The following is a 57,671-nucleotide window of genomic DNA, read 5'->3' on the forward strand; positions in this document are numbered from 1 at the left end:
ATTTAAATCCGGGCTTTTATTTTCAAGCAAACGTTTGCGCACATTTTTCTAAACAGCGAAAGATTTAAGACCTCATTGCAATTGTTTTTTTAAAATTATTCAAGGTTATTGAAAGTTTATTCTAATATTTGAATATCATGTCTGATAAACCTACCACGATAAAAGAAATAGCCAAAATACTTAAGATTTCGGTTTCCACCGTCTCAAGGGCTTTAAACGACCATTCCAGTATCGGTTTAACAACAAAGATGAGGGTCAAAAAGCTTGCTACCGAGCTAAATTATGAACCAAATCAGAAGGCGATACAGTTTCTTCAGGGCAAGTCCCATATTATAGGTGTCATTTTACCGGAATTATCTGAATCTTTTTTTTCCACTGCGATTAGCGGAATTGAGGATGTTGCGTATAAGCGAAATTACACCGTTTTACTTGCGCAGTCGCACGACGATGCCGAACGTGAAAAATTGCTGGTCGAAAAAATGAAGACGCAGCGTGTAGATGGCTTATTGGTTTCGGTTTCTAAAACCACCAGTACCTACGAACATTTTGAAATGTTCAAAAAGCTGAACATTCCTGTGGTATTTTTTGACAGGATCCCTCCTATCAAGGACATTCACTATGTGGCTTCCAACCTGGAAAACGGAACCTATGAAGCAGTTAATTTCTTATTGAAAAAAGGGCACCGGACTATCGGAATGATCAATGGACCTACCACCCTGGTGGCCAGCCATGAACGGAAAGAAGGCTATATAAAGGCTATGATTTCCAACCGATTAAAATTCGACCCCTCTCTGATCGTTAGCTGCGACCTGTCTGAAAGTGGCACCATCGACGTGATGAATACCATGTTAAACCACAGGCGTAAACCCACTGCAATAGTTACCTTTAATGACTACGTGGCTTTATTCGCCATGAGGTATACCCGTTCGCTGGAACTGGAAGGGATAGATTTTGTAAGTTATGCCAACCTCCCGATTATTAACTACATGGATTATACGCCAATAGCCTCTGTAGAGCAGTTCCCATATAAACAAGGTAAGAAAGCAGCAGACATTTTAATAGACCTGATCAACCGCCCAAAAAACGAAACAGGAACGGAACAGGCTTATTTTAACGTAGTTGTAGAATCAGAATTGATAGTTCCAACGCCTAAGTAATTTTGCGCAAACGTTTGCTCAATGGTTTAATGACTTAAATAATTACGTTTGAATTCTATAACCAATTCTGATAAGACGCATGTTTGAAAATATTTTACCATTGTATGGCCTGAATTCTGATGAGACTACTGTTAACCTATTCGGCGATGGCCTGATTAACCATACATGGAAAGTAACTGCAGGCGGGCAGAGCTACATTCTGCAAAAAGTAAATACCGACGTATTTAAGAACCCTTCAGATATCGATAAGAACCTTTGTTTGTTAAAAGATTTTTTAAGCAAAAAAGACCCTGACTATCTGTTTGTATCTCCTGTAAAAGCATTATCAGGTGAATCCTTGTTGAATACACCTTCCGGTTATTTTCGCTTGTCGCCATTTGTAGAAGGGTCACTTTCTTTAAATGCGCTGACAAAAGAGGACGAGGCCTATGAAGCTGCAAAGCAGTTTGGAAAATTCTCCAGCTTGCTGGCAGATTTTGATGCAGAAACACTCAACATTACCATTCCCGATTTCCATAACCTGAGTTTAAGGTATGAGCAGTTTAAAACTGCCTGTGCAAATGCAAACCCGGAAAGAATGGAGAAAGCAAAGCAATATGTAGATTTCATCAATGCACATCAGGACCTGGTGGCTACTTATCTGAGTATTGTAGACCATAAAGAAGTGCCATTGCGGGTGATCCACCACGATACCAAGATCAATAATGTCTTGTTCGACAAAGACTATAAAGGCATTTGTGTGATTGATCTGGATACAGTGATGCCTGGTTATTTCATTAGTGATGTGGGCGATATGATGCGGACCTATCTATGTGCTGCTACTGAAGAAGAAACCGACCTCAGCAAAATCAGCATCAGGAAGGAATTCTTTAAAGCCGTATATGATGGTTATATGGAAGAAATGCAAGACGTACTAACGGACACCGAGAAACAATACTTTAGCTATGCCGGCAAGTTCATTATCTACATGCAAGCCATTCGTTTCCTGGCAGATTACCTGCAGAATGATATCTATTACGGCGCTAAATACGAAGACCATAATTTTAACAGGGCAATCAATCAAATCACCCTGTTAAAAGAATATATTAAAATTGAGAAGGAGCTTACAGCTCCCCTTTCTTCATCTGCTGAACCGCATAATCAACAGCACGCGCAGTAAGCGCCATATACGTTAATGATGGGTTTTGTGTGGAGGTAGAAGTCATACAAGCCCCATCAGTAACAAATACATTTTTACAGTCGTGCAACTGGTTCCATTTGTTCAATACTGATGTTTTAGGATCATGCCCCATCCTTGCACCGCCCATCTCATGGATGTCCAGACCAGGAGCCTGTCCGCCATCATTTGGCTTGATGTTCTTAAAACCCGCCTCGGTAAACATTTCTGTCATCTGCTCCAGGTAGTCTTTTTTCATCTTTGCATCGTTGTCATCGTAATCTACAGAAATACGCAGCAGCGGAATTCCCCATTGATCCTTTTGATCTTTATCCAGCTTCACGTAATTGCTCTTCTTAGGAATGGTCTCCCCCATCATGTGTGAGCCCACCTGCCAAGGACCCAGGTGCTTATTGAGCAATTGGGATTTTAAATCGGTGCCCATGCCTGAGGTATCCCTTTCTGGTGATCTGTAAGCAGAAAAACCTGCTGCATAACCCCGTTTGAAATCCGTTTCCTGTTTCAACAGGTTCCTGAAGCGTGGGATATAACCACCATCAGAAGGATTTCTGCCGTCGGTTGTAAATTCCTTTAAACCTTCGTATTCCGCACTGATCCTCGCGCTATAGTTATGAAAAGCAACATATTTACCCAATACCCCACTGTCATTTCCCAGGCCATTTGGAAAGCGGGAAGAAGTAGAATTTAAGAGGATCAGATTGGTATTAATAGCAGCTGCATTTACAAAAATAACCTTTGCAAAATATTCAGTCACCTCTTTTGTATTGGTATCCACCACCCTTACACCGGAAGCCTTACCCAGCTTTTCATCATAGATCACAGATTCCACTACGGAGAAAGGTTTTAAGGTCAGGTTTCCCGTTTTTGCGGCCCAGGGTAACGTAGAAGCATTGCTGCTGAAATAGCCACCAAAAGGACAGCCACGCTGACATAAATTCCTGTTCTGGCATTTCCCCCTGCCCTGGTCAAAATGCACCTGCCTGGGCTGCGATAAGTGTGCACAGCGTGAGCTGATTACATGTCGCCCTGTATATTTTTCTTTCAGTGTTTTCTTAAAATAATCTTCTACTGCATTCAATGGGAAAGCAGGTAAAAAATCACCGTCCGGCAATTCTGCCAGGCCGTCTTTATTACCGGAAATTCCGGCAAACTGCTCTACATAACTATACCAGGAATCCAGGTCTTTGTGCCTGATAGGCCAGTCGACCGCGAAATCATCTCTCAAAGGGCCTTCAAAATCAAAGTCGCTCCAGCGTTGTGTCTGCCGGGCCCATAGTAAAGATTTTCCACCCACCTGGTAACCACGGATCCAGTCGAAGGGCTTCTCCTGAACATAAGGATGTTCTTTGTCTTTCACAAAAAAGTGCATGGCATCTTCCCGGAAAGCATAACACTTGCTCACGACAGGATTTTCTTTGCGTATGGCGAGTGTCAACTCCCCACGGTGTTCAAATTCGTATGGATATTTATTTGTTGTCGGATAATCGATCAGGTGTTTTACGTCCCTTCCCCGTTCCAACACCAATGTTTTTAATCCTTTTTCTGTAAATTCTTTGGCGGCCCATCCACCACTAATGCCGGAGCCAATGACGATGGCATCATAAGTATGTTGTTTCTTTGACATGTTCTCTTTTGATTAAGCGGTTTTAACAGGGAAATAACCGTTGTATCTTCCCGGAACCAGTTCCCAGATCACCAGGTTGCTCATTACATATTTGGAATTGAGGTAGCCACCGATGGTACGTGATTTCATAATGGCGTAAAAATCGCCAACTTCTTTCGCCAGACCTGGTTTCCCGGAATTGGCTTCGATGAGTTTCTCCTTTAGCTCCGCTCCTGCTAATCCTTCGAAAGCCTGCAGCCCTTTTAGGAAAGATTCCTGTTCTTTTTTGTCGTAACAGTCATCCAGCATTTTTAATACAAAAAGGTGGAGCTTCAGGTCCTTGGCACCAGGAGTATTTGTTTTAGGAATAATCAGCTCTGCGATCTCTTCCAGTAATTTTTCCTGTGTGGCGGAAATATCCAGGTGCTGCAGTTGAATGGAAACCTTGCCCTCCTCTCTTAGACAGGAAGGTAGCAGGGCCATGGCCCCTGCAAATATCAATACTTGTTTTATCGCTAAACGTCTGTTCATTGGTTAATCGTGTGTCTGCTAATGTAATCCAAAATCCTGAAGTCTCATAGAAAAACCAAGTAAGAAAAACCGGGTCACCCCGTTCGTCCGGCTTTCTGTGACCGCATTGTCGGAAAAAGTCCTGTTCAGGCCATTGCCCTGATTCAGGAGGTCATTTACCGCAAATGTTATCATTCCTGTTCTCTTTTTGAAAATGGTTTTTTCTATTCCTGCATTGATCAGCAATGGATTGTTTGCCGCAATGGAATATCCGCTGTTGATCCTTTTGGAGCTATTGAAATTCAGGGTCCAGGATTTGCTGAGGATGAACCTCGAGTAAATGTTGAACGCCCAGGTTTCTACATTTCTGGTCTGACCGGCGTTGCTTAAAGAATAGGTGTTTGCGTTCAATCCATAGCTCGCCTGTGCAGTCATGCTCAGTTTCTCGGTGTTTGCGGAAAAGCTGAATTGCTGGTTATAATTAAACCTTTTGCTGAAACTCTTCTTGCCATTGGTAAACAACACATCATTGGCACGATCCAGATTTCCATTCAGGGCAAAAGCAAACCTGTTTCTAGAAAAGGGGTAAGACAAGGTATAGGAAGTTCCGATATTGTAATTCCCGTTTGCATTCACATACCTGGTTTCCTGTTTCAGGTTGTTTAAGCTATCACCGACCAGGACCACATTCGCGACCACCTGATTTTGGATCAGACTGGTGTTCAGTCCGATCTGGAAAGAAAGTCCCCCAGCTGGATCAAAAAGGCGGTAATCTACATTTGCATTGTGGTTGAAAGAAGTTTTCAGATTCGGATTTCCGATAATCACATTTTGCAGGTCTCTGGTATCGGCTACAGGTTGTAACTGCTGGAAATCGGGCGCATTACTGGAACCATTATAGTTTCCACTGAGCGCCTGCGAGGGCGAAATCACGAAATTAAGGTTCCCCGAGGGAGAGAAATTCAGGGTGTTCTGCCGGATCCGGTCTGTCCGGCCCTCATAGCTTCCCTTTAAAGAACTGGGCTGCAAAGAAATTCCCGCAGTATAATTCAAACGCTTTGAACCGTATCTATAGCTGACCCGAAAATTATTATTGAGGAAGGTGGAATGGTAAACATTACTCAGTGAATCTACAAAACTAATGACCCCATGGGGATCTCTCACCCGCGTCTGTAAACTGTTATTGGTCGAAGATAAAGAGAAAACGTAGTTAAAGTCGATGTTTTTTGTGCTCACCGTATCATCCGCACGATTGAGCGGTTCACTAAAGCTGACGCTTGCGGTAAGCTGATCATTGGAGCTCTTGTTGTCCACAAGACGGTTCAATAAACTATCCTTTATAAAAGCACCCGTCTTCTGATCATAGTAGCCAATTTTGTTCATCATATCCTGATCGCTTTTTGAACTTCCTAAAACACCTGAGAGGTTCACATACATGGTCCTTCTTTTTTTTGCAAAATTTTTCCCCCAGCCAAAATTACCGTTCAGACTGGGATTGTATTGATTGGAATTGCTGCTGTTGTACAGGTCCTGCCTGATGGCCCCTTTCTGAATATTTTCGGAACTGCTGTTCGTTCGCCCGTTAGAAAAACTTCCGTTTAAAGAGGCGGTCAGGAATTCTTTATCATAATTCCCTTGCAGGTTCAGGTCGAAATTATGTCCGCTTGACTTCGACTCCGAAGCATTGTCGTTCGTCGTATATAAGGTTCCCAATGGATTAACACGTTCTATATAATTGAACTGCTTATTTTCATTGAGGTTATGGTTAAAGGCATAATTGGCTGATCCGACCGTTCTTTTGCTGAGGTGATTCCGGTAGTTTCCGGAAGTATAAAGCCCCCTGGTAGATCCTGCGCTGTTATTGGTGTTGTTCAGGTTGGCATTCAGCCCGATTTGTTTGTCGTCCTTCCATACATTGCCTGAGGTCTGGAAGCCATACCGGTTATTTGTTCCTCCTTCTACGCCGGCATTGCCAAAAGTCCCCCTGTTTCTTCCGGGTTTAGTCACCAGGTTGAGGATTTTCTTTGGTTCTCCCATTTTTATCCCGGTAAGCTTAGCTTCATCCCCATAATCATCAACTACTTGTATATGAGAGAACATTTCTGCGGGCAGTTGTTTAATGAATTCCTTTACATTTCCGGTAAAAAAATCCTTACCATTGACCCTGATTTTAGTCATCTCCTTTCCCATTGAAGTCACCTTTCCCTTCTCGTCCACTTCGACTCCCGGCAACTGTTTCAGCAATTGATCCACATGGTCCCCATCACGAACCTTATAAGCAGCTGTATTGTATTCCAGTGTATCTTTTTTGACCTTCATGGCCACAATCTTTCCTTCAATCACCACCTCTTTCAACATTTGGGTATCCGGTCGCAACAGAATCGGTTTCAACTGAAGCGTGTTTTGTCCTGATTTAAAGGAATGGGTGCTTGAGGCAGGGCGGTAACCTATACTTCTGATGAGCAATGAAAAATCCGGAGATTGAAATTGATCAAAAGAAAACTTCCCATCTTTATCCGTATTGGTACTCAGGGTATCTTTACCGGCAATCATCCGGATATTTGCACCTGGAATGGCTTGCTTAGTACTGTCAGTTACACTACCCTTCACCACCAATTTTAGCTGGGCGCTTAGTTTAAGCCCGGAACATAACAAGATGATAAGAAATAAGAAAATCCTCCCAGCAATACTCAATTTAATTTCAGTTTGTAGCCTTAAAGCGACTAAGATAGAGAAAATCGATGGTTAGTTGACCAGGAAATGAACAATACGGCAAGCATTTCCGATACTTTTTTCATTTTTATGATCACTGATCCGAAGCTTTAAGATGTGGTTCCCTTCTTTCAGGTCAGAACCAAACAGGACATACCAGGGTAAATGTAAGGACTTGCTCCATTGGGTATATAAATCCAAGTCTTTTTCCGGGCCGTTATCTATCGAATAAGTGACTATTCCGGCATCTGCACCGGATATTACCGACATCCCTACCGCATTGCCCTTAAAGTTCAGTGTTAATGTCGCAGCGGGGCTATTGGCGATCAGCATTGGAACATGAACAAAGCCCTTGCGCGTTCCAAGCCCATCTGCAGGAGTCCAGTCGCCCTCCAGTTTCCATCCATCTGAATATTTGGCGGTTGCGATATCCTGATAATGTCCATGCTCAAAATTGCCTTTGATCATTGGCTTTGGCAGAGAAGAAACCTTCGCTTTTTTTCCGGCCATTAACGCCGCATCCTCAAAGTTAAGAGATAACATTGTCCTGATGGTTTTCGCATAAACTCCCTGTCCGAATGGAGAGGGATGCAGGTCTTTAAAATCTTTCTCCCAGCTGAATTCCTTGTTTTCCATCCGGTCCCTGACCTCTTTTGCGAGGTTAATAGATGGCAATCCATAATGGCTGGCTATGCGTTCATGGTTGGCAATTGAAACCGGTGTTTTTCCTTCATTGTAAGCTCTTGTTTTATCCGGATCTGCAAAAGACATCAGCACAATGTCCATATTGGGTTGATGTAACCTTGCATGTCTTACTATCCCTTCCAGCGAGCGCAATTGCGTCAGGCTATCGGTACCATTCACCTCGTCATTTACAGCGGCTTCCAAAAATAATAAATCTACTTTTCCGGAATCCAGGACATCCCTTTGCAGGCGAAAAGCATGCGGTAAGCTCCCCAATGAAGGAATGCCCGCTGCGATAAAATGGAAGGAAGTATTGGGAAAACGTTCCCGTAAGGTATTGCAAACGGAATCCCGCCAGCCCGGAGCATTGGTGATCGATCCACCAAGGAAGGCAACAGTTGCTGATTTCTGATGATTAAAAGCCCGAAAAGCATTCGGTAACCCTTTTCTGGAGGAGATATAATGGCGGTTGTCGAGCGGAGTAACCTGTCCCTCAACATCATTTAAAAAGCACAGTCCTGCCGATAAAAAAAATAATAGTCTCTTGATCATAAAAGTGTATCCCCATTAAGTTAAGGCCTTTTAAATATAGCTATTTTAATGATTCGGGTCGTATTGATATACGATTTGATAAGGTGTGTTTCTCAATTTCGCAGAGATTACACCAATTGGAAGGTCCTCTTTTTGAGGGGTAGGTTCGCAAACGGAATATAATTTCCCTTTGTAAACGATGGCATTGCCGATCGGCTTATCAAACTGAACCGCCATGGTGATGTGTGTAGGATATAACATCGCAATCATGGGCAGGTTATAAATTTCTTTAACCAGGTAAAAGAACAACGCTACCCGATCGTCACAGTCACTATGACTGGCAAATAGGGTCTCTTCGGGGGAAAGCCGTTTCTCTCCCCCATAATTGGCCTGATCATCCTCATATAAAAAGGCATAACGTGTGAAGCGCATTAAATAGTCCACCCCTTTTTTCTGGTTCATTCCTGCTACATTTTTTTTAAGCAGGGGAATCAGCGAGCCATAGGTTTCTTTGCTCAATGGGATGTTAAAATAACTTTCAAAATCTACACCTGGATAATTGGCAAAGATGGCTTCTACATCCCTGCTCAGTTTAATGTTAAAGTGGTAAGCCTTATGCTTATAGACGAATTCCAGTTTCTTTTCAAAGTAATTGTCCGGTTTGAAATCAGGCAGTTTAGTCACCTTATAAGAAAAAGACTTTGTAGCCCCGGCAACTGCAATCGATACCGGAATGGGCGGGTCCTGATTCAGGTCTGCTTTGGGATAGTCATGGTAATTGAGACACATAAATTTCTTCTGATCCACCATAAAGAATGGAATATCTGAAATGTTTTCATCATTAAAAATGTAGAAGATGATTCTGTCTTTACTGATGGCCAGCCTGGCATCATAGCCTGACTTTGCTAAAAAGAACCATTTATATAAGGTATAACGGCTGTAATTATCTCCTTTAGGGCTAATTTGCTGGGCAGTTCTGCGGATCAGCTGATAATACAACCAATCGTTCAGGTCGTACCTTTTCCGGTAAGCCAGCAGAGAATCTATGATCGGTTGGTAATCAGCCGAATTCAGGCGTTCGTAAGCGGATCTGATCGACCGTTCGGAAAGCTCCGGAGCCGGGACCATTACCGAAGTATCAATTTCTGTATTGAACGTTCCCTGATAAAATTCAAAAGCAATCCCCTGCTTACCCTGGCCAAAAGCATTTGTCAAAGTAAGCATCAGAAATAGCGTCCCGAAAATTTTAAGCATACGGTCCATAAGAATTACTTCGCTTAACATTAAATATACATAAAATTCACCTTAAATTAATGTAATATTTATGTCTTTTTAACTGAATAAAGCCAGCAGTTCTTTTTTGGTTAAGGATTTATAAATGGACGCATCAGTTTTGATCAGGTCCCGCACGAGGTCCTTTTTGGAAGCCTGTAGTTTCATGATTTTTTCTTCAATGGTATCCGGGCAAATGAGGCGTACCGCAATTACGTTTTTCTGTTGCCCGATGCGGTAGGTACGGTCAATGGCCTGATTCTCTACCGCAGGATTCCACCAGGGATCAACAAGGTATACGTAATCTGCCTGTGTCAGGTTTAAGCCCACTCCTCCTGCTTTCAAACTGATCAGGAAGACCTTGATGTCCGGATTGTCCTGAAAAGAGGCAACCACCGCTTCCCGGTTTTTTGTTTGCCCGGTCAGGTAAGCAAAGGAAATTCCTTTATGTTGTAATTCCTTTTTTATCAGATCCAGCATGCCAACAAACTGAGAGAAAACAAGAATCTTGTGCTGTTTGGATTTGTTTTCGATCTGCTCCAGCAATACCTCCATCTTCGCGGAAGAGCTGCCATAAAATTCATCTTCGCTCAACAATGCCGGAGAATTGCAGATCTGCCTCAGTTTGGTGATGCCTTTCAAAACATTCATCGTATTGCTGGCTACTTCTGCATCGGTCTGATTGGTCAGGTAATCGCGGATTTCCTTTTCATAACCATCGTAAACTTTACGCTGTTCCGCTTCCATTTCACAATAAATCACCATTTCTGTTTTATCAGGCAATTCTTTGGCCACCTGCTCCTTTGTTCTTCTTAAAAGGAAAGGATTGATCCGGTTTTGCAATTGTGTAGCAGCCCTCCGGTCCTTAAACTGGTCGATTGGCGTAGAATAAATCTCTCTGAAATACTGTTTGCTGCCTAGTAAACCAGGACAGGCAAAAGACAATTGCCCATAAAGATCAAAAGTGTTGTTTTCTATAGGTGTTCCTGTTAACACGACTTTGTTTCTCGATTGGAGCAGGCGAACGGATTTATACCGTTGGGATTCCGGATTCTTAATGGTTTGTGATTCGTCAAGAAAAATATAGTTAAAGCGATATTCCTTCAAAAACCTGACATCGGTAAGTAAGGTGCCATAAGAAGTAATGACCACTTCATACTGATCGAAATCGCGGTGGTTTTTGATCCGGTCTGCGCCATAGATCGTCAGCACTTTTATAGAAGGGGCAAATTTGGCAATCTCCTGTTGCCAGTTAAAAATCAACGATGCCGGGACTACAATCAGATTGGTATTGTGTGCTGCTTTTGTTCTTTGAGAAAGGATAAAAGCGATGATCTGTATCGTCTTCCCTAAACCCATATCATCCGCCAGGCAGGCACCAAAGTTAAAGTCATCCAGGAAGTTCAGCCAGTTTAAACCCTGCTTCTGATACGCTCTTAAGGTGGCATTCAGACCTTCCGGTACGGCAACCTCAGTAATGGTGTCTGAACCTGAAAGCCTGGTTTTATAAATGGCCAGCTGATCTTTCACCGATTCATCCAGGAGCTGGTCTTCGTACATCTCTTCGATGGCCGTAAAACTGATCTTGGGGGTTTGGATGTGCTCTTCTACGACTTCCCCTGCATTGAAATATTTGGTAAACTTCCCGATCCATTCATCCGGAAGGATGCCCAGGGTGCCGTCGTCCAGCTTTACGAACTTGTTTTTATTACGGATAGACTGGTGCAGGTGCCTTAATGAAACGACCTGATTGCCGTATTTAAGCTTTACAGCGGTTTTAAACCAATCGATTCCACTCATCACATTGATGGAAATATTGGCTTTATGCTGGTTTAAGTTGTTATTTTTTAACTGATTGAAACCCAGTATGGTAATGCCTTTATTCCGCCACTCTTCAAAGGCATGGAGAAACCAGTCATTTTCTAAAAGCCGGGTTTTATGGAGGTAAAAGCAATCGTTGCTTTCCAGTTGTTCCTCAAAATAAGGATGTTGTCTGACTACATTGGAGGTAAACTGAAGCTCGGTTGCCGCATCTCTGGATAAGGTAAAAAGATTACCGTTTCTGTCCTTTGACCGGATTTGTTTCCTGGATAAAACCGGAATTTCCAGGTCTCCATACCTCATCACCGGAGTGAGCAATACAAAATCATCAGATTCAGAAAGATAGATGAGTTGTTCATTCTCGAGGTCAAAACCCTTTTCCTCGATCTGTTTTTTCGTCGCTGCTTTCAGGTAGTCATAGGTCACTTTAACCCTGTTTTCCAGCTTGGAGAGAATGTCCTCCTGGAAAGCTTCAAATTTAGAATGGTGAATCAACATCCGGTCATGGTGTTGTTTGAAGAAGTCAATCACCCTTAAAAAATCAGGATTGTCAATCAAATGAAGGTCGCGGTTCATTTGGATAAAATAATGATACTTCAGCTGGATCTGATCCAGCGCATAATCATTCCCATCCAGTGTTAGCTTTCCCGATACTTCATAAAATTCCTGCTTTTGACTCACATGTAGACTCATGTTCGCAGTTCCGCTTTTTAATTTTATGGGTACAATGGAGCTTGCAGTTAGATTGGTTGACACTTTAGCATCATGAAGAAAGACATTCAGCTTTAAAGGGTTCTTTGCCAGTGCTTTTAAAGCGTCCAGATCTGAATCCGTACGTTCTGAATTGTAGTTGTTTTGAAACTTCAGTACCCCACTATAGAATTTCAACTCCTCCCTACTTTCTGTCTTCCAGAGCAAATCTGAGGGATTTATGGTATTTATCGGGTTTTTAAACTTTCCCTCAAGGGTGATTTGTGCCTCAATCAACTCCAGTGTAAGGTGGCTGTAAAAGCGGTGTTGCCCAAAGACCAGTCCCATTTTATGGTTGGCTTTAGCAGCCATTGAAACGGGCAATTGTAAACCTTGTTTTGGCAGCAGGGTATTTCTAAGCTCTTGTTTGATTTGCCCGTTTAATGGAAAAAGCTCCTTTCTGACCGTATTAATCTTTGTACTCCCGTTATCATATTCCAATTCAAAAAAATCAGAAAGGTTTTCTTCCTTTTCCAGGCCATAATCTTTGGCCTGAAGCCTCATCTTTTCCCCGCGTAATTTCGAGTCAAAGAAAAGCCGGATCGCCGGACGTTCCATCATATTGTGCAATACCTGGGTCTGATGTGCACACAATTTATTGCTGATGTCCGCGCAGCCGCAAGTCAGAATGGTTACGTTACCGCTTTGTGTAACGCCAACTCCGGGAAAAGGAATGCTGCTGCCAGGATGACTAAAGAAAACAGCATCAATGCGGATGTCTTCCGGAAGCAGGTCGTAATATCCCCTAACCCCGGTATCCGGTTGCTCATTGACGTGTTTTAATATGAATAAGGTGGTTAATTCTGAAAAATCAAAATCTCTTAAAATGTACTCTTTTTTAACATCCATTTCCTGCGGCAGTTCCAAATGCTAAAGGTAGTGAGAAAAAGAATTTAACCTGACTATCTGTCTTTTTTTGTTGCAATAACCAATCCGGTTGCCCAGCATTGTTTGGTGATCAGCAGGTCTTCTCTTTTTTCCAATACTTCCAGGAGCTTCGTTGCTTTATCTGCATGTCCTTCCGGCCAGTTGTCCTGTGGCAACATATCGTCGATGATGTAAAAGGCACCCGGTTTGAGCATCCCGATCACTTCGTCGAGCATCAGGTATTTCCCATGCCAGGTATCGGCAAAAATATAATCGAATTTTCTGTCGCTGTTTTTTTCCAACCAGTCCCCTCCATCCGTACATTCCAGATTCAGTCGCTGGTCGCTGCCTAAGAAATCTCTGGCAATGGCTAAAAACCGCTCGTCATTGTCTATGGAAATCAGGGATGAGGAGTCGTCCATCCCATCTAGGATCCAGGAAGTCGACAATCCTGTTCCTGTACCCAGTTCCAGAAAATCACCGCCTGGTTTTGAACCCGCCAGTGTTTTGAGCAGGGAACAAGTCAAAACATCAGAGGCCATTGAAAATTCTGAATCTATAGTTGCGTCATTAATGGCAACATAGGCCTTCGGGTAGGCCTGTCTGATTTCTTCTATCATCGCTAAAGGGGATCTGGTTTAATTACTAAATGGTATTTATTATAAAGGCAGAAGATAGTAAAATAGAATAGAAAATGAAGCTTATTTGAACGCTAAGCGTCGATTAAGTTTTCTTTTTCCAACAAAGTCAATACATCTGTCCAGCTTTTCACCCGCACATGGTGATGTTGATTCACATTATGCGAAGCATCAAACATAATTGCTTTCCCTTTACAGAAATCCAGATTTTTACAGTGATCATCAATCAGATAATCGGTAGCAATCAGACTCTTGTCTCCACAGAAAATGATATTCGTCCAGCTGATGAATGGAAAATGTTCTGCCAGCCATTCGTGTTTTTCTTGTAAGCACTGCGGAAATTCCATTGCAGCGGATACAATATATACCTCATATTCTTCCATCAACTTCGTCACTGCCGCCACTGCCCCCTCCATTACAGGAATCGTCCTGAAGAAGCCAGGTGTATATACGTATCTCTTAATCGCGGTTTTATCAGGAAAGCCTTCTGGTTCTAAAACACCAAGTCTTTCTTCCCTTGATACCCTAACGCCAAACTCTTTTTCGTACCAGTCCATGAATTGTTGTTCTATATCTGCAAGAACCCCATCCATGTCAATTCCAATTGTCTTTTTTATCTTCTCCATGTATTTTTCGTAAATTATTGCAACAAATATAGCAATATTTTGCAGTATATTGCAATATGTAAGGTGATTTAAATCCTTATATTTGCAACAATATGATAAAGGAAGAACGATTACAACTGATCATAGAACATATCCGCAAAGAGCGAAAAGTTCTATTGGGTGATTTAAGCACGTTATTAGAGGTTTCTGAAGATACCGTAAGACGTGACATTAAAGAATTATCAGACCAGGGTTTGCTTAAAGCCGTTCGTGGCGGTGCAATTTCCCGCTCTCCTATTCCGCGACATTTTCGTGAACGTGAGCATTATGATGTGAGTCATAAAGGTATTATTGCAGAAAAGGCAGTCAAACTGATCAAAAACGGGCAAGTCGTCCTGTTTGATTCCGGAACTTCAGTGCTTGCAATTGCGACACTTTTACCGCAAGATCTGCAAATTACCGTGATTACCAATAGCTTTCCTGTCGCCTCTGTGCTGGAAGACCATCCCTGCATAGAAGTGATTTTCCTTGGCGGAAGGTTGAACAAATCTTCCTTCTCCACTTCTGGTTTTGAAGTGATCCAGACGATCAGAGGCATCCGTCCGGACATTTGTTTTTTAGGCATTTGTAGTATTGACCTGATCTCCGGCGTTACGGGGATCAATTATGAAGATTGTCAGGTTAAAAAGACAATGGTAGAGACTTCTAAGCAGATTATTGCACTCGCGACAGTAGAAAAGCTGGGGACCACAGAACCTTATTACATCACCAGCATGAGTGATATAGATACGATTGTCACCGATATTGCCCCTGACCATGAAAGCCTTAAAGCTTATAAAGATGCAGGAATCAGACTGGAATAAACCATCTGGTCCCTGCAAATACCTTTTGTATTAAAACAGATACCTGGTACTTAAGAAATTAGAACTGTTACCTTCCACAATTTCGTTGATCAGGTGTTTGTTGTTTTCATTTAATTTCGTCGCCACCAGGGAACGGATGGAGAATGACCGCAAGGCATCAACTACTGATAATGTACCTTCGGCACTGTCTTTTCTTCCCGTGAACGGAAATACATCCGGCCCACGCTGACACTGGCAATTGATATTTACCCGACTCACCTGATTCACCAGTGGATCAATTAATGCCGCAATCTCTTCTTCGTCATTGCTAAAAATGCTGACCTGCTGACCGTGAGTGGATTCAATCAGGTAATCGATTGTTTCTTCCAGATCGTCGAAAGGAACTACCGGAATTACCGGGCCAAACTGCTCCTCAGTATACAGCTTCATTTGTTTGTTTACCGGATAAACAATTGCCGGGTATACAAAAGATTCATTCACTGCTCCCCCATGTTCATTGATCACTGTTGCACCATTTGCAATCGCATCGGCGATACATTCCTGCAGGTAAGCCGGTTTATGTGGCTCTGGCAGAGGTGTTAAAGAAACGCCATTTTCCCAGGGCATTCCAAATTTCAATTGCGCTACTGCTTTGGTTAGCTCCTTTAGAAAGACATCCGCCAGTGTGCGGTGAATAAAAATAATCTTTAAAGCCGTACAACGCTGCCCGTTAAAGGACAAAGCGCCCAGTACGGTTTCCTGCACTGCCAGCTGTACATCTGCTTTGGCCGTGATGATGGCAGCATTCTTGGCATCCAGGCCCAGAATAGCCCTCAAACGGTTTACTTTTGGATGTAATTTCTTTAGCTCATTTGCCACCTTACTGGAACCAATCAAAGTCAGCACATTGATCTGACCAGATTTCATCAGGTCAGGAATGATTTTATTTCCCCGTCCATAGATCGTATTGACCACACCTTTTGGAAAGCAATCCCGAAAGGCTTCCAGTAAAGGATAATGTAATAACGTTCCGTGTTTAGGTGGTTTAAATAACAAGGTATTCCCCATGATCAACGCCGGGATTAACGTGGTAAAGGTCTCATTCAATGGGTAATTGAAAGGCCCCATACACAATACAACGCCCAAAGGAGAGCGTCTGATTTGCGCCACGATTCCCTGCTCAATACTAAATCTGGACGACTGGCGGTCGAGGTCTTTCAGGGCATCTATCGTTGCATGAATGTATTCTACTGTCCGGTCAAACTCCTTGACAGAATCTGCATAAGATTTGCCAATCTCCCACATCAGTAATTTCACGACGATTGCTTTCTTCTCTATGATCCTGCCTGTAAATTTCTCTACACAGCTGATCCTGTCGCCGACACTCATGGTTGGCCATTCGCCTCTTCCATTGTTGTAAGCGGTTACTGCGGCATCTAATGCTTCAGCGGCTTCCTTTTCGCTACATAAAGGATAAGTCCCAATCACTTTGCGCTTCAGGCCCTCCGGGGTCTTCAGACAGATTGGCGACAATACTTCATGCACTTCTCCATCCCATGCACGTAGCTCACCATTACTCAGGTATTCCCGTTGGTGAACCTCCTCTTCTAATTTAAATTCCTCCGGAACCTGATGTGTTTCCACAAAGATGGCCTGGAGCTGTTCATTAAAATTCATAGTCATATGGTCGGTTAGGTTAATCTTACAGATTTATAAATCAGTGATCGGCGCGTATTTTGGAACAAGGAATTTCATTACTACCCAGGCCAGTAAATAAGCCACAGCGCAAATCGTAAACATAATGGTATAGCCGGTTTGTGTATGTCCTAATAGTTTGTAATGATCGAAGAGTGCACCGCCTAATTTCGACATCACCACACCGCCCATGCCACCAGCCATACCGCCAATTCCAATCACTGAGGCGATGCTTTTCTTAGGAAACATATCGGAAACAGTGGTGAAAATATTTGCCGACCATGCCTGATGTGCAGATGCACCAATTCCAATAAGGACTACAGGAATCCAGAAACTGATGTGCCCTAAGGGTTGTGCTGCCAATACCACTAAAGGGAATAAGGCGATGACAAACATGGCACGCATACGGCCATCATAAGGCGAATATCCTTTTTTAATGAAGTACATCGGAAACCATCCTCCGCCAATACTTCCAATCATGGTCATGCTATACAATACGGTTAAAGGCATCATGATGTCTGTTCCCGTCAGGCTGTACTGTACTTTAAGGTAAGAAGGGAGCCAAAAAAGGAAGAACCACCAAACCCCATCGGTCATGAACTTGCCGAAGGCAAATGCCCAGGTTTGTCTGTAACCTAATAATTTAAACCAGGCCACTTTTTCAGTTGCAACGGTTTCTGTTACCGGTGCTTCCTCCTGCTGATCACTATTGATATAAGCCAGTTCAGCTGCGTTCATCCGTTTCTGATTTTCTGGCTTATCATAAAAAACATACCAGAAGCCCAACCAGATAAAACCAACTGCACCTACAATGATAAACGCAGATTCCCATCCCCATACTTTTGCAATCCATGGCACTGTTAGCGGCGCTAAAATGGCCCCAACATTGGCCCCGGAGTTAAAGATTCCGGTAGCGAAAGAACGTTCTTTCTTTGGGAAGTACTCTGCCGTCGCTTTAATCGCAGCCGGAAAATTTGCAGATTCACCAAAAGCCAGGACTGCTCTTGCCAGGATAAAACCGATCACGGAAACCGGTACCATACCCAATCCAACCCAACTGATCAGGGCAGCTGCACTGACACCGATGGGTACCGCAACGGCATGCATGATGGCTCCTATAGACCAGATGATCAGGGCAATGATGTATCCCCATTTCGTGCCTAAACGGTCTACAAACCTTCCTGCGAAGAGCATGGAGATGGCATATACAAATTGAAATGCCGCTGTGATATTGGCATAGTCGCTATTGGTCCAGTTAAATTCTTTCTCCAGCATGGGATGCAGGAGGCTCAACACCTGACGGTCAAGGTAGTTGACTGTGGTTGCAAAAAACAATAATGCACAGATTGTCCATCTGTAATTACCCATTTTAGTCTCTTTCATTATATTTGGCTTTGGTTGGTTAGGTCAATTGGCTGGGCATTATCTGCCCGATTTTACCAGGTCAATTGTCTTTCTGGTTAAGGTATCTAATTCGTTATAATCTTTGTTCTCTAATATTTCTTTGCTGATCAGTTTGCTGCCCATGCCGACTGCACATACGCCTGATTTAAACCAATCGCTGATGTTGCGTTGTTCAATCTCCACACCGCCTGTCGGGATGAACAGCTGGCCTGGGAAAAGATCTTTAATCGCAGACATATAGGACGGGCCGAGAATGTTTGCAGGAAACAACTTGATCAATCCCGCTTTCAGCTGATGAGCAGTATTGATCTCTGTAGGCGTAAAACATCCCGGGATCCAGAGTAACCCTTTGGAATGAACCAATTCGCCTACTTCAGGATTTACAATCGGGCAAACGATAAAATGAGCACCTGCAGCGATAAAATCTTCCGCTTCCTTAACGGTTTTAATCGTTCCTATTCCCAGGTAAAGGTCTTGCATTTCAGTTTTAAGTGTCTCTATCAGCATGCTGAAGTTAGCCAAAGCAGCGGGACCGCGGTTGGTATATTCGAGTACCCTGATTCCCGCTTTATATAATGTTCTGATGATATCCAGACTCACCTGTGCATCTTCAAAATAGAATAATGGCAGGATCCCCTGATCTGTGATGGCTTTTAAAGAACTTTCTTTTGTTTTCATTTCTATATTTTTTACCGTACGTCTTATTTATTTTTCTGTTTAAAAAGTGGTTTCATAAGGTTGAACCACCTGTTGAATGTCTTCGATTTTTGTCGTGTTGAAATCAGTAGTTGTAAAGAGCTTCGCGAAGGCTGCTCTGGTGGCAAACCCAAGTATTTCTGCAGGAGGCAGCTGATGGTAAAAACCATAAATCAAACCTGCCATATAACAATCACCGCTTCCTATTTTTCCGCCGATCTTTTCTGCACGGTACTCTTTGGAAGTGAACAACTCATTATCCGTAAACAAAGTGCTGTAATATTTAACACCGGTTTTGAAATCAAACCTGAAGGTATTGGCTACCGCTGTACACTTAGGAAATACAGCAATAATCGCTTTGGAGGTTATGGTTGCCTGTTCCAGATAATTCTCTTTCAGGTCTGCTTCGACAAGCCCCTCAGGCACCGGAATGCCGAGCATATTTTCAGCCGCCCAGATGTTTCCCATGATAAGGTCGCAATACGGCGCCAGCAACGGCATCACCTCTATCGGATCTTTTCCATATTTCCATAGTTTACTTCTGTAATTCAAATCCAGTGAAATCCGGATATTCCTTTCGGAAGCAGCTTTTAAAGCCTCTTCACATACTGCAGCTACATCCGTGTTTAATGCCGGACAAATTGCGCTGAAATGAAACCAGCTGATCCCTTCAAAAACGGCATCCCAATCGATTACTCCTGTTTTTAAAGTAGAGAAAGAAGAATAGTTACGGTCGTAAATTACACCCGAATTTTTAAGGTCTTTCCCATTAGCGAGATAATATAAACCAATCCGCTCTCCCAGGTATTGCATCGGACTGGTGTCTATATTCAACTGATCCAGATAAGTAACCACCTGTCTGCTCAAAAAATTATCCGGTACCGCAGAGAGGTAAGCCGAAGGAACACCCCAAAGTGCCAAAGCAGCCGCCACATTCGCTTCTGCCCCTCCTACATAAAAAGGAAGGTTATTTTCTTTCAGCCAGGCTCCCTCTACATCCGGGGAAATCCTCAATAACAGTTCACCAAAGTTTAAAACCTTGCCCATATATCATTAAAAATTAAAATATTCTTTTGCATTGTTATAGCAGATGTCCTGAATCACTTTGCCAAGCCATTTCTGATCATCAGGCAATTCTCCATTCTCTACATCATCCCCAAAAAGATTACATAAAATCCTTCTGAAGTACTCATGACGGGGATAAGACAGAAAGCTTCGGCTGTCGGTAAGCATTCCTACAAAACGACTCAGTAAGCCCATATTTGATAAGGTATTGATCTGTTTGATCATCCCTTCTTTCTGATCAAGGAACCACCAGGCAGAACCCCATTGTACTTTTCCTGCAACCGTTCCATCGTTGTAATTGCCAATCATTGTGGCCATCAACTCATTGTCGGCTGGATTTAAATTGTACAAAATGGTCTTTGTCAGGCAATTTTGAGCGTCCAGTTTGTTTAAGAACCTAGACAATGCCTTTCCTTGCGGAAAATCGCCGATAGAATCGAAACCGGTATCCGGACCTAACTGGCTCAATAACCTGTCGTTATTATTTCTCAAGGCCCCCAAATGGTATTGTTGTACCCATCCTTTTTCGTGGTCCCATAAGGCAAACTGAAACAGTAAAGCAGATTTAAACTGACCAGCTTCTTCGATCGTTAAAGGAATCCCATTTCTGATCTTTCCATAAATATCTTTAATCTCATCGTGGGTATAATCATCGGCATAAATCCGCTCCAGGCCATGGTCGGATACGGAACAGCCATTTTCTGCAAAATAATCATGTCTTGATTTAAGCGCAGACAGGTAAGCATCCAGATCGTTTAATTCCTTGCCTGTTAAAGCCGAAAGCTGATCTATATATTTGTTCAGTGCCTGCTGATCATCTGCATTCATCGCTTTATCCGGACGGAATGCGGGCAAAACCTGGATGTCCAGCCCATCATTCTTTATTTTCTGATGGTGTTCCAGGGAATCTAAAGGATCATCGGTGGTACATAAGGTTTTCACCTTCATCTTGCGCAGCAAGTTTTGCACAGAATATTCCGGTGTCTGTAATTTAGCTGTACATTCTTCATAAATCCGCTCTGCATTTGCAGGCGACAACACTTCATGAACATCAAAATAACGTTGTAATTCCAGGTGTGTCCAGTGGTATAAAGGATTTCTCAAAGTATAGGGCACTGTTTCAGCCCACTTTTTAAATTTCTCCAGATCAGTCGCATTACCGGTAATGTAATGTTCGTCAATACCGTTTGCACGCATTGCACGCCATTTATAATGATCGCCATATAGCCAAACCTGAGTAATATTTTCAAACATGAAATCGTTTGCAATTTGATCCGGCATTAAATGATTATGGTAATCAATAACCGGCATCTGTTTTGCAAAATTATGATATAGCGTTTGCGCTGTCTTGGTCTGTAATAAGAAATTGTCGTCTAAAAAGTTCTTCACAATAATATTTTTAAATGTATTAATTTTTATAGATAAAGCGGCAAAATGTTACACCTCAAAAACAATTCTACATAATTATTATAAGGATTAACAGGCTTCAGCCGGAATTATTTGCGCAATCGTTATAGGCAGCTTTTGATCCAGTCGACCAGATCCCGGGCCGCGTTTAAATTGTCAAAAGTAACAGGAAGCTTCTTTCCATCCACATATTCATTGTAAAGCCATGGATCGCCGATGGCGAATACCGCCCCTTTGCCATATTTCGCAATGGCGATGACCTGATCTCCGTCCTTGTCCTTCAGGATGGATTTTGCTGCGCCGCTCAATGTAAGTGTGCTGTATTCTTTGATAAACAATTTCCTGGCCGTTTTAAAAAACGGATTTCCCGGTTCTATATCCATGCTCCCCATTTCAAATTCGTTTTTAACCACCCTCCCCTTGCTGTTCATATTGAACTGTATGCCAAATTGTTTAGCAAGCTGGTTGAGGTGTTCCAGGTCTGCATTTCCGGTATCGTTTGCCATCAGCAGCAATACACCGCCGGATTTGAGCCATGAAGTGATGGTAGAAATGTCATTTTCGTTTACAAAGCTGGGATTTGGATTTTCTTTTTCAATATCCGGATCAACAATGATGTATACAGAGGCTTGTTTTAAATTGTCTTTTGTCGGGGCGGACTTTAGCGTCTCTGTATTAAAGCCTTTATCCTTAAATACTCCTGCAAATAAGGAAAAACCTACACCAGAGTTTTCCTCCCATTTGTAATGCCAGGATTGTGCAATGCCATTTGCATCCTTCTTAATTTCGTTGTTAAAATAGGAGTCTAATAACACCAGCGGTTTCCCGGCCACCTTGGGCGCAGATTGGGCATAACATGCTCCTGTCGTGAGCAATGTAAACAAAACAGGGAAAATGGAACTTTTGCTCATATCCTGGTTAATTCTTTTGAATATTTGGTTAAAGCCATAATGAGGCCTGATACAAGTCTACAAAGATTTGACAGCTAATGAAACAAATGCATAGGAAAAAACTACGCAATCGTTAGCGTAAGTTAAGATGAAAACTCAGGTAAGCAGCTATCAGAAATTAATGGAAATGTTTGGTTTCCAGCTCGCTTAAAACTTCTTTCAGGATTTCCTGATCAAGGTGATCGGTATTTGCAATGTGAATTAACTCATAGATGGCTAAAAATGACTGGGAGAATATAGAAGAAATACCTAAATTATCTAACCTCCTGAAGCGGCTTCAGTAAGCTCAAAAAACCGCAGAAAAAAATCAGTAAAATCATGCTAAATTTCTTGAAATAAATCCGGTATATGATCCTCCTTACTGAGGTCTGGATGTTCTCATACTGAGTCCACAGTGAGTCCACGTTTTTGCAGGAAAAAGGTGGACCGAATATGGAGCTGCCCCGGACTCATTACGATGGCATCCCAGACACAGCGCGAAGCAATCTATGACTGGGTGTAAAATGAATATTTATGGTATAAAAAACAGCTGAAATGCAGTGTTTAGCGGGCGCTCAATTGTATGTTAAAATACTTCCAAAGATAATGATGAAATTCTGATACTTTTTCAAATTCTTTTTCCATCACCTCCTTCCCTTCCCGGATTTTTAACCGGTCTCCGGTAACGGTGATCCTGCCGTTTTCTGTAGCAATGGAGCAGATTTTTTTCTTTGTAAAACTGGAATTTTCACTCTTCTGGTGGTAGATACACATTTCCCTAAAGTCGTCGGGAATTCTGGCTATTTCAGTAAAAATATACTCGGGAATAAGCACATCATTTACCAGCTTTTTAACGATCAGATAGGTGTTGTCGAACATTTCCATTTGAAAATCACCATATCGGTCATGTTGTAAGGTATTCAGCATGATTTTTAAAGGTTCTGCGCTAAAATCTCCAAATCCGACATCTACAAGGTAACAATCGCCATCGATTTCTGCAAGGATTGCCATATGGTCAAACTCTTCCCCAAAACCTTGTTCTTTATTCGCTACCCTCCCCGAAATCAGTCTGACCTGAAAGCCGATATTTGTCAAAAGACCAAAGAATGCACCGTTCAACTCATAGCAAAATCCCCCTCTGCCCCTTTCTACCAGCTTTGAGAACGCATTTTCCATTTTAATTTCTACACCCTGGTGGATGTCCAGATTTTCAAAAGGGACATGGAGCAAATGTAAATATTGCAGCTTTTTCAACAAGTCAAGGGAAACGTTCAGGTCTCCCTCATAGTTTATTCTTTTCAGGTACGCAGAATAGTCCATATAGAAAATGTTATTTGCTAATTTCGGCAATACGGTAAGCGCATCTTCGGTCTCCGCTTACAATATGGTCCAGGCGACTGATTTGAACGTCATCACCCAGCACGTGTTTAAATATATTAAGTTCAGCAGAACAAAACCCCTGACAGCTTTTTGCAGCTGCACATATCGGGCAATGGTTTTCTATGAGCAGGTAACCTTCTTTATCCTTCGTATATTCTGCCATATATCCCTCGCGACTTCTGATTTCCGTTAATTTTGCAATCCGATCTTCCAGGCTAAAAATCGATTCAAGCTCGTTCAGGTAACGTGTTTTTCCTGATTGCTCACTAACGTCAATTACCGTTTGAAGGGCTTCTGCACCTAAGGTATCCCTCATGATCTCAATCAGTTTTACCGTAAGTTCCGCATGGGTATCAGGAAATTTGGCATTCCCAAGGGCGGTTAAGTTAAAAAACTGCTTAGGCCTCCCCACCCCCTGGGATTCATTGTAAGAACTCACCAGACCTTCTTCTGTAAATTTTAACAACTGCAATCTTGCACCCTCATTAGTTATTCCAAGTTCCTGAGCAATTGAAGCGGCCGTTAAAGCACCCCTGGTCTTCAATAACATTAAAAATCTGTTTGTCTTCATAATCTAATAAAACAAGTGTTTAGTTGTTTTATTAACAAAAGTACTAACTTTGCTGAACTTATCAAGGCTGAAACCCGATTTATTAGATTTTTCAGATATAACCTGTGATGAGTATAAAGATCTATTTACGTATTAAACAAAGGATTATGCCAATTAAACTACAAAAAACTATAAACATTTCTCCCTTTGCTTCTACCGGAGCCCCTTTCGTATACGTTGTTCCCTACTGGAACGTACTTTTCAAGTGTTCCCGAAAGCGGAAGCAGGCTGAATAAGCTCCTCACCGAAAATCCATATTTATAACTAAACGCATCGCATGAGCATGCATCATGATTACCCGGTTCCTGTAAAGGAATTCAACCGGGCAGGAATCCCTATGCCTTTAAATTAATCTTGCTAAAATACCGCCGAAGCCACTGTAGAATAAACAAAATCAATCAATCAATGGATACCATCATAAATAAAGTAGAACAATCAGGAATCGTCACACTCGACCTCTTGTCTTATAAACCATCAAAAACCGACTATTTCGTCTTTGATATGGTCCCTTACCTCTTTCATGGCTATCTGCTCCAGGAAAAATTATTCAGGGCAGAAATGGGGCTCATTGACTGGCATCAGTACCGCAATAAGGAAGTTGTGCTTTATTGCTCAAATGATGCCATCGTCCCTTACTGGGCTTATGTATTTATCGCCTCCCTTCTTCAGCCTCATGCTGCCTTTGTCTGTTTTGGAGCCTGGGAAGATCATCAGCAACTCCTATGGATACAGAGAATAAAAGCCCTGGATTATTCGATTTACGAAAACAAGAAAGTGGTGCTAAAAGCCAGTTCTGATGTACCTGAAGCGATCTATGTAGCCGCAACAGCAAAGTTAATGGAACAGGTTCAATCCCTGATGTGGGGTGAAGCCGGTTCCCCTTTAATGATTTATAAAAGAAAAAAAACAATATAAATGAAAACAACAATATTTCTATATCCGCTCTTCCTCACTGCAGTTCTCAGTTCCTGTAAACCTGCCCGGAACCAGGGTGCACAAAATGAGATCCCCCAATTCCCGACCCTTGTACTTGAACCTCAGAAAACGGCCCTTTCAGTAGAATATCCCGCTACCTTACAAGGAGAACAAACAGTAGAAATCAGGTCCAAGGTAGACGGGTATATCGAACAGGTTTATGTCAACGAAGGCAGCAGGGTACGCAGAGGCCAGCCACTCTTTAAGATTGATGCCAATAGCTATCAACAGGAAGTAAACAGCAGCAAGGCCGCTGTATTGGCTGCTGAAGCTAATCTGGAAACCGCTGTCCTCCAAAGCCAGAGAACAAAAGTATTGGTGGAACGAAAGATTGTAAATACTTTCGAGCTTACATCTGCCAGAAACGTAGAGCGGGTAAAAAGAGCGGAATTAAATCAGGCAAACGCAGCGCTATCCTCCGCCAAATCCAAACTCGCCTATACGAACATTGTTAGTCCGATAGATGGTGTACTGGGGAGCCTTCCTTATAAAATCGGCAGCTTGGTAAGCAGTACTTCTGAGGCAGCACTCACCACAGTGGCCAATACCAAAAAGATTTATGCCTACTTCTCCTTGAGCCAACAACAACTGGCTTCCTTTCTGAACAAATACGATGGACAGCAGGTAAATGATAAATTTAGAAACATGCCTGAGGTTTCCTTAACCCTTGCTGATGGAACAGTCTACTCGGACAAAGGAAAAATCGAGACTTTAAGTGGTGTACTCAACGCCAGCACAGGAGCTGCCAATTTTAAAGCAGTATTTCCCAATCCGGAAGCGAAACTCTGGAGCGGCGCGAGTGCCGTATTGAACATTCCTACCGCTGTTAATGAGGCAATCCTGATCCCCAAGAGCGCAACTTTCGAGTTGCAGGGCAAACATTTCGTATTTAAGGTGGATGCCGGAAATACGGTTCACAATACACCGATAGCTGTTATGGATGCCGTGACGGAAAAAGATTATGTAATAACCAGTGGTGTAAAATCCGGCGACAAGATCGTTACCCAGGGACTGGAGAATTTAAAAGACGGAATGAAAATCAAAACGGCTCCATCCTCAGCAAAATAAAAAAGACATGTTAAGAAAATTTATAGAAAACCCGGTATTGTCTACGGTTATATCGGTGATTATCGTCATTCTGGGGCTCCTGGGGCTCTTGTCCCTGCCCATCTCTCAATATCCGGAGATCGCTCCACCCACTGTTGCGGTAACTGCAGCCTACCAGGGAGCAAATGCAGATGTAGTGATGAAAAGTGTCATTGTCCCACTTGAAGAACAAATTAATGGCGTAGAAAACATGACTTATATGACTTCTACTGCCAGCAATAACGGAAGTGCCACGATCACCATTTTCTTTAAGCAGGGCACGGATCCGGATCAGGCGGCAGTAAACGTACAGAACAGGGTCACCAAAGCGACAAGCCTGCTTCCTACAGAAGTGATCAAAGCCGGGATTACCACGAGCAAAAAGCTGAGCAGTACTGCATTTAGCTTTCTCATCTATAGCAAAGACAAAGCCTACGACCAGAAATTCCTGGACAATTACCTGCGCATCAATATCATGCCACAGATGAAACGCGTGGAAGGAGTTGGTGAAGCCATCATTTACGGAAACCAGGAATATTCCATGAGGATCTGGCTGAAGCCCGATGCCATGGCCAGCCATGGAATGGTTCCCGACGATGTGATTGCAGCGTTAAAAGAACAAAATATTGAAGCTGCACCGGGGAAAATAGGTGAAAACAGCAGGCAGTCAGTTCAATATGCCCTCAAATATACTGGTCGACTGGACGAAGAAGCGCAGTTTGAAAATATTGTGCTTCGCAGTGCCCGTCAGGGGGGCTTGATCAGGCTTAAAGATGTCGCAAAAATTGAATTCGGAGCCCTGGATTATACCACCTCACTAAAGACGCAGGGAAAGGTCTCCTCCGGAGGAGCCGTAAGCCAGTCGTCGGGATCAAATGCCAGAGAGCTGATCATTGCCTGTGAAAATATTCTGAAAGAAGCGTCCAAAGATTTTCCTCCCGGAGTGGAATACCATACTTTCCTGAATGCCAATGAATTTCTGGATGCCTCTATAGAAAAAGTAATATACACCATCGTAGAAGCTTTTATCCTTGTTTTTATTGTGGTATTTATCTTTCTTCAGGATTTCCGCTCTACCCTCATTCCTGCAATTGCAGTTCCCGTGGCCATCATCGGTACGTTCTTTTTCCTGAAACTTTTTGGCTTTACCATCAACCTGCTGACCTTGTTTGCACTGGTGCTGGCGATTGGGATTGTCGTAGATGATGCGATTGTGGTGGTCGAAGCCGTTCATGCAAAACTGGATCAGGGCGCCAAATCGGCAAAGAAAGCGACGATTCATGCGATGAGCGAAATCAGTGGGGCTATCGTGTCGATTACCCTGATCATGTCTGCTGTGTTTGTTCCGGTAACTTTCATTACAGGTTCTGCAGGCGTATTTTATAAACAGTTTGGATTAACCCTTGCGGTTGCGATCGTGATTTCTGCCGTGAATGCGCTGACCCTAAGTCCGGCGCTTTGCGCGATCTTTTTAAAGCCCCATAACCCGGATCAGCCACATCAGTCAAAAGGATTTCTGCCTACTTTCTATACAGGATTCAATACGGCATTTGAAGTAGTAACGGGCAAGTATATACGCGCAGTGCGGTTCCTGATTCGCCGAAAATGGATTTCAATTGCGGGTATTCTGATGTTCGGTTTTATTTTCTATACCTTATTGAAAACTACGCCAACCGGTTTTGTGCCGAATGAAGATGGTGGCGCCATTTATGGAGATGTGATCCTTCCCCCTTCAGCAACACTGGAACGCACAGAAGAGATCAGCAATCAGGTGGATAGCATTGCCAGAAGTATTCCGGAGGTTGAACTTTCTTCAAGGTTGGCAGGAATGGACCTGATCAACGGATTCGGTGGCTCATATGGCGCTTTATTTATCCGTTTGAAGCCCTGGAAAGAAAGAAAAGGAAAAGACCAGGATGTCAATGCCATAGTCAATCAACTGTTTGCAAAAACAGCACACATTAAAGGCGCTAAAGTGATTTTCTTTGCTGCTCCAACCTTGCAGGGCTTCGGAAATAACAATGGTTTTGAAGTGCAGCTGCAAGACAGAACCGGAGGTGATTATAAAGAATTCGCTAAGTCTATCGGTAAGTTTATGACGGCCATCAACCAGCGTCCGGAGATCATGTATGCCACAAGTCCTTTTAATATCGGATTTCCCGAACTGGAGGTCAACGTAAACATAGAGAAATGTAAAGATGCGGGTGTAAGTGTCAATACCGTATTGAATACTTTGCAAGGGTATTTTGGAGGAGTTTATGCCTCAGACTTCAATAAATTTGGTAAACAATACCGGGTGATGATGCAGAGTCATCCTGATTTCAGAGCGAAAGAAGCAGACATGAATAAGGTTTATGTCAGGACAGAACAGGGAATGATGGCACCGGTTTCGGAGTTCGTCACCTTAAAGAAAACCTATGGTCCGGAGTTTATTAACCGGTTCAATCTGTTTACTTCAACTACGGTAACTGGCTCGCCAAATAAAGGTTATAGCTCAGGCGATGCGATAAAAGCAATAGAAGAAGTTGCTGCACAGACTTTAAGTCGCGGTTATACTTATGAATTTTCCGGCCTGACAAGGGAAGAGCTTTCCAGCGGTAGTCAGACGATGATGATCTTTGCACTTTGTCTGGTGTTCATTTACTTCTTATTGAGTGCACAGTACAAGAGCTATATCCTCCCCTTTTCTGTACTGCTTTCCCTTCCGATTGGTTTGGCGGGGGCCTTTATATTTGCAAATCTCTTTAACATCGACAACAACATTTTCCTTCAGATCAGTCTGATCATGTTGATTGGCTTACTCGCTAAAAATGCCATTCTGATTGTAGAATTTGCACTGATGCACCGTTTGAGTGGCAGAAGCATTGTGCAGTCCGCAATTTATGGGGCAAAAGCAAGATTAAGACCGATTCTGATGACTTCCTTTGCCTTCATATTCGGGCTGGTTCCCTTAATGCTGGCTACCGGGGCCGGTGCACTCAGCAACCGTTCCATCGGTACAGCCGCTGTTGGTGGAATGCTCATCGGAACACTGTTTGGCATCTTTGTCATCCCTGTTCTCTTCATCATTTTCCAGTCTGCACAGGAGAAAATTTCAGGAATACCAACACCGAATCATCCTCCACGAACTTTAAAAGAAAACATTTAACCTACTGTAATGAATATATATAGAAAATCTTTATTGCTATTGATTTCCATTGGATTATGGACTTCATGTAAAGTGATAAAACCTTATCAGAAACCAGATCTGCCTTCCGCTTCATCTTATGGAAATGGCAGATCTGCAGATACCAGAAACATGGCAAAGATGAAATGGTCGGAGGTATTTACCGATACCATTTTAAACCAGCTGATCCTTCAGGGATTGGCTGCCAATCTGGACCTGAAAATTGCTGTAGCACGCATTAGCGAAGCTCAGGCCGGTCTTCGCCTGAGTAAAGCAGCATTCTTACCGGGGGTAAATGGAAATTTGTCTGTAAAGCAAAGCAGGCTGGCCTTCCCGCAAGGTTTCGGAATGATCAACAATTCTACGCAATATGATCTTGGTATCAGTACCAATTGGGAACTGGACATCTGGGCTAAACTGGGTAGTGCAAAACGCGCTGCGTATGCAGACCTCCTGGCCAGTGATGCCGCAAAGCGAGCAGTCCAAACCCAGCTGATTGCCGACATCGCCAATCATTATTTTGAATTACTTGCGCTGGATCAGCAATTACTGGTGACTCAGAAAACAGCAGAAAACAGAGCTGCAGATGCTGAAGCAATCAAATTGCTTTTTGAAAGCTCGATCTTAAACGGCGTGGCAGTCGTACAAAGTGAAGCCAATTATTATGAGGCAGATCTCGCCATTCCGGATATACAGCAGCGGATTAAAGAAACCGAGCATGCTTTATGTGTGTTGCTGGCCCGCTCTCCTTCTAAAATCAACAGGACTTCTTTGGCTCAACAACGATTGACATACGACTTAAAACCAGGAATTCCGGCGCAATTACTGGCCTACAGACCGGATGTCCAGCAGGCAGAGTATCAATTCCGTGCTGCATTTGAAAACACCAATGTCGCAAGGGCTTCTTTTTATCCTTCGCTAACGATTACCGCTGCGGCTGGTTTTTCAAGTCTTGGGCTTAGTAACTGGTTTAGCAGTGCCGGCTTATTTGGCAATATTGCCGCCGGCCTTACACAGCCGATCTTCAATAAGGGGATCAATAAAGCCAGGCTCAGCACGGCAGAATCGAAACAGCAACAGGCATTGTATGGCTTTGAAAGCTCGCTTCTAAAAGCGGCTCAGGAAGTTTCAGATGCTTTATCATCCTATGAACATGCCGTTCAAAAGGAAGGAAAACGGGCTAAGCAGTTAAAAGCCCTGGCACAGGCGGTAGCTTTCAATAAAGAATTGCTAAACAACAGCAAAAACACCAATTATACAGATGTCCTGGCAGCAGAACAAAATCTGCTGACCGCTGAATTAAAAGGGATCAATGACCAAAGTCAGAAATTACATGCAATCGTCAATTTATACCGTGCATTGGGTGGAGGCTGGAATTGATCCTAAAGAAATGATACTTTTACCTTTATTAATCCGGTTTTTAAGATGAGTATAAGAAGGGCAAAACAAGAAGATACGCAGGCCATAGGGTCTTTATTAGCGCAAATGGAACATCCGACAGCAGAAAGCCTGGTCGCCGAAAAGTTAACGCTACTGATCGGACATCCTGATCATGAGCTGATTGTATACGAACTGGATGGTCAGGTTGTCGCTTTCATGTCTATTCATTTTGTCCCTCAGATCGCTTATGCAGGAGATTTTGCGATGGTAAGTTATTTTGCTGTTGACGATCAGTTAAGGAGCCGTGGCATAGGAAAGGAAATGGAAGAACGTTGTGTTCAGTTGGCGAAAGAAAGGGATTGTAACAGGATAGAGCTGCATTCCAGTATTCGCAGAACAGCTGCACATCGTTTTTATGAGAGACAGGGATATGTTGAGTTTCCTAAGTATTTTAGTAAGAAGCTTTTTTAAAAAAAAGGGAGATGGTTTCAGGCTGAAACCTTTGCCTGAAGGGGCAAATTTTTCTATGCCTTCATCCCATCTCGCCTTTTTTTCTACCGCTTTAACCCGGAGGATTACCTTCAAAGGCCTTTAAGTAAGATTCCTTTCAGTGCGGGCAGTCTCTAAGGAGCGCTTTCTTCTCTGAGGTGATCTTTAGGATTGTTATTGCGATTAGAAACTATACCTTAGTCCCAGCTGGCCTCTCCATCTGGAATCGAAAGGTGCATTGATAAAAGAACCGTTTACCGGGCTATAGCTATAAGTTGGTATTGGATTTCCAGCGCTAAAGGCTAATGGATCAATTCCTTTATAGGTCAGGATAGAGCCGCTTAAGGTGGCTGGAAGTTGCGCGGTAGTGATCGATGGTAATTTCACCAATCCCCAATTTTTGTTTAACAGGTTGCCTACATTGAAGATATCGAAGCTGAGTTGAAGGTTGTGTTTTTTCGCTCCTCCGGTGTTGATCAGGAAGTCCTGTGCAAGGTGCAGGTCGAAAATATGTGACCATGGTGTTCTTGCGCCATTTCTTTCTGCAAATTGCCCGCGGTGTTTGCTCAGGTAAGGATCTTGTTCTATGAAGGCATTTAGCTGATCCCAGATTTCTGCCGGTGTACGTTTATCGGATGCATTATTGGGAACTAAAGTGATGTCTTTTGCTGTTGCAGGGATATACATGGCATCATTCTGCGTTTGTCCGTCGTTGTTGATATCGGAGTTTAGACGATAGGTATAAGGAAGACCAGATTGTCCGTTATAGACCAATCCTATCGTTGTTGCAAAATTCTTCAGGTATTCAAAACGGTAAGACAAGGTTCCGATGATCCGATGGTTCAGGTTCCAGTCGGAGGACGTTAGCATTGGATTGTTTGGGTTATTGGCAATGGTATTGTTTCTGAAATTCGTCGAGGCGATGGTAGAATTCATACTCGAAATGTCTTCCGATTGCGCATAGGTGTATGCGATGCTACCGGATACGCCTTGTGATACATTGCGTTGCAGCTGCGCGGTGATGCTGTACTGATAACCTTTGTTTGTATTCGTTAACAAGAATACATTCGTGTATTCAGGGTATTTAAGTCGGCCGGCGCCAGCAGGATAAACGTTTCTGTCTTCTCTGGCAAGTTTTGCATTTGGTTCCACCAGATTCAGGTCTTTGATATAAGGGGCATTCATTTCTTTGCCATAGATTCCTTCCAGTGTTGCGGTAAAGCCGTAAGGAAGTTTCTGATCTATTGCCAGGTTTGAGCGCCATACCTGAGGCATTTTAAAGTCAGGATCCGTCAGGTCGATCTCTGAAGTGGCTACAGTGGCAGTTCTTGGCTGATTGTTCACATCAGGATTAAATCTGATGGTGGATGCAGCAGCGGCACTGACATTGATCCTGCCCAAATCTACACCCGAATTGTTATATGCATTCCCAAGCCATACATAGGGAAGTCTTCCGGTAAAGATTCCTGTTCCTCCGCGGAGAATGGTGTTGCCATCATTATTAATATCATAGTTAAAGCCGATTCTTGGGGAGAACAGCAATTTGGTTTTTGGCTGTCTGCTGGTGCGGTAACCCTCCTCTTTGAAGGAATTGGCGAACTGTTCATTCTCTAAAGGTTTATCCAGAAATACAGGGATATCAACACGGAGGCCACCTGTTAATTTCAGGCCTTCCATAGCCGTGTATTCATCCTGTGCATAAAATCCGAGCTGCATGGCCCTGAATACGGAAGTAGGTATTTTTACATCCGGGATTTTTGAATAAGTGAGCTGGTAAATAGTGGGTGCCTGTGCTTTCGCAAAAGCATCGAGGCTGGCAAAAGTATAATTTCCCCAGATGTTCTGGATAAAAAGGTTGTCGAATTTAAAGAACTCATTCTGTGTACCAATGGTAAAATGATGGTCATTGTGAATGATATCCAGGTTGTCTGTGAGCTGGAAAAGATGTTGCTTTTGTCGCGCTGAAGGAGAATATCCTTCTGTTCCGGCAACCATTGTTTTGGTCGCATCCAGCTGAATCGTTACCTGCGGAAAGGGGCTTCCCGGAATTTCCCTGTTGTCCCTCACATTGGAATAGCCAACGATCAGGTTGTTTACCACGTTATTTGAGAAATAAGTGTTTAACTCGGCAACGGTAATATTGGTTTTATTCGTCTGAATGTATTTGTTGTTCTCAAAGCGCAGCGAATTGATGCCGTTACTGATGTCATCACGTTTTCCATTCACATAATTGTGGCGGAGGGTCAGTCTGTTTTTGGCATTGATCAGGTAGTCAAAGCGGAGAAAGAACTTTTCGCTATTGGTCTTTTTGCTGATGTCTTCAAACTTACCAGGATCATAATTGTAGGTATTTTTTAAAGTGTTATAAAAGCTTTGTGCCGTTTCAAGGGGGATCTGAGCTTCATTTGAAGCACCTTTGCCCCTGTTGGCCTGGTACAATAAAGGTTCATCCCGGCGACTGATTTCTGCATTTACAAAGAAAAACAGCTTGTCTTTTATCACCGGTCCGCCTAAACGAAAGCCATATTGATAGTCTGTGAAATCGTTAAATTTGGTTCTTTTATCATCCGGACTTTTGCCCACCAGGTTTTGGTTTTTACCATAAGTATAGGCTGATCCGGAGAAAGTGTTGGTTCCACGACGGGTGACCGCGTTAATTCCCGCACCGGTAAAACTACCTTGTTTCACATCAAAAGGTGCCAGTACCACCTGAATTTCGTCAATCGCATCTAAACTGATGGGCTGTGTTCCCGCCTGTCCGCCCGGCGAACCGGTGGTTGTTCCTCCGCCTACGCCATAGCCCATGATGTCGTTGTTCTGAGAACCATCAATCTGAATGTTGTTGTAGCGGTTGTTACGGCCACCAAAAGACAATCCGGACGATTGCGGGGTAAACCTTGTATAATCGGCTAAGGACCTGTTCAATGAGGGATAACGATCGATGTCTGTTCTGCTGATGTTAGTCGAAGCACCGGTTTTTGCCAGGTTTCTCGAAGACCCTGCCCTTTGTGCTTTTACCTCTACTGCCTGAAGCTCCTGATTTTCCGAACTCATATATACTTTGAGCGTGTAGACTTGTCCGAGGGAAAGAAATACGTTGTTCTCCGTATAATTGCGGTTTCCTATATGGCGGACTTCAATTCTGTAAGGCCCGCCCACAGGTAAGTTTTGAAGGTTAAAGGCCCCCTTATCTGAAGTCTTGCTTTCATAACGGGAGTTTGCCGGGAGATAAGTAACGATAATCCCTGCCCCGGAAAGCGGTATGTTGGAATTGTCAAATACGGAACCCTTTATTCCGGAAGAGGTTGCCCCCTGCGCCTGCGCTGAAATCTGACTGAACAATAAAGTGCTGAATACCAGTAATGCCAATGCAAAGGGCAATAAACAATGTCGTAATCCTGATCTGTGTTTCATGTTTGAATAATTTGTCTGTGGTGTTATTTTATAGTTTTATTCTCTTTTAGGTAGATTTCCCGGCCCTTTCGTTCATATTGAACCGGCGCCTGAGCTTTGATTTCTTCGAGGATACTTTCCAGCGATTTCCCTTTGGTACTGAGGGTGATGTGCAGGCCGGACAGGCTTTCGTCTTCTAAGTAGATTTTTAGCTTAAACTGCTCTTCAAGCAAAGTTGCAACCCGACTTAAAGGCGTTTCATTAAAGGCCAGGGCCAGGGTTTCCGATTTTGTTAAATGTTGGTTTCCTTGTTTTTTACTGTTTTTAGCAGTGGTTATTTTGGCCAATGTTCCTTCGCTTTTTATAAAGACAGCCTGTTCATCCGGCAATAGGAATACCGTTGAATTCCGCAGGGTTTTCACACCTACTTTACCCGTTTTTACGGTTACCCTGACCCTGGTAGCTGAGGGATGGGCATCAACCCAGAATGAGGTGCCAAGAACTAGGGTCTGAACTTCCCCGCTATAGACGATAAATGGATGATTGGCATCGTGTTTTACATTAAAAAAGGCTTTTCCACGGAGTTTTAATGTTCTCTTTTGCTGGACGAAATGAGAAGAATATTGTAATGAGGCACCTGGATACAGGGTAACTACGGAGGAATCTGGTAAGGTGATTTCTCTGTTCTGCCTTCCGTAATTGTTCATTTCTATATTTTTAACCGCAGGAACATTTTCAGTTTGTGGCAATGCTTTGTGTTCCGGCTTAGGCTGCAGGAATAAAGCCCATACCATCAGGAAAGGAAAAAATACGGCAGCAATACGGATCGACCAGGTGCTAAAGTTTTTCTTTACCCTTTCTCTTCGCTGTATAGTTGCCCTCAGCTCTTCAAAACCAGACTCATTACTGCTAGTCATTGTGACAGGCTGTTGATCGATGTAATCCAGGTGCGCCTTAAAAAAGCTTTCCTGTTCTTCCTCAGTGCAACTGCTGAGCCAATCTAATATCTGCTGATGCTGTTCTTCATCCAGTGTATGCTGAAAAAAGCGGGTCATCATTTCTTTTGTAAACGGAGTATTCTTCATGTCGATATGAAGCTATACGGATCCGGAGGCAGGCAACCCTACCCTACAGATAAAAAAATTAAAGATGGAGCAGAATGAGGAGCATCAGCAACTGCTCATCTTTGAGAACGCCCCTTAAAAAGCGCAGGGTTTTGGTCAGGTGTTTCTCTACTGCCTTCAGGGAGATGTTCAACTGATCCGCTATTTCCTTGTTGGAGAACTGCTGGCCCCGGCTCAGGTCAAACACTTCCTGATTTCTTTTGGGCAATTTCATTAAAACTGAGGCAATCATCCGCTGGTAATCTGCGTAGATAATCTGGTTATGGGTGCTGTCGTCCTGTTCCGGGATTGCCGGATGGAGGCTCCATACCTTCTCCTGACGTTTTGTTTGACGCAAGGAGTCGATGAGCAGGTTTTTGGCCATGGTATAGATCCAGTTCTTCGCACTTTTGGAAAGGTCAAGATGATTCCTTTTCTCCCAGACTTTGATAAAAGTACACTGGATCATTTCTTCTGCCAGATCCTGATCCCTGCAATACGTATAGAGGAACTGATAGACCTGGCGCTCGTATAAACGATAGAAATACCCCAGAGCTTCGACGTTTCCGTCTTTGAGTTCCTGAGCTGCATGCACATCGTTTGTAAATAATTCCATGGATCCCGCCGTAAATTTTTGTCAAAATTATTCAGATCAGGTCCGCCACAGGTTTAGTCAGCATTATCAAATTATTATATCCTTTCCGGGATTCTATGCAGTTAACGGTGATGCTTAATAAATTGTTAACCTGCAGCTAACCCCGATGGTATTGGAATAATTTTAGTTTTGCAGGATTCGGGGTTTCTTCCGAAAAATCGATTTTTATGGAAAAAAGAAGGTCATTTCTTAAAAGCATTGCCTTATTAGGCACGGCACTCAGCGTTCCAACAGCACTTTTTGCGGAGCGTAAATCTTTTAGTCCTGTTCTTAAAGATGCTATGGTTAGCGGAAAAGTAACGGATCAGGGAAAAGGAATCCCGGGAGTTCCCGTTACGGATGGTTTTACAATCGTGACTACGGATCACCAGGGCTCATTTGAACTGCAAAGAGATCCGCGCAGCGAATTTATTTACCTGACCAAGCCGTCCGGATATGAATTTACCCATCAGTCCGGAATCGCTCAGTTCTACAAGCCCATCGCTGCCGGAGATTATAATTTTAGTCTTAAGAAGCTTGGTAAAGACGATGATGAGCATGTATTTGTGGTGTGGGCAGATCCGCAGATCCAGACAGATGCAGATGCACAAAATATCCTGACTCAGGCAGGCCCGGATCTGGTAAAGCTGAAGGCCAGCTACCCTACAGGAACATTGATCCATGGCATTTGTGCAGGAGATATCGTCTGGGACCAGTTCAGGTTATTTAAAGATTATAAAAACAGCATTAGTCAATCGGACATTCCCTTTTTTCAGGTGATCGGAAATCACGATATGGACCTTGATGTCCGCACCGATGATTTATCTGCCAGGACTTTTAAACAGAATTTTGGTCCTTCTTATTATTCCTACAACCGGGGAAAGATTCATTATATAGCTTTGGATGATGTGTTTTTTCTGGGAACGGGGAGACGTTATATCGGCTACCTGACAGAAAATCAACTCCATTGGCTGGAACAGGATTTATCACATGTGCCGCTGGGAACAACCGTGGTGCTTACGCTTCATATTCCTACCAATACGGGACAGAAAAGGCGGTACGGGCTTAAAGAAGATGACATTGCCAATGTGGTGTCTAACCGGGAACAGTTGTATCAGATATTGAAACCTTATCAGAGCTATATTTTATCGGGCCATACGCATTTTAATGAGCACATTGTGGAAGGAAACAGGCATGAGATCGTGCATGGTGCGATTTGTGGGGCATGGTGGAGCGGACCGGTTTGTTATGACGGTACACCCAAAGGATATGGCGTCTATGAAGTTAAAGGAAATCAGCTGAGCTGGTATTATAAGTCGATTGGTAAGGAAAAGGAACATCAGATCAGGGTTTATGATCGGGGTAATAAGGCAAGACCTGGACAAGTGGTGGCCAATGTGTGGAATTGGGATGCTTCATGGGAGGTTAAATGGAAAGAAGATGGTGTGTTGAAAGGTACTATGACGCAATTTTCAGGGAAAGATCCGATGGCGATTGATTTGTATGAGGGTGCGGTGAAGCCTCAGGAACAGCCCTGGGTAGAGCCGATTCTTACAGATCATTTGTTTTATGCAAATCCTTCTACAGTCGCAAAGAGTGTTGAGGTTATTGCTACAGATAGGTTTGGTCAGGTTTTTACAGCGCGCATTGACTTGTAGGTCATTCCGGAATTTTGCGCTGAAGATTTAAAAAAAGGAAAGCTGTTTTCAGGCTGAAACCTTTGCCTGAAGGGGCAAATTTTTCTATGCCTTCATCCATACTTTCCTTTTTTTATAAGATTACACCGGAAATATACTAGATTCCGGGCGGCATGGAATTGGCCTCTTACTACTTACTATTTACTAAGGAAACTATAATACCGTATTAAAAAAGAAAAACCCGCAAATCATATCTGCGGGTTTTTCTTTATGGTATTGGAATTTTAGAACTTAACGGTATTCAGGTTTTTGTCTACTAAAAGTCCCTCAACAGCTTTAAGGTTGAAGTTTAGTTTACGTTTTGCTTTTAATTTTAATACGAAGAGCTCTGTATTGCCATTTAAAGTTTCTTTGTTGCCTACGTTAACAAAGGTTGGATATAAAACTTTGTCGCCATTGGTGTGCAACCTGTCGTTGGTCAGGTTTTCCATTTGTTTTACTTTAATATTTAGATTTTGCACGCTTATAAATTCGTAATCCGCTGAAAGGTATGGCAACGCGAAGCCTAGTGCATTTACCGATTTCAAGTTTAGCCCCTTTACTTTAATTTCGACGATTTCGTCTTTGTTATAGCTCGGTTTTGCCGCACTGATTTCGATTTTACCAGATACTTTCTCTGTTTTAGGAGCTTCTACTCCGCCACTAAGCTGTGTTGCTACAACCGAGATGTCGTAAGCGTCAATACGGTCATTTTTGTTGATGTCACCATTGCTGATGTATCCTTCAAAGTCCGCATCACCTTTTTTCAGTCCAGTGTAATTGGTGTATGAGGTGAAATCATTCATGTCAATCAGACGATCGTTGTTGATATCGCCGGGAAGGTAACTTTCTGTTCCTGGAACTTTGAATACATACAATTCACGGCCTGAACCGAAACCACCAACGGCATCGGCGACAGCTATTTTAATGAAGCGGGCAGTTGGGTGGTTAGCGAAGTTGAATATTTTTACATCTTCTGCGTTTTTCCATTCAAATGAACCTGCTTCTGTCCAGTTTTCCTTATTGTTGCTATAGAAAACTTTACCTTTTAGCAATATTCCGTTTCCTCTTCCCCTACGTGGCAGATAATGGAATTTGTCCAGCTGGTTAATTGATTTCAGGTCCATGACGATGTCAAAAGGAACAGATTTTACACCCCATTTGGTATGCCACATGTTTCCTTCGTCATAATCGAACAATTTATCTATTTCTGATTCCTCCTGATTTTCCGCAGTTGTTTCCGCAACGATTCCGGAAATGGCAAATTCCAAAGGATTAGATTTTGTAGTTGCCTTTACCTCTGTCCAGTCTGAGAAACCATCCTTATTTACAGCACGTAATTTAAAGGAATAAGGCGTTTCTGCCAGTAATCCATCAAATAACAAGGTGGTGTCCCTGATCGTGGTATAATGCATACCGTTGAAATCTATTTCATAGAAATCGGCATGGTCAACTTTATTCCATGTTGGTTTTAAGGTGTATGCTTCTGTGTTTTTCTCTGTAATACGGGCGTTTGCAGGAACTGATAATGTTCCGGATGAGATGCGTTGCTGATCAACAGGTTCAAATTTAAACCCTTCTACTACCACAGAAACCTCATTTAAGGCAATGTCAGTACTGGCCAGTTTTACAAGTAGCTGCGCGTTTTTGGTGAGGATCACTTTTTCAAACTCAGAACCTTTAGTCGCGTATTTATTGAGGTTCGGCTTAGCCTCATAGAAGTATACATTATCTGCTTTTTGGAATTCCTCGATTGAGTTTACTTCTGTCAATTTGACTTTATTGTTTCCGATTTTTGCAGAGAGTTTCTTTGGTTTTTCTGTAACGTTTATTCTGAACTCCGTCGTTTTTTCTTTTACAAAGCCGTCGAAATCACCTTTAGCCGGGTGAACGGTCACTGTTACTTTATTTTTATCCTGTTCTGACTCGATTAAGCTTGAAGTACCCTTGCCGAGTTTATAGGCTTCGGTAACACCATCATCGTCATACTCCGTAAATGAGGTTTTTCCAGCCGGATAAAACTCATAGATGCGCTTACCTTTATTGATTTCCGCCACGTTATTGTTCGGATTTGACATCGGGATAATTGCCCCGCTTTTAACAAAAAGCGGTAGTTTCCAGAGTGGCGCATCAAAGGTGTTCAGGATGCTGTTTCCTGCGTATTGTTCTCCTGAGAAATAGTCAATCCAGGTTCCTTCAGGCAGATAGATGCCGTTGCGGATGTCGTTCCCTTTGTCGTCGGATTTTGTAGCCTGATAGATCGGTGCTACAAGGAAATAAGGACCGTACAGGAATTGGTACTGAGTAGCTGTTCCCTGGGTATAGGCATTTGGATATTCCAGGAACATGGCTCTGATCATTGGTAAACCGGTAACTGCAGCTCTGGAAATGCTGTAGGCATAAGGCATTAACTCTGATTTGAGTTTCAGATAATTGCGGTTAATCGAAGTAACCGGCTCGGCCAACGCATGCGGATATTTTTCATTCGCTCCCCATCCATCCATGTTCAATTCCATTGGCGTAAAGGTTTTCCATTGGAAATCTCTGGCATTGATCGCAGGATTTTTACCGCCAAAGATACCGTCCATGTCTGAAGTGATGTTCGGTTGTCCGGACAAGCCAGAGCCGATATAAGTAGGGATATGGAAGCGGATGTATTCCCAAACACCTCCGGTCTGATCGCCAGACCATACACCTGCATAACGCTGCGTACCGGCCCATCCATCCAGAGAGATGATGAACGGTCTGCTGCTATTGCCGTAATAAGGGATGATTTGTGCAACATCTGCAACACCGTTAAGTCCGAATGAATATCCGGCACCTACCCAGGCCACATCGGTTTTTAAAACGCGAACACCGGCATCTCTCACTTCTTTGATGATGTCTCTTTGAAGTAAGGCACTGACTTCAGGTTTTGGATGAAGGTCGGATTGTGTCCATAAACCAATTTCTACACCATTCTTACGGGCGTAATCTCCTAAGCTTTTCAGGTTTTGGATATTTCCATCTAAGGTTTCTGTCTGTCCATAACCAGCACCATAACCGTCGTTAGGTAATAGCCAGCCAAAGGGCATGTCGTTCTTTTTATACCTGTCGATCACCGCACGGGCTGAAAACTGGTAATTGTTCTTCTCGCCGTTGAGGGATTCTTTTATTCCTCCATTGTCTTTCTGACCTTCTTTATATCGCTTGCCATCTTCAAATAAAGTTCCTTTTTCGTCTTCTTTCCAGAAATCGCGGTTATAGGCATTCAGGTGTCCCTGATAGAAACCAAATTTCGGCAGCAAAATCGGATTTCCGGTGAGCTGATAAAAATCGTTTAACAATGCCGAGGCTCCGTCACTAACCATAAAAAAAGCATCCAGATAATCAGAATCATGGGATAACTTGACCAGGCCTTTTTCTTTGGCCCCGAAGTCGTACTTTCCTTTTTTGAAGGTATGCCACATCATGCCATAGCCGTTTGAGGACCAATAAAAAGGCGTTGGAGAAGCAACTCCCCCATCCGTCCAGCTGTTCTGGTTCTCTATGGAGATCGCTTTTCCTTTATGTGAGAAACGGCCATTCTGTACCCCTCCACCATAAAAATATTCCTGAGGCTGCTCTTTTAAAGTGAGCGTTACCTTTCCTTTTTCAAAATTAATGGGTGCTGCTTCTTCCAGAACAACTGCTTTGGTGGCCTGATTAATGACCTTTAACAGAGAAGTGTTTTTATCGATGAGTACCGTAATCTTATCTGTAGAAATGGTAATTTGATGATTATCGTCGCTAAGCTCTAGTTTTGAAACCGCTCTTCTTGGGTTATCGACTAATATTTTAGCATCCGGTTTGGCTTCAGGATCGCGGATAAATCCACCTGAATTGTCCTGGAAAAGTCTGAACATGTTTCCTCCGTAGAAATCGAGCGTTAACCGCTGGTTGTCGGAAAACAATAACTCCACGGAAGTGGAATTGATCTTTTTTGCGCTGATCACTTTCTGACCTCGCATCATGGCTTGTTTTACGATGTTCATTTTTGGCATCGCCGATGCTGGTATATAGGAAACCAGTAAGGGGAAAGCAAGCGCAAGTAGAACAGCGTTTTTTGGGTTAGCATCTCCAAATAATTTTTTCATCATTCTTAGAATAGGTTTTTCTGAGATTTCATGCTGACAGGTACCTGTTGGCATTCCATTGGTCATCCCAGGTGTTTGTGTGTTGTAGCGCCGAATATAGGAATTATGACTATAAATCTACGGACTGTGCAGACAGCCCAGCCCCACCAGATGCCATAAAACAGCTATTTTGCCTTGCTGAGTGATTTATTCCTGTGGTATGTGCCTTTGAAGAGGAAAAATGCTTTGAGGAAAAAAGGGCAATTACTGCGTATAAGGCCCTAAAAAGAGCGTTTATATCCTTTTGTTTCTTCATGCAAACGGTTGCGTAAATATTGTCGGTTTGAGCCTGAAAAATGACTGCTTGCAGCTACTTTTTCTTCCGGTCAAAATAGCTGATTTTAGGCCTTTATCGATGCATGAGCGGTAAAAACAATGTTATTAAAACTTTTTATTTCATTTACGTAAAATAGCGGAGGAATGGATCAGATTGAAAAACTGAATAAGAAATCAATCGTTTGCGCAGAAATCAACTCCGAATCCATCCACCCATCCTCCATCCTGATAACAAATATTTTGCTCATTTCTTTCACGAAGCAATTGAACATTATCAATTGCTTAACCTTAACCACATCCCCTCTCATACCCACAAACGACAATTAAATTGCTCTTTTGACAATTCTCTGATAGATTTCACTTAAAGTCTACCGATTTAGTAGTGTTTTTATTTATATTTGCAGCCGTAACGCGTAATCCATATAAGACACATTATGAGCAATTTTCTACTTTATCTCTATCAAGTTGTTGATTTCACAACAAGCTTAATCCTCAATCGCCAGCCAACACTTCGAATGTGTTGTTGTATGGCCTAATCCTACATTAATTTAACTCATTAACAAGACCACACAGCCTTTTGAAAAGGCTGAGGGAAACTAATGCCTAAAATTTTCCATCGGGAAAGCTTTAAGGGAAGCAACAATCATTAATTAACTAACAAATTTTCTGATGAAACCATCCTAAGCATAAGCTTATAAAAAGCAATCCATATGCTGATGATGGCTTCATCATCTCTAAAAAAACAAGTGTATTCTAATGAAAACAAGATTATCTATTTTATTTCTTTTGTTCTTCATTCAATTTGCAAAGGCCCAGGACGTGTATCAAGTCACAGGTAAAGTAATTGAAAAAGGAACCAAACTTCCCCTCCCTGGGGTCAGTATCCTGATTAAAGGATCTAAATCCGGTACAACAACCGATCATTTGGGTAATTTCAAATTAAAGCTCAGCAATGCCCAGGAGACGCTGACTTTTTCCTTCCTTGGTTTTGCCAGTCAGGATCTCAGTGCTAAAGCAGGTGAAAACTTAAATGTAGTGTTAACCGATGCTTCCAATGAACTGGATGAAGTGGTAGTAGTCGCTTATGGTACTGCAAAAAGAAGGGACATTACCGGATCTGTATCACGAATCAGTGGGGATCAGCTTCAAAACAGACAGGTTTCTAATATCACTAAAGCATTACAAGGTTTGGCACCCGGCGTTCAGGCCGTGGCTGCCAGCGGACAACCTGGTACTTCAGCTACCATTCGTATCCGCGGAATTGGCTCCATTAATGCTTCCAGTGCTCCTTTATATGTAGTTGATGGAAACCCATTTTCCGGCGACTTAAGTTCGATAAATCCGAGCGACATAGAATCGATCAGTGTATTGAAGGATGCTGCTTCCAGTGCATTGTATGGTTCTAGAGGTGCCAATGGGGTGATTATCATCACTACGAAAACAGGCAAGAAAGGTGGAGATACACAAATCAATGCCAGTTTCAGTCAGGGGATTTCCAAGCGTGCCGTAAAAGACTACGAACAGGTAACGACCAATGAGTATTTTGAAAGCTATTGGTTAGCAGCAAAAAACAAACTAAGGGTATCGAACCCTACTTTTACAGATGAGGCACTTGGACTTGCTGCCGGTCGCCAGCTGATTACCGACCTCGGCATCAATCCTTATGGTCCGAACTACCCTAGTCCGGTAGGATTAGATGGAAAAATTGTTCCGGGAGCTACACCTCTATGGGATAATGACTGGGGAAAAGCGACCCAACAAACGGCCAGAAGGACTCAGGGAGACCTAAGTTTTAACGGAGGTTCTGAAAAGAGTCAGTATTACATCTCCGGAGGATACCTTAATGATAAAGGGATTGCATTGGCTTCAGGATACAAACGATACAATGCGAGAATTAACCTGACTACACAGGCAAAAAAATGGCTTAAGGCGGGTTTAAACGTTTCTGCCGCAAACTCATTGCAGGATTATCCAACTTCAGAAGACAGCAATACCGCTAACGTAATTCAGTATTCAAGAGCGATTCCGAGCTTCTATCCCATTTTTGAACGTAACCCCGACGGATCGTTTAAGTTAGATGGAAACGGAAATAAGGTGCCAGATTTTGGTGCTTACCGTCCAGCTTCAGCCATTCCAAGAAGCAATCTTCCGGCAACAGTAGGCCTGGATAAATCTCAAATCATGAAGGACAATGTCTCTGCAAGGGCCTTTCTTGAAGCGACCATCATTCCTGAACTGACGCTTAAAACAAGTTATAGCAGTGATTATTTAAACAATAACGTCCATAATTACACAAATCCATTATTAGGAGACGGCGTATCGACACAGGGTGACGTTTCTAAAAGCAACAGCAGGACTTATTCCTGGACCTGGAATAACATCCTTACCTATGATAAAACTTTCAAAGAAGACCATCACCTGAACTTACTGGCAGGTCAGGAGCTTTATAAATACAATTATAGGGTCATTTCCGGCTCAAGACAACGTTTTGTTCTTCCTGGTTTTGACGAACCTGATGCCGCTGCACAACTCACTGGGTTTAGTGGAAACTCCATTGATTATACGCTATTGAGTTTCCTTGGAAGAGCAGAGTATGATTATAAGAAACGTTATTTCCTGTCTGCTTCCCTAAGGTCAGATGGTACCTCGAGGTTCTCCCCTGCTCAACGATGGGGAACATTCTGGTCGCTGGGTGCTTCCTGGAAAATTTCAGAAGAAGCTTTCCTGAAAGAAACACCCTGGTTAAGCACATTAACGCTAAGAAGCAGTTATGGAGCACAGGGAAATGACAATATCGGTACCTATTATGCTTATAAAGGCCTTTACTCCATTAAGAGTAACCTTGGCGAAAACGGATTGGTGACTTCCAGATTGGAAACTCCTGATCTGAAATGGGAATCCAACCTGAACCTGAACATAGGTCTTGATTTTGGTTTGTTCAACGATCGCATCAGCGGTACGATAGAATATTTTGACAGAAGGTCTAAAGATTTACTGTTCAGTCGTCCGAAAGCGCCTTCATTAGGATTTGGTTCTATCGATGACAATATTGGTGCCTTAAAAAATACAGGTATTGAAGTTCAGTTAAATGCAGTTCCGGTACGTAATACAGACTTCAGGTGGACCATCAGTCTGAATGCTACCCATTATAAAAATACCATCACAGCACTTCCTCAAAAGGAGATTAAAACTGCCACCAAAATCATGCGTGTAGGTGGTACTACTTCTGATTTCTTCCTGAGAGAATGGGCTGGTGTGAATCCTGAAAATGGAGACCCTCAGTGGTATAGAACGGATGATGCCGGAAATAAAGTATTGACAAATGTGTATTCCAGCGTGACCCAATATGTTCAGAAAACTTCTTTACCTGTTCTTACGGGTGGTATTTCAAATACTTTCAATTATAAAGAATTTGAAATCTCTGCCCTATTGTCCTACAGCATTGGTGGTAAGATCCTTGATGGCGATTATATGGGATTAATGCATGCGGGAAGATCTATCGGCCGTCCATGGTCGAAAGAAATTCTTACACACTGGACTCCTGAGAACCGCAATACAGATGTACCGCGATTAATTACCGACGATGCAGGATGGGCACAGGCTTCCACAAGATTTTTATATAGTGCAACTTATGCGCGTCTTAAAAACCTGACTGTCGGTTACAGTTTGCCTAAGTCTTTAGCTAGTAAATGGGGCTTATACAACTTAAAGCTGACGCTAACAGGAGAAAACCTGCTTACTTTTTATGGTCATCAAGGAATGGACCCGGAGCAAACAATCGAAGGAACGACCTATTTCAGGTATCCTTCTATGAAGACCTTCTCTGCAGGGCTTAACCTTACTTTCTAATTTAATCTTACGACAATGAATTTAAATAAACTCACTTATATCATTGCTGCTGTCTTTCTGATCCCTTTCCTGGGTTGCAAGAAAGACTTGAATACCAGTCCGACGAATTCAGTGGAATCTTCAGCGATTTATTCCAACACAGCAAACATTGAAACGGTCCTGAATGGTACATGGGCCTATATGCACGAAACTTTCTTCACTTTTGCAAATCCCGGCTATTCTACCATCCTGAGAATGAGTGATGCCATGGGCGATGATGTGGCCATTATTCAAAATAAATATGGATATGCAGATTCCTATAATTTCAGTCATGCATCGAATACCAGTCGCCTGAGTGCCATATGGACCATCCTTTACAAAGTGATTGACAATTGCAATAACATCATCACTAAAATCGATGCTGCGTCCGGACCTGAGGCCGACAAAGCGAGAATCAAAGCACAGGCACTTGCCCTAAGGGCAAATAGCTATTTGAATCTGGTTACCTATTATCAGTTCAATTACCAGGTCAACCCCTTGGCAAAAGGAGTTCCGCTTTACACAGAACCGACTACACCTGCGACAGAACCTAAGGCAAAGTCAAGTCTGGAAGACATCTATAAGCTGATCGTTTCAGATTTAACCCAGGCTGCCCAGTCACTGCCGACTTATAAACGTCCGAATACGACAAAATACAAAATCAATATTGATGTTGTACATGGTTTGCTTGCCAGAACTTATCTGAATATGGGCAAATGGGACCTTGCCGCGCAAGAGGCGCTGGAAGCTAAGAAAAACTACACTTATATGTCTGCAGGCGAATATGCCAATGGATTTAATGACCTTAAAAACAGTGAATGGATTTGGGGGCAGGCACAACAGGCGGATCAAAGTAATGCCAGTTATAGCTTCCATTATATTGATGTGGCTACCAGCGCTGCTTATTATTACAGCTTTATGGCTGATCCAAACTTTCTAAAGCTTTTTGATGCCACGGATATCAGGACTAAATTGTTCTTATGGGACGGATTACCGGGAAGAGAAGGCTATCTGCGCTATCAGAAATTCAAATTCCGACCGGATGTAACAGGTGATATTGTGATGATGAGGTCAGCAGAAATGACGCTTATCGCAGCAGAGGGTTATGCCAGAAATGGTGATCTTTCCAACGCTACGACAGTTCTGAATGAGTTACTCAGCGCCAGACAAGCGAGTCCATTTATATTGGGGTCAAAATCTAAAGAAGAAGTGATTGCTGCTATTCTGATAGAAAGAAGGAAGGAATTATGGGGAGAAGGTTTTTCTTTGTCAGATATCCTGAGAACACAATCTGCAGTAGTTCGACTTCCTGCTCTGGGTGCAGACGGACAACCACTAAAAGTGACAGTGATTACCCCTGATGGGAAAACTAAAGAGGTATTGGCGAAACAACATACCACGCTTAAATTTCCAGATAAAGAGAAACCGAACTTTGTACCGAATAGTCCATATTACCTGATTCCTCTGCCACAGGCGGAGTTAGATAATAATCCGAATATCAATAAATAAAGGCTGTTTTTAATCCTGCTTTTGTTAAAAAAGATCCCTGACTCTTCAAAGGCTGGAATCTTTGCCCTGAAGGGGGCAAATTTCCTAGGCCTTTTCTGAGCAGGGATCTTTTTTATTCTAAATTATTGACCAAATATTGCTGAATGATTCCGAGCAGTATTTGGTCAATAATTATTTACTACTTCAAAGGATCAATTCATATCGCGTATTTTTACTTTAAATAGCTTCAGATTGAAACTCATTGAATCAGCTCAGCCAGGTAGTTTGAACCTAGCTTAAATAGCTTCAACCAATGGTTTCAAGGTCAACCCCGACAATATGAGTGCAGCTTGAATAACTTCAAATCAAACTATATGAGATTAGCCAAGTAGTGTGAAATAGCTTAAATTATTGGTGTCAAGGTCAACTCCGACAATATGAATACAGCTTGAATAACTTCAACACAAACTGTATTAGACTAGACAAGTAGTGTGAAATAGCTTAAATTATTGGTATCAAGGTCAACTCCGACAATATGAATACAGCTTGAACAACTTCAAATCAAACTATATGAGATTAGCCAAGATAATGTGACCTCAACTGAGTAGCTTCAAGTTAAAGCGAGCTGAATCAGACTAACCAAGGTAACCTGAGTTCAGCTTAAACACTGTCAAAATCAAAACAAATTGTATCGGCTCAACCTCGATGATGATAGTTTCCAAAAATCAAATGACCTTAGCAAGTAATAAGGCTAAATAAATTTAGTTCGAACACTTCTCTATGAAAACTATGAGGGGCCTTCCAGGAAAAAGATGCGTTCTAAGAAAAGGCATAGGAAGATTTGCCCCCTTCAGGGCAAACATTCCAGCCTTTGATTAGTAATGCTTCTTTTTCAATACTACTCTTTCAATACTACTCTTTCAATACTACTCTTTCAATCCTGCTCTTTCAATACTGCTCTTTCAACACTGCTCTTTAAAAAAACTAAACCGCGTCAGATAAAGAAGTAAACGTGAAATCCCTGATTTTCAACGGTGGCAACAAATAATTTGTATTTGATTCTGCACTAACCGTCCTTTCCGACCGTCCCATTTCGTCAAGATTATTTAACATAATGATTGGACTTTCATTAAATCTGAAATTCTTAACAGGGAATTTAATCTCTCCATTTTCAATATAAAACGTACCGTCCCTGGTCAGTCCTGTTAACAGTAAAGTCTGCGGATCAACCGGGCGAATGTACCATAACCTGGTCACCAGAATTCCCTTTTCCGTGCCTTTGATCAGCTCTTCAAGTGTTTTGGTGCCACCAACCATAATTGCCCCATCCGGAGAGGGAAGTGATTTTATCCCAGTCTTTTCGGCCCAATATCTGGAGGTATATAAGTTTTTCACCACTCCTTTTTCGATCCAGTTGACTTTTTGCTGAGGTCTTCCATCGCCATTCCAGTTCGAGGTAGGCAGTTCCGGATTCCAGGGATCGGAGTAGATGTTTACCCTTTCGTCCAGTAGCTGTTCTCCTACTTTTGTTTTCCCTCCCGGCTTGCTCATCGAACTGCGACCTTCATCTGCCTGTCTCGCATCAAGATCAAAGAATAAGTTTTCCAGCATCACTGCAACAGCTGTTGGTTCGAGGATAACCGTATATTTTCCTGGCTCTATCGCTTTTGCTGTTACAGAAGCAAGGGCTTTTTTCGCTGCGATGGCAGTATCGGCTTTAGTATTGAGTTTGGTATAATCGTTATACCCTTTAGTCGCGTATCCTGAACCTTTTCCATCCTCTGTTCTGATGGTAATATTAAAGGCCACATCGGTAGATTTGTTATAAGCAAATAAGCCATTGCTGTTCATCATCGCAGAAAACCCTGCGCTATTGGAAAGGAATCCGGCCGCATTCAGTTTATTTTCTTTGGCCTGATTTAGGCTCGCTTGTACCGCATCGGCTCGTTCTTTAGGGCCCATGGCGGCAGTGGCCTCAGAAAATGTAGGCGATTCCGGTCCATATTCCTGTGGGCCGAGGAAAGGCATAAACTCTGGGTTTTCGGGAGCCAGCTGTGCCAGTTCTTCTGCTCTTCTCACTACTTTTTCGAGAGAAGCATCGTCAAACTCATTGATCGTGGCTACACCCGATTTTTTTCCAAAGGCGGAATTCACCACCAGGCTGTTCGTACTGATTCCACCGCTGGTAGACACTGAACTTCTCGCATATCTGATGTTACCACCATCGGAACCGCTGAGGTTTACTTCACATTGTTCTGCTTTTGAGTAGCTAAGGACTTTCGTTAAAAGTGCTTTTGCTTGTTCTTTAGTTAGTATTGCCATGATTCCTATCCGATTTTTCTAGCTGTATTGATCACATTAACTCCATTGAAGCGCGCAGTGGAAGATCCATGAGATACTGCACTCGACTGACTTGGCTGTCCCTTACCATCAAAGAATGATCCCCCTAAGCGGTAATCACTTTTATCGCAAACTGCAACACAGGAATTCCAGAACTCCTGCGTATTGGCCTGATAAGCAACATCTTTAAGCATGCCGACGATTTTACCGGCCTTAATCTCATAATAAAGCTGTCCGCCGAACTGGAAATTGTAGCGTTGCTGATCGATAGAGAAGCTGCCATCTCCTACGATATAAATCCCTTTTTCTACGTTCTTTATCTGATCTGCGATGCTCAACGCCTTTTTACCTGGCTGCAGAGAGATGTTTGCCATGCGCTGGAACTGAACACTGCTCCAGTTATCCGCGTAACAGCATCCCTGAGAATGGTCCAGACCGACGATATGTGCCTGATCGCGGATTGCCTGATAATTCACCAGTACTCCATCTTTGATCACATCCCATTGACCGCATTTTACGCCTTCATCATCATAACCTACAGCCCCCAGGGAACCAATTTCAGTTTTGTCGGCCGTAATGTTCACTTCTTTACTTCCATACTGGAATTTTTTAGATTCCCATTTGTCCAGCGTAAGAAAACTTGTACCCGCAAAATTGGCTTCATAGCCCAATACACGATCCAGCTCTGTAGGGTGTCCACAGGATTCATGAATCGTTAGCCAGAGGTGTGAAGGATCCAGGACAAGGTCATACTTACCTGGTTCAACAGATTTGGCTTTTAATTTTTCACCCACCTGAGCTGCCGCCTGTTTGGCATCTTCAAGCATATCATATCGTCCCTTATAAAGCGTTCCTGAAGCTGTTTTAATCTTATCTTCTGGTCTGGCATCCAGGTATTCATAACCTTTACCTGTAGGAGCACTTAAAGAGTTTCGGGTTTCAAATTTTCCTGTTTCCTTATTGATTTTGGTGATAAAGAAAGTTGGCCAGATGCGGTGAATATCCTGGTCGATGTAAGAGCCGTCCGTAGAGGCGAAATATTTTTGTTCGTTGACCGTAAAGATGACCGAGTTGATGTAATCTGCTCCGCCCTTCATGGCGGCATCATTCACCGATAAGAGTAGGTCAACTTTCTCTTTGATTGGTACTTCGAAAGCATTCTTCTCGATTGGTGCTTTCCAGCTCACCTCTCCATAACCTTTTTGCGGTGCCAGTTTTACCGGTTCAGATTGCAGGCGACCGTTTTCTTTGGCAATAGATACCGCCAGTTCTGCCGCTTTAGCAATACTGTCTTTGTCCATTTTATCTGTGGCCGCAAAGCCCCAGCATCCGTTGGCAATCACGCGGATACCAACCCCATAAGATTCAGTATTCACAATATTTTGCACTTTATCCTCTCGGGTAACCACAAACTGGTTCAGGTAACGCCCTACCCGAACGTCGGTATAAGTTGCTCCTTTTGAGCGTGCGGCATTCATGGCTACATCGCTCAGGATCTTTTTAGCGGCGGGGTCGATGTACTCGAGGGCCCTTTCCGGGGAGATTTCGTTCCCCCAAACAGGAATAGCGGGAAGCATCGCAGCGGCTGCTCCAACGCCTGTTAAGTAAATAAAATTTCTTCGTTTCAAGTTAAGGTGGGTTTAAGGTTAATTAATAACAACAATAAGACGCTAACTGTCTGAAAAAGTTACAGGTTAAACACCCGGACTCTCCTATGTTTTTAGCCTAATTTTCTTCCTGTATTGATCACATTTACGCCATTAAATCTTGTAGTCGGACTTCCATGAGAAACGGCACTCACCTGGCCTGGCTGCCCTTTTCCATCAGCAAAGGTTCCACCTAAGCGATAGTCGTTTTTGTCGCACAGCTGAGTACATGAATTCCAAAACTCCTGTGTATTGGCCTGATAAGATGCATCTTTAAGCATGCCCACTATTTTGCCCTCTTTAATTTCATACGCCAGCTGAGCACTGAACTGAAAGTTATAGCGCTGCTGATCGATAGAATAAGAGTTCCGGCCGAACATATAAATTCCCTTTTCGACATTTTTCACCAGATCAGCGGCACTTAAAACACTTTCACCTGGCGCAAGAGAAACATTTGGCATCCGTTGAAACTGAATGCTTTCCCAACTATCGGCATAGCAGCAGGCCTGAGAAGCTTTAAGGCCAAGAATATGTGCCTGATCTCTGATCGTTTGGTAATTCACCAGAATTCCATCCCTGATGATATCCCAGTTCCCACATTTCACCCCTTCATCATCATATCCCACTGCGCCCAATGATCCCGATTCCGTTTTATCCGCAATAACATTGACTACTTTACTTCCAAAATTAAACTTCTTACTTTCCCATTTATCCAGCGTCAGGAAACTTGTTCCTGCATAATTGGCTTCATATCCCAGCACTCTATCCAGTTCTGTCGGATGCCCTACAGACTCATGAATCGTTAGAAATAAATGTGTAGGATCCAGCACCAAATCATACTTCCCTGGCAACACCGGTTTCGCTTTCAGCTTTTCTGCCACATGCGTCGTGGCCTCTCTAATATCTTCCAGCAAATCATAGCGTTTCTTATACATCGTTACCGGCCCACCTTTTATCTTCTCTGACGCTTTGGGTGTCAGGTATTCATATCCCATTCCCATCGGCGCGCTCAAGGCATTTCTGGTTTCAAATTTCCCTCCTGCCGGATCAATCCTGGTTACCGTAAATGTTGGCCAGATCCGATGAATATCCTGGTCAATATACGAACCATCCGTAGAAGCGAAATATTTCTGTTCATTCACCATAAAAAGATTAGAATTCACATACTTTGCCCCTCCTTTAACCGCTTCATTATTTGCATTCAGCAACATATTCACCTTATCTGTTATCGGAACCGAAAAAGCATTGATTTCCAATGGTGTTTTCCAGCTCACCTCACCAAACCCTTTCTGTGGAGCAAGTTGTACCGGCTCCACCAAAAGCTTCGCATTTCCCTTAGCAATCGCTACTGCCATTTCCGCTGCTTTGGCGATGCTGTCATTGTCCAGATTGTTGGTTGCTGCAAAACCCCAGCTTCCGTTGGCAATGACCCTTACTCCCATTCCGTAAGACTCAGAATTGGCGATGTTCTGCACCTGACTTTCCCTGGTGGCGATCACCTGATTCAAATACCTGCCAATGCGAACATCTGCATAGGTCGCCCCTTTTGAACGGGCCGCATTGAGGGCAACATCAGCCATCCTCTTTTTCAACTGAACATCAACAGGCGTTAATGCATCTTCCACACTAATCTCTTTTCCAAAAAGCGGCAAATGAACCATCGAGGCACCAATGCCAACTCCGGTCATGTATAAAAAGTCTCTTCTTCTCAATTTCTATAAATTAGTAATCATAATAATGGTCTAAATATGATCGTCCGAATATTTCGGTGTCGATGAAAGTTTCAAAACAAATTGTATCGGCTCAACCTCGATGATGATAGTTTCCAAAAATCAAATGATCTTAGCAAGTAATAAGGCTAAATAAATTTAGTTCGAACACTTCTCTATGAAAACTGTGAGGGGCCTTCCAGGAAAAAGATGCGTTCTAAGAAAAGGCATAGGAAGATTTGCCCCCTTCAGGGCAAACATTCCAGCCTTTGATTAGTAATGCTTCTTTTTCAACCCTGCTCTTTCAACCCTGCTCTTTCAATCCTGCTCTTTCAATCCTGCTCTTGTATAATACTCTTTCAATCCTGCTTTTGTAATAATACTCTTGCAATCCTGCTCTTTCAAAACCTAAACCGCATCAGACAAAGAAGTAAAAGTAAAGTCCCTGATCTTCATTGGAGGAATCATGCCGCTTCCGGTTCTAACCGGCTTACCCAATGCTTCTACATTGTTCAGCATAATCACCGGACTTTCATTGAACCTAAAATTTTTCACTGGAAACTTAATCTCTCCATTCTCAATATAAAACGTACCATCCCTGGTAAGCCCTGTCAGCAATAACGTTTGCGGATCTACAGACCGGATATACCAAAACCGCGTAACCAATATTCCCTTTTCCGTGCTTTTTATCAGTTCTTCTAAAGACTGCGTACCACCTTCCATTACGATACTGCGGTTAAAAGGAACCGGTTCTACACCTTTTTGCCCTGCCCAATATCTGGAATAGGCCAGGTTTTTCACCACTCCTTTCTCCACCCATTGCGTTCTTTTCACTTTCAACCCATCCTCGCTCCATGCGGCTGAAGGGACTTCAGGATTCATCGGATCGGAGTAAATATTTACATTTTCAGAGAACAGTTGTTCACCAAGTCGGGTTCCCCCTCCTTTTTTACTCATAAAACTTCTACCCTCGTCTGCACTGCGTGCATCAAATCCTCTGAACATATTTCCCAGCATATCACTTGCTGCCAACGGTTCCAATATCACCGTATATTTCCCTGGTTCGATTGCTTTTGCAGTCGCAGAGCCCAGGGCTTTTGATGCCGCAATCTTGCTTAGGGCCAGTGTATCCATTTTATCCAGGTCATTGAATTGCTGTTCGATATAACCTGAGCCTGTGCCTGCCTGATTTCTTACGGTTACCGAGAAAGCGACATTTGTTCTCTTATTATAGGCAAACAACCCTTTAGAGTTCATGATTGCGCCAAACCGTGTGGAGTTCTCCAGGAATCCCGCGGCTTCCAGGTTGGCTGCCTTAGAAACCTGCAAGCTTTTGCCCACCATTTCGGCCCTGGTATCCGGCGTCATTGCCGCTGTATTTTCATTATATGTTGGCGATTCCTCAAAATCCTGAGCACCGAGCAGCGGCATAAATTCCGGGTTTTCCGGGGCCAGCATCGCCAGTTCTTCCGCTCTTTTCACTACTTTTTGCAGGGAGGCATCATCAAACTCATTGATGGTTGCTGTTCCTGTTTTCTTGCCAAAGGTGGAACTTACGGAAAGGTCCATCACGCTGATTTGCCCTGCGGTAGACACTGCATTTCTCGCATAGCGGATATTTCCACCATCGGAACCGTTCAGACTGATTTCACAGAACTCTGCTTTTGAAAAGCTAAGTACTTTTTTTAGTATTGCCTGGGCTTCTTCTTTATTTAATATGGCCATAATTAAATCTTTCTTGCTGTATTAATAACATTAACTCCATTAAAACGGGTAGTTGCACTACCATGAGACACTGCGCTGCTTTGCGAAGGTTGTCCTTTACCATCATTGAACGAACCACCTAAACGGTAATCGCGCTGATCGCATATTGCCGAGCAGGAATTCCAGAACTCCTGGGTGTTCGACTGGTAGGCCACATCATTCAGCATGCCTGCGATTTTCCCATTTTTAATCTCATAAAATGTTTGTCCGCCGAACTGGAAATTATAGCGTTGCTGATCAATGGAGAAACTCCCGTTTCCGATGATATAGATCCCCTTCTCTACATTCTTTATCATATCATCTACACTTAGCTTTTCTTTTCCTGCTTCCAGCGAGATGTTCGGCATCCGCTGAAACTGCACATCATCCCAGCCCTGGGCATAGCAACAGCCCTGAGATTCATCAAGTCCAATGATGTGGGCCTGATCGCGGGTCGCCTGATAGTTGACCAGAACTCCATCTTTAATGATGTCCCATTTTTTACATTTCACCCCTTCATCATCATATCCTACTGCGCCCAATGAACCGACCTGAGTTTTATCCGCAATCACATTTACCCTGTCGCTGCCGAATTTAAATTTCTTAGACTTCCATTTATCGAGGGTCAGGAAGCTTGTTCCCGCATAATTCGCTTCATATCCCAATACCCTGTCCAACTCTGTCGGGTGACCAACAGATTCATGGATCGTGAGCCATAAATGCGAAGGATCCAGTACCAGGTCATATTTTCCTGGCTCTACAGATTTCGCTTTTACCTTCTCGCTGGCGTTCAGCGCTGCGGATTTGGCATCTTCCAGCATGTCGTAACGACCTTTATATCGGGTTACTATCCCCTGCACCTTATCCTGAGGGCGGGCATTCATGTATTCATAGCCCATTCCCATTGGGGAGCTCAATGCTGATCTTGTTTGGAATTTTCCGGACTCCCGGTCTATCCTTGTTACATTAAATGAGGGATAGATGCGGTGAATGTCCTGATCTATATAAGAACCGTCTGTGGAGGCAAAGTATTTTTGTTCATTGACGGCAAAGATGACCGAGTTGACGAAGCTTGCGCCATTTTGCATGGCGATGTCATTCACGTTCAACAGCAGGTCTACCTTCTCCTTTACCGGAACTTCAAAGGCATTGATTTCTATAGGTGTTTTCCAGCTTACCTCTCCAAAACCTTTCTGTGGGGCCAGTTGAACAGGTTCACCTTGTATTTTAGCATTCGCTTTCGCCACTGCTACTGCTTGTTCTGCCGCTTTGGCGACATCCTCTTTGGTCACCTTGTTTGTTGCCGCGAAACCCCAGCAGCCATTAGCCAGCACCCGCACACCAATACCGAAGGATTCTGTATTCGCTACCCCCTGAACTCTTTTTTCACGCGTGGCGACAAATTGATTGAGGTAACGTCCGATCCGGATATCGGCATAAGTAGCACCTTTAGATTTTGCAGCATTTAATGCCACATCGGCGAGTTCTTTTTTAATTTTTACATCTACTCCCTCCAGTGCTTGTAAGGGATCTATTGGATTTCCGAAAGCAGAGAGGTCAGGAAGCATCAGCGCGCCCATCCCTATTCCGGATAAGTAGAGAAAGTCTTTTCTTTTCAAGTGGTTCAGTTAGTTAGGTTAATAATAATCCCAATTTACCTATTCTGAAAAGGAAAGGCTAAGAACTTCTATAACATTTTAGTTTCATACCATAAAAAAGTTACCGCCAGCAGGAAAGGGAAGAAAAACCACCAAATTGAGACTTGCTTTTTCATCAAAATATTTGTTTCCAGCGGATTAATGGTGCTTTTCTGTCCTTTTACAAATGCCGCCGTGGCTTTCAGCTTCGCTATGTTTCGCTGTTCCTTCCAGTCCTGTTCCCTATAAACATAGAAAAACGCCGTTTTACCATTGAGGTTAAGCTCGTTCCAACCTGGTTTTGTTGCCCAGGTGCTGACCTGCCACTGGAATGGAAGTGCTATATTTTGTAAAGGGCTTAACCGGAGCCCATTGCTAATGATTAGCGGAACTTTTTCCGCTGCGTCCTGATCTACCGTTATATTGATCCTTTGTCTGAATACCGGAATAACCGGATCGATATTCCAAAGCTCCGTTGCGGCTGCTTTTCTTGCGGTGCGATTAAGCAGGGCCGACCAAAAGTCTGCATAATCCTCCTTTTGGCCATTCAGGAG

General features: G+C 43.0%; 37 protein-coding genes (1 of these 37 cut by a window edge). 11 read left to right on the forward strand and 26 right to left on the reverse strand.

Annotated features, from left to right (window positions below):
- Positions 1 to 137 precede the first annotated feature (137 nt).
- Positions 138 to 1,157, forward strand: coding sequence for a LacI family DNA-binding transcriptional regulator (locus BLQ87_RS22610; RefSeq protein ID WP_074611184.1), 1,020 nt, complete (start codon positions 138 to 140; stop codon positions 1,155 to 1,157).
- A 79-nt stretch (positions 1,158 to 1,236) separates the two neighbouring features.
- The gene (locus BLQ87_RS22615) at positions 1,237 to 2,316 is read left to right on the forward strand and encodes a phosphotransferase enzyme family protein (RefSeq protein ID WP_074611185.1); all 1,080 of its coding nucleotides are present in this window, start codon (positions 1,237 to 1,239) and stop codon (positions 2,314 to 2,316) included.
- On the opposite strand, the gene BLQ87_RS22620 is transcribed toward BLQ87_RS22615, so the two are convergent.
- The 8 genes from BLQ87_RS22620 to BLQ87_RS22655 all read right to left on the reverse strand — a co-directional run bounded on the left by BLQ87_RS22620 (position 2,261) and on the right by BLQ87_RS22655 (position 14,348).
- Positions 2,261 to 3,958: a GMC oxidoreductase gene (locus tag BLQ87_RS22620; protein WP_074611186.1), complete on the reverse strand. Its 1,698-nt coding sequence runs from the start codon at positions 3,956 to 3,958 to the stop codon at positions 2,261 to 2,263. The genes BLQ87_RS22615 and BLQ87_RS22620 overlap by 56 nt on opposite strands.
- A gap of 12 nt (positions 3,959 to 3,970) precedes the next feature.
- Entirely contained in the window at positions 3,971 to 4,468 is a 498-nt protein-coding gene (locus BLQ87_RS22625; RefSeq protein ID WP_074611187.1) for a gluconate 2-dehydrogenase subunit 3 family protein, read from the reverse strand.
- 18 nt (positions 4,469 to 4,486) lie between these two features.
- The gene (locus tag BLQ87_RS22630; RefSeq protein ID WP_143010525.1) at positions 4,487 to 7,057 is read right to left on the reverse strand and encodes an outer membrane beta-barrel protein; all 2,571 of its coding nucleotides are present in this window, start codon (positions 7,055 to 7,057) and stop codon (positions 4,487 to 4,489) included.
- A 135-nt stretch (positions 7,058 to 7,192) separates the two neighbouring features.
- The gene (locus BLQ87_RS22635; RefSeq protein ID WP_074611189.1) at positions 7,193 to 8,395 is read right to left on the reverse strand and encodes an SGNH/GDSL hydrolase family protein; all 1,203 of its coding nucleotides are present in this window, start codon (positions 8,393 to 8,395) and stop codon (positions 7,193 to 7,195) included.
- 45 nt (positions 8,396 to 8,440) lie between these two features.
- Positions 8,441 to 9,658 carry a hypothetical protein gene (locus BLQ87_RS22640; protein ID WP_245723909.1) on the reverse strand — a complete coding sequence of 406 codons (1,218 nt, stop codon included), beginning with the start codon at positions 9,656 to 9,658 and terminating at the stop codon, positions 8,441 to 8,443.
- A gap of 48 nt (positions 9,659 to 9,706) precedes the next feature.
- Positions 9,707 to 13,066, reverse strand: coding sequence for a DEAD/DEAH box helicase (locus BLQ87_RS22645; protein ID WP_074611253.1), 3,360 nt, complete (start codon positions 13,064 to 13,066; stop codon positions 9,707 to 9,709).
- Between the two features lie 53 nt (positions 13,067 to 13,119).
- Positions 13,120 to 13,704 (reverse strand): O-methyltransferase, encoded by a 585-nt coding sequence (locus BLQ87_RS22650; RefSeq protein WP_074611191.1) that lies wholly within the window; start codon positions 13,702 to 13,704, stop codon positions 13,120 to 13,122.
- Positions 13,705 to 13,796: 92 nt separating this feature from the next.
- Positions 13,797 to 14,348: a 5' nucleotidase, NT5C type gene (locus BLQ87_RS22655; RefSeq protein WP_074611192.1), complete on the reverse strand. Its 552-nt coding sequence runs from the start codon at positions 14,346 to 14,348 to the stop codon at positions 13,797 to 13,799.
- Positions 14,349 to 14,440: 92 nt separating this feature from the next.
- Between BLQ87_RS22655 and BLQ87_RS22660 the strand changes: the two genes are divergently transcribed.
- Positions 14,441 to 15,190, forward strand: coding sequence for a DeoR/GlpR family DNA-binding transcription regulator (locus tag BLQ87_RS22660; RefSeq protein ID WP_074611193.1), 750 nt, complete (start codon positions 14,441 to 14,443; stop codon positions 15,188 to 15,190).
- A gap of 30 nt (positions 15,191 to 15,220) precedes the next feature.
- Here the strand turns inward: BLQ87_RS22660 and BLQ87_RS22665 are convergent, their stop codons facing one another.
- From BLQ87_RS22665 to BLQ87_RS22700, 8 genes are all read right to left on the reverse strand, one after another.
- Entirely contained in the window at positions 15,221 to 16,846 is a 1,626-nt protein-coding gene (locus tag BLQ87_RS22665) for an NADP-dependent glyceraldehyde-3-phosphate dehydrogenase (RefSeq protein WP_074611194.1), read from the reverse strand.
- A gap of 33 nt (positions 16,847 to 16,879) precedes the next feature.
- Positions 16,880 to 18,247 carry an MFS transporter gene (locus BLQ87_RS22670; RefSeq protein ID WP_074611195.1) on the reverse strand — a complete coding sequence of 456 codons (1,368 nt, stop codon included), beginning with the start codon at positions 18,245 to 18,247 and terminating at the stop codon, positions 16,880 to 16,882.
- Between the two features lie 39 nt (positions 18,248 to 18,286).
- Positions 18,287 to 18,946, reverse strand: coding sequence for a bifunctional 4-hydroxy-2-oxoglutarate aldolase/2-dehydro-3-deoxy-phosphogluconate aldolase (locus BLQ87_RS22675; RefSeq protein ID WP_074611196.1), 660 nt, complete (start codon positions 18,944 to 18,946; stop codon positions 18,287 to 18,289).
- Positions 18,947 to 18,985: 39 nt separating this feature from the next.
- On the reverse strand, positions 18,986 to 20,011 hold the full coding sequence (locus BLQ87_RS22680) for a sugar kinase (RefSeq protein WP_074611197.1): 1,026 nt from the start codon (positions 20,009 to 20,011) through the stop codon (positions 18,986 to 18,988).
- A gap of 6 nt (positions 20,012 to 20,017) precedes the next feature.
- A complete protein-coding gene (gene uxaC, locus BLQ87_RS22685; RefSeq protein ID WP_074611198.1) occupies positions 20,018 to 21,418 on the reverse strand; it encodes a glucuronate isomerase in 1,401 nt (466 codons plus the stop codon).
- 122 nt (positions 21,419 to 21,540) lie between these two features.
- Positions 21,541 to 22,347, reverse strand: a complete 807-nt coding sequence (locus tag BLQ87_RS22690) for a hypothetical protein (protein ID WP_074611199.1) — start codon at positions 22,345 to 22,347, stop codon at positions 21,541 to 21,543.
- A gap of 582 nt (positions 22,348 to 22,929) precedes the next feature.
- A complete protein-coding gene (locus tag BLQ87_RS22695) occupies positions 22,930 to 23,685 on the reverse strand; it encodes an arylamine N-acetyltransferase family protein (protein ID WP_074611200.1) in 756 nt (251 codons plus the stop codon).
- Between the two features lie 10 nt (positions 23,686 to 23,695).
- A complete protein-coding gene (locus BLQ87_RS22700; protein WP_074611201.1) occupies positions 23,696 to 24,316 on the reverse strand; it encodes a helix-turn-helix transcriptional regulator in 621 nt (206 codons plus the stop codon).
- A 444-nt stretch (positions 24,317 to 24,760) separates the two neighbouring features.
- Between BLQ87_RS22700 and BLQ87_RS22705 the strand changes: the two genes are divergently transcribed.
- The 5 genes from BLQ87_RS22705 to BLQ87_RS22725 are packed head-to-tail and all read left to right on the forward strand — an operon-like array spanning position 24,761 to position 31,433.
- Entirely contained in the window at positions 24,761 to 25,270 is a 510-nt protein-coding gene (locus tag BLQ87_RS22705; RefSeq protein WP_074611202.1) for a DUF2480 family protein, read from the forward strand.
- Positions 25,271 to 26,398: an efflux RND transporter periplasmic adaptor subunit gene (locus BLQ87_RS22710; RefSeq protein WP_074611203.1), complete on the forward strand. Its 1,128-nt coding sequence runs from the start codon at positions 25,271 to 25,273 to the stop codon at positions 26,396 to 26,398.
- Positions 26,399 to 26,405: 7 nt separating this feature from the next.
- Positions 26,406 to 29,564, forward strand: coding sequence for an efflux RND transporter permease subunit (locus BLQ87_RS22715; RefSeq protein WP_074611204.1), 3,159 nt, complete (start codon positions 26,406 to 26,408; stop codon positions 29,562 to 29,564).
- Positions 29,565 to 29,573: 9 nt separating this feature from the next.
- Entirely contained in the window at positions 29,574 to 30,962 is a 1,389-nt protein-coding gene (locus BLQ87_RS22720; RefSeq protein WP_074611205.1) for an efflux transporter outer membrane subunit, read from the forward strand.
- Positions 30,963 to 31,007: 45 nt separating this feature from the next.
- The gene (locus BLQ87_RS22725; RefSeq protein WP_074611206.1) at positions 31,008 to 31,433 is read left to right on the forward strand and encodes a GNAT family N-acetyltransferase; all 426 of its coding nucleotides are present in this window, start codon (positions 31,008 to 31,010) and stop codon (positions 31,431 to 31,433) included.
- Positions 31,434 to 31,634: 201 nt separating this feature from the next.
- Here BLQ87_RS22725 and BLQ87_RS22730 read toward each other — a convergent pair whose 3' ends face one another.
- The 3 genes from BLQ87_RS22730 to BLQ87_RS22740 are packed head-to-tail and all read right to left on the reverse strand — an operon-like array spanning position 31,635 to position 36,563.
- Complete coding sequence (locus tag BLQ87_RS22730; protein WP_074611207.1) at positions 31,635 to 34,865, reverse strand: TonB-dependent receptor; 3,231 nt, start codon at positions 34,863 to 34,865, stop codon at positions 31,635 to 31,637.
- 23 nt (positions 34,866 to 34,888) lie between these two features.
- Positions 34,889 to 35,929: a FecR family protein gene (locus BLQ87_RS22735; RefSeq protein WP_083362013.1), complete on the reverse strand. Its 1,041-nt coding sequence runs from the start codon at positions 35,927 to 35,929 to the stop codon at positions 34,889 to 34,891.
- A gap of 58 nt (positions 35,930 to 35,987) precedes the next feature.
- Positions 35,988 to 36,563 carry an RNA polymerase sigma factor gene (locus BLQ87_RS22740; RefSeq protein WP_074611209.1) on the reverse strand — a complete coding sequence of 192 codons (576 nt, stop codon included), beginning with the start codon at positions 36,561 to 36,563 and terminating at the stop codon, positions 35,988 to 35,990.
- Positions 36,564 to 36,769: 206 nt separating this feature from the next.
- Here BLQ87_RS22740 and BLQ87_RS22745 point away from each other — a divergent pair, with 206 nt between their 5' ends.
- Positions 36,770 to 38,239, forward strand: coding sequence for a calcineurin-like phosphoesterase C-terminal domain-containing protein (locus BLQ87_RS22745; protein WP_074611210.1), 1,470 nt, complete (start codon positions 36,770 to 36,772; stop codon positions 38,237 to 38,239).
- 263 nt (positions 38,240 to 38,502) lie between these two features.
- On the opposite strand, the gene BLQ87_RS22750 is transcribed toward BLQ87_RS22745, so the two are convergent.
- A complete protein-coding gene (locus BLQ87_RS22750) occupies positions 38,503 to 42,375 on the reverse strand; it encodes a TIM-barrel domain-containing protein (protein WP_216857841.1) in 3,873 nt (1,290 codons plus the stop codon).
- Between the two features lie 1,068 nt (positions 42,376 to 43,443).
- On the opposite strand from BLQ87_RS22750, the gene BLQ87_RS22755 reads away from it, so the two are divergent.
- Both BLQ87_RS22755 and BLQ87_RS22760 read left to right on the forward strand, forming a co-directional pair.
- Entirely contained in the window at positions 43,444 to 46,536 is a 3,093-nt protein-coding gene (locus tag BLQ87_RS22755; protein WP_216857842.1) for a SusC/RagA family TonB-linked outer membrane protein, read from the forward strand.
- Positions 46,537 to 46,551: 15 nt separating this feature from the next.
- A complete protein-coding gene (locus tag BLQ87_RS22760; RefSeq protein ID WP_074611212.1) occupies positions 46,552 to 48,063 on the forward strand; it encodes a RagB/SusD family nutrient uptake outer membrane protein in 1,512 nt (503 codons plus the stop codon).
- 963 nt (positions 48,064 to 49,026) lie between these two features.
- Here the strand turns inward: BLQ87_RS22760 and BLQ87_RS22765 are convergent.
- The 6 genes from BLQ87_RS22765 to BLQ87_RS22790 form a co-directional block, all read right to left on the reverse strand.
- Complete coding sequence (locus BLQ87_RS22765) at positions 49,027 to 50,364, reverse strand: TldD/PmbA family protein (RefSeq protein ID WP_074611213.1); 1,338 nt, start codon at positions 50,362 to 50,364, stop codon at positions 49,027 to 49,029.
- Between the two features lie 5 nt (positions 50,365 to 50,369).
- Positions 50,370 to 52,010, reverse strand: a complete 1,641-nt coding sequence (locus BLQ87_RS22770) for a TldD/PmbA family protein (RefSeq protein WP_074611214.1) — start codon at positions 52,008 to 52,010, stop codon at positions 50,370 to 50,372.
- A 92-nt stretch (positions 52,011 to 52,102) separates the two neighbouring features.
- On the reverse strand, positions 52,103 to 53,740 hold the full coding sequence (locus BLQ87_RS22775; RefSeq protein WP_074611215.1) for a TldD/PmbA family protein: 1,638 nt from the start codon (positions 53,738 to 53,740) through the stop codon (positions 52,103 to 52,105).
- A 405-nt stretch (positions 53,741 to 54,145) separates the two neighbouring features.
- Positions 54,146 to 55,462, reverse strand: coding sequence for a TldD/PmbA family protein (locus BLQ87_RS22780; protein WP_074611216.1), 1,317 nt, complete (start codon positions 55,460 to 55,462; stop codon positions 54,146 to 54,148).
- A gap of 2 nt (positions 55,463 to 55,464) precedes the next feature.
- Positions 55,465 to 57,099 carry a TldD/PmbA family protein gene (locus BLQ87_RS22785; RefSeq protein ID WP_074611217.1) on the reverse strand — a complete coding sequence of 545 codons (1,635 nt, stop codon included), beginning with the start codon at positions 57,097 to 57,099 and terminating at the stop codon, positions 55,465 to 55,467.
- A 68-nt stretch (positions 57,100 to 57,167) separates the two neighbouring features.
- Positions 57,168 to 57,671, reverse strand: the 3' end of a protein-coding gene (locus BLQ87_RS22790; RefSeq protein WP_074611218.1) for a hypothetical protein. Its footprint extends 1,281 nt past the window's final position; 504 of the gene's 1,785 nt are visible here — the last part of the coding sequence; its start codon lies off the right edge, out of view; its stop codon occupies positions 57,168 to 57,170.

This window comes from Pedobacter steynii (assembly GCF_900103665.1).
GTDB lineage: Bacteria > Bacteroidota > Bacteroidia > Sphingobacteriales > Sphingobacteriaceae > Pedobacter > Pedobacter steynii.

Coding starts and splice junctions, on each gene's coding strand:
- BLQ87_RS22690 (WP_074611199.1), bottom strand. CDS start 22,347: ATGAGCAAAAGTTCCATTTTCCCTGTTTTGTTTACATTGCTCACGACA.
- BLQ87_RS22620 (WP_074611186.1), bottom strand. CDS start 3,958: ATGTCAAAGAAACAACATACTTATGATGCCATCGTCATTGGCTCCGGC.
- BLQ87_RS22705 (WP_074611202.1), top strand. CDS start 24,761: ATGGATACCATCATAAATAAAGTAGAACAATCAGGAATCGTCACACTC.
- BLQ87_RS22735 (WP_083362013.1), bottom strand. CDS start 35,929: ATGAAGAATACTCCGTTTACAAAAGAAATGATGACCCGCTTTTTTCAG.
- BLQ87_RS22750 (WP_216857841.1), bottom strand. CDS start 42,375: ATGATGAAAAAATTATTTGGAGATGCTAACCCAAAAAACGCTGTTCTA.
- BLQ87_RS22725 (WP_074611206.1), top strand. CDS start 31,008: ATGAGTATAAGAAGGGCAAAACAAGAAGATACGCAGGCCATAGGGTCT.
- BLQ87_RS22780 (WP_074611216.1), bottom strand. CDS start 55,462: ATGGCCATATTAAATAAAGAAGAAGCCCAGGCAATACTAAAAAAAGTA.
- BLQ87_RS22650 (WP_074611191.1), bottom strand. CDS start 13,704: ATGATAGAAGAAATCAGACAGGCCTACCCGAAGGCCTATGTTGCCATT.
- BLQ87_RS22645 (WP_074611253.1), bottom strand. CDS start 13,066: ATGGATGTTAAAAAAGAGTACATTTTAAGAGATTTTGATTTTTCAGAA.
- BLQ87_RS22720 (WP_074611205.1), top strand. CDS start 29,574: ATGAATATATATAGAAAATCTTTATTGCTATTGATTTCCATTGGATTA.
- BLQ87_RS22755 (WP_216857842.1), top strand. CDS start 43,444: ATGAAAACAAGATTATCTATTTTATTTCTTTTGTTCTTCATTCAATTT.
- BLQ87_RS22695 (WP_074611200.1), bottom strand. CDS start 23,685: ATGGACTATTCTGCGTACCTGAAAAGAATAAACTATGAGGGAGACCTG.
- BLQ87_RS22670 (WP_074611195.1), bottom strand. CDS start 18,247: ATGAAAGAGACTAAAATGGGTAATTACAGATGGACAATCTGTGCATTA.
- BLQ87_RS22675 (WP_074611196.1), bottom strand. CDS start 18,946: ATGAAAACAAAAGAAAGTTCTTTAAAAGCCATCACAGATCAGGGGATC.
- BLQ87_RS22740 (WP_074611209.1), bottom strand. CDS start 36,563: ATGGAATTATTTACAAACGATGTGCATGCAGCTCAGGAACTCAAAGAC.
- BLQ87_RS22680 (WP_074611197.1), bottom strand. CDS start 20,011: ATGGGCAAGGTTTTAAACTTTGGTGAACTGTTATTGAGGATTTCCCCG.
- BLQ87_RS22730 (WP_074611207.1), bottom strand. CDS start 34,865: ATGAAACACAGATCAGGATTACGACATTGTTTATTGCCCTTTGCATTG.
- BLQ87_RS22660 (WP_074611193.1), top strand. CDS start 14,441: ATGATAAAGGAAGAACGATTACAACTGATCATAGAACATATCCGCAAA.
- BLQ87_RS22745 (WP_074611210.1), top strand. CDS start 36,770: ATGGAAAAAAGAAGGTCATTTCTTAAAAGCATTGCCTTATTAGGCACG.
- BLQ87_RS22655 (WP_074611192.1), bottom strand. CDS start 14,348: ATGGAGAAGATAAAAAAGACAATTGGAATTGACATGGATGGGGTTCTT.
- BLQ87_RS22625 (WP_074611187.1), bottom strand. CDS start 4,468: ATGAACAGACGTTTAGCGATAAAACAAGTATTGATATTTGCAGGGGCC.
- BLQ87_RS22700 (WP_074611201.1), bottom strand. CDS start 24,316: ATGAAGACAAACAGATTTTTAATGTTATTGAAGACCAGGGGTGCTTTA.
- BLQ87_RS22610 (WP_074611184.1), top strand. CDS start 138: ATGTCTGATAAACCTACCACGATAAAAGAAATAGCCAAAATACTTAAG.
- BLQ87_RS22665 (WP_074611194.1), bottom strand. CDS start 16,846: ATGAATTTTAATGAACAGCTCCAGGCCATCTTTGTGGAAACACATCAG.
- BLQ87_RS22760 (WP_074611212.1), top strand. CDS start 46,552: ATGAATTTAAATAAACTCACTTATATCATTGCTGCTGTCTTTCTGATC.
- BLQ87_RS22635 (WP_074611189.1), bottom strand. CDS start 8,395: ATGATCAAGAGACTATTATTTTTTTTATCGGCAGGACTGTGCTTTTTA.
- BLQ87_RS22715 (WP_074611204.1), top strand. CDS start 26,406: ATGTTAAGAAAATTTATAGAAAACCCGGTATTGTCTACGGTTATATCG.
- BLQ87_RS22615 (WP_074611185.1), top strand. CDS start 1,237: ATGTTTGAAAATATTTTACCATTGTATGGCCTGAATTCTGATGAGACT.
- BLQ87_RS22640 (WP_245723909.1), bottom strand. CDS start 9,658: ATGTTAAGCGAAGTAATTCTTATGGACCGTATGCTTAAAATTTTCGGG.
- BLQ87_RS22765 (WP_074611213.1), bottom strand. CDS start 50,364: ATGGCAATACTAACTAAAGAACAAGCAAAAGCACTTTTAACGAAAGTC.
- BLQ87_RS22710 (WP_074611203.1), top strand. CDS start 25,271: ATGAAAACAACAATATTTCTATATCCGCTCTTCCTCACTGCAGTTCTC.